This is a genomic window from Streptomyces marinisediminis, assembly GCF_026262575.1.
Lineage (GTDB): Bacteria > Actinomycetota > Actinomycetes > Streptomycetales > Streptomycetaceae > Streptomyces > Streptomyces marinisediminis.
In genome coordinates this window covers 228,549-283,350 of the sequence record NZ_JAPKFL010000002.1, presented here as the reverse complement: position 1 = coordinate 283,350, position 54,802 = coordinate 228,549, and the positions used below count along the sequence as shown (strand labels likewise).

The following is a 54,802-nucleotide window of genomic DNA, read 5'->3' as shown; positions in this document are numbered from 1 at the left end:
GCACGTACACCGTCGCCGGCACCTTCAGCAGCGCGGCGGCGGTGGCGACGGCCAGGCCGTGGTTGCCGCCGGAGGCCGCCACCACGTGCGCGTCGCGCGGCCCTGACAGCAGCGCGTTCAGCGCGCCGCGCAGCTTGAAGGAGCCGCTGAGCTGGAGGTGTTCGAGCTTGAGCAGGACCCGGCGGCCGTCGAGCTCGACGTCGAGCAGCGGCGTGCGGCGGGCGTGGGGGCGGATGCGGGCGGCGGCGGCCCGCACGTCCGCGGCGGTCGGCACGAGGGCGGAGGCGGTCATGGGGACCATGCTGCGCGCCGCCCGGGGCGCGGCGCCAGCGCCCGGAGCCGCGCCGGGCGCCGGGCGCGCTGCCACCCGCCCTCCGCGCGGCCGTCCGCCGTGCCCCGGGCACCGCCGCCCGGCCGACTCGGGCGCGGGGGAGCGGCGGCGCGGGGGAGCGGCGGTGCGGGGGAGCGGCGGTGCCTCCCCGCGCCGGGTGCGGCGGCGGGGAGGCACCGCGGGCTCAGGACTGCTTCGGGGCGGCCTGCTGGACGACCTCGAAGGACCACAGGGTGGAGCCGGCGGCGGCGGGCCGCTGCCGGCCCTCTCCGTCGCCGCCCTGATGGGCGGCCTTCATGGGGCCCTCCATCCACGCCTGGAAGGACTCCTCGTCGCGCCAGCGGGTGTAGACCAGGTACTGGTCGGTGCCCTCCACCGGGCGCAGGAGCTCGAACCACTCGAAGCCGTCGGAGTTCTCCACCGTGCCGGCGCGGGCGCCGAACCGCTGCTCCAGCACCTCCCGCTGCTCGGCCGGTACGGACAGGACGTTGATCTTCACGATGCTCATGCCCTCATCCTGCCGCACATCGGCCCCCGCCCGGCGGCCTGATTCGGACCGCGTGCGAGCAGGGTCCTCCATCCGTCAGGACAAGCGTCCAGAAGACGACAGCGAAGCGGCCCCGGAGGCTCAGCGACGCGAGTGCGCACCCTTGACCACCGCCCGCGGGCGGGGTGACACCAGGAGCCAGTCGCGGACGTCGGTGAGTCGAGGTGGGCCCCTCACGTCCACCGGCCGCGATGCGGGGCGATGACGGCGGCCGTACGCGCTCGCCAGGTCGATGCCGTTGTGCTCTTGCACGAGTTCTTCTGCCGGAGTGCCGGAGTGCCGGTGCCGTGTCGTGGTCCGAACCGGAACCGCTGCCGTCGGCCGATGACGAGCGTGCTGTGCTGGAGCGCTGGACCCGGCGACCGGAATCCGCCCAGGCGCTGGCATTACGGGCCCGAGTCGTGTCCGGCGCAGGACGAGAGCGCCTCCCGAGCCGTCGCCCGGGGGCCTTGACTCCGTGCCTCGTCGGCGGGATGGTCGTAGAACATTGCGCAACTTGGGTGCTTCGGGGAGGGGACGGGAGGGGCCATGGCGCTAGGGTTCATCGCGAAAGACCCGGAAAGTAAAGAGGATCATTGTCCGTCGGTGTGGGTGGACGAGGAGACGAGCGACATCGTCGTGCAAGGCTGGTGGGCCGACGCCGCCACCGTGGAGGAGTGCAAGCGCGTCGGCTCCATCCCGGACACAGAGGGAGTCGTGCGGCTCCCCGCACGCATGGTCGAAGCGCTGAGGAGGGCGTGTGACGTCGCAGACGGTTCCGCCGTTCGCTGAACTGCTGGGAGCGTGCACGCGGACAGCCGTTCACCTGGAGACCCGGGACGGGTACGCGATTCCGAGTGAGGACGAGGAGTTCCGCGCCTGGAGGGCCGGTGACGACCCGCGCGACAGGCCCCGGGAAGAGTGGTGGGGAGCGTTCCACGACGCGGTCGTCGACGCCGTCCACCGGGGCGTGACAGTTCGCCGTGCGCGCGTTGTCTCCGAGCCGTTGAGTGAGTACATCCTCCACGAGTACGCATGTACGTACCGGAACGTGGAGGCGGGGGAGGACGTACGATGGCTGCCCCGCTCGCAAGCGTCGGACCTTCTACTTCCGGGCAACGACCTGTGGATTTTCGACGACCGCCTGATCCGGTACGGGATGTTCAGCGGTAACGGGGAGCTGGTCGGCCAGTCCCTCGAAGACGACCCCGACGTGGTCGCTCGCCATGCGGCGGCGTTCGACGCCGTCTGGGAGCGCGCCGTACCACACGCAAACTACACGCCGTAGGCGCATGCCCGTCGTCCCGCCTCACAGCGCTCAGGCCGCGCGTGACGCCGTCGCCGCGCGCCTACGGGACCTGCGTCTCGACGCCGGGATGACGGGACGACAGGTGGCGGCGGCGTCGGGATGGCAGCCGTCCAAGGTATCCCGCCTGGAGAACGCCCGCACACCGCCGACCGACGACGACATCCGGGCGTGGTGCCGGGCGTGCGGCGCGGAAGACCAGGCGCCCGACCTGATCGCAGCATCCCGAACCGCGGAGTCTCTGTACGTCGAGTGGCGCCGCCGTCAGCGAAGCGGGCTCCGCCAACTTCAGCGATCCCGCGTTCCGCTGTACGAGCGGACACAGCAGTTCCGCATCTACTGCTCCTCCGTGATCCCGGGGTTTCTCCAAACACACGAGTACGCGACGGCTCTACTCGGCAGTATCAGGCGGTTCGACGAGACCCCTGACGACGTGGCGGAGGCCGTCGAGGCCCGGATAACGCGTAACCAGATCATCCGGGCGCCCGGCCGGCGGTTCGCGTTCGTGGTGGAAGAGGCCGTACTCCACCACGTCATGGGTGGTCCGGATGTGATGGCGGGGCAGCTTGGGTATCTGCTCGCCGCAATGGCGTTCCCCGCTGTGTCGCTCGGGGTCGTCCCCGCCCGTAGAACGCGCTCGATGTGGCCGCAGGAGACGTTCACCTTGTTCGATGACCGACAGGTCGGCGTGGAGTTGCTGACCGCCGCGCTGACCATCACGGCCCCGACGGAGATCGCTCAGTACGAGAAAGGTTTCGCGGAGCTGGCGAGGATGGCCGTCTACGGGCAGCACGCACGCACGCTGATCACCGGTGCCATTGACTCACTCGGGTGACAGCGTGGAATTCCATAGAACGTCGTAGACCGCGTCGCTTCGCCCTCCCTACCGTCCTGAGAAGTCGATAGGACGACGTCCCACAGGGAAGGGCTCCGCATGGACCAGACACCCGCGCCGCTTGACGAGTCGGCCACGCCACCCGCGTTAGTGGCGGACCCGGGACGGCTTCCGCCACCGGGCGCGTACCTCGTCCCCGTCCACGAGGTCGTACCGTGCCGCTCTCCGTGCTCCCTCCGCGGCGCCCACGGGAGGCGGCCGTGAGGACGCTCTCCCCGCCGGTGCACCTGGCGCTTCCCGTCGAGGACCCGCAGTCGGCCGACGGCTGCGACGTGTGTGCGGCTCTCGTCCGCCAGCGGGACGACGCACGTGCCCGCGGAGACCTCAGCGCCGTGACGGATCTCAACGTCGAGATCCGAGCGCACCACACCGGACGCCGTCGCCACTGAACGCCCGCTCCCCGCCGCGAGATCGGCAACCCACGCGGGGAGCGGGGCTGCCCCTGCCCCGTCCGCCCCGACACGGCGCCAGCACCCGCCGCGAGGGCGAGGCAGGGGCGTGACCTGGCGCGGGCTGAGGCAGCGCGTCAGCGCCCGGGGAGGACTGGAGATTAGGCCCTCACATCCTCCCCGGGCTGAGCACCACACCGCCACTCAACGGAGAGAGGACGCGTGCATGCCCTTGCAGTATGAGCCCACTGACCCGAGTCCCGACACCGACGCCCCCACGCCGCCCCCGGAGAACCCGGACTGTGGAGGGGGTGATGGCTGCGGCCGTCAGTGACCGCGTGCCGTAGGTAGCACTCTGCCCGGCTCCCTGTGGACGAAGGGGTGCCGGGCTCACTCTGTGGAGGACTCATGGCAGACATCCACTGGCACGCGTACGCGTGGACCGGACACGAGCGGCCCCCGGACAGCCAAACCCGTGACGTCAACGCCGCTGTGATGCCGAACGATCTGAACGACTGGTTCCGCAAGCCGGCGTCACTCCACCACGGGGCGTTCGTCGACGTGGATACGGCATACCGGTGGCTCGCCGACGAGGTGACGCCATTCGCGGAGACGCCTGGCGGACTGCCCGTGTCGGTCCATCTGGCGCACGCGTACAACTGCCTGGAGCGCCGGGCGGACGTCTACGTCGGGTACTACGCGGCCTCCGGGCGGCTCGTGGTACGCACCCTGCTGACGTGCCCGCGGGCAGGCACGGTCTGCCCCGAGCGGCCGTGAGCTGCGGGAGTCTCGCGAGTCGAGCCCCTGACGGTCTCCCGCCGAATCTTTTGTGTGTCAGGTGACGACACCGTGACCTTCACGATGCTCATGCCCTCATCCTGCCGCACATCGGCCCCCGCCCGGCCACCCCGGCCACCCCGGCCACCCCGGCCACCCCGGCAGCCCCGGTCGGCGACGCGGCACCGGCCGCCGGGCGGTGCCGCGTCGCCGGTGTGGTCTCCGCCGTCCCGGGCGAGCACCGGGTGCCGCCCTTCGGACAGGTCGCGCGGGCCGTGGGGCCTCGGGCCGACGTGGCGTGGGAGCGCCGCCGGGCCGGTGCGGGGCGGGGCGCGTCCGACGTACACCACTGTCGCCCGCGCGGACACGTGCGGTAAAGCGCTCCGCACGCGTTGTCACTGACCCGTCCGTGGGGGAGTCGTGTGTGCATTCTTCACACCTCCTTCATGACACCCGTGACTACTCCGTTACGCACCGGGATGGAAACGTCTGTGTCGCGCCGCACCGGGGCCTCCCGCCCCGGGTGACCCGCACGAGACGGGGTCCGGCGCTCGCAGCCCACCGAAGGGGGACGATGGACAGCCGGTACGAGGCGTACTGCCTGGCGGACAGGGTCTTCTACGAGACTCCTGACCGGCTCTCCGCCGGTTCCGGGGACCGGGACGCCACCCTGCGGACGGCACGGCGGACCGTGCCCTCCGGCTGGCGCCACGCACGGCACGGCGACTGGCTGGAGCTGCGCCCGGACGAGGGCACGTTCCCGGCCCAGGGCTGGAAGGTCCACGTCTCCGCCACGCTGGCCAACGCCGACGCCGTGGCCGGCCGCGTCTGGGACTACTGCGTGCCCCGCGGCATCCCCTTCAAGTTCGTGCCGGACCTGCACCTGCTGCACCTGCGCAACGCCAAGTACGCCAGCCGCGCCACCTCCGGGAAGGCGGTCACGCTCTACCCGGTGGACGAGGAGCAGCTCCACACGGTGCTGCGCGAGCTCGACGAGCAGCTCGCCGGGGAGCCGGGCCCGTACGTCCTGACCGACCTGCGCTGGAACCAGGGGCCGCTGTACGTGCGCTACGGCGGCTTCGCCCCCCGCAACTGCGTCAACGAGCACGGGCAGCTCGTGCCCGCCGTCGAGAACGGCCGGGGCGAGCTGGTGCCCGACCGCAAGGACCCCGTCTTCCACGTGCCGGAGTGGGTGACGCTGCCGCCGTTCCTCCAGCCGCACCTGGACGCCCGCAACTCCTCCACCGTCGCCGACCTGCCCTACCGCATCGAGCGCGCCCTGCACTTCTCCAACGGCGGCGGCGTCTACGCGGGGACCGACACGCGCACCGGCGAGGAGGTCGTGCTCAAGGAGGGCCGCCCCGACGCCGGGCTGGCCGCCGACGGCGCCGACGCCGTGCGCCGGCTGGAGCGCGAGAAGGCGGCGCTGGACCGGCTGGCCGGCAGCCAGGTGGCACCCGGCGTGCGGGACTGGTTCACGCTGGAGGGCCACCGCTTCCTGGTCATGGACTTCCTGCCCGGCCAGCCGCTCAACACCTTCTACGCCCAGCGCCACCCGCTGCTGGCCGACGACCCCGACCCGCGCGCCGTGGCCGACTACACCCAGTGGGCCCTGGCGATCCACCGCGCGGTCACCGAAGCGGTGAGCGTCGTGCACGAGCGCGGGCTGGTCTTCAACGACCTGCACATGTTCAACATCATGGTGGCGCCGGACGAGAAGTCCGTGGCCCTGCTGGACTTCGAGGCCGCCGCGCCCATCGCCGACGACCCCCGGCAGACCGTCGCACACCCCGGCTTCATCGCCCCCGGCGACCGCCGCGGCGTCGCGATCGACACCTACGCCCTGGCCTGCCTGCGGCTCGCGCTCTTCCTGCCCGTCACCACGCTGCTCGCGGTCGACCGGCGCAAGGCGGCCCATCTGGCACAGGTGATCCGCGAGCAGTTCCCCGACGTGCCCCGGGAGTTCCTGGACGACGCCGTCGCCGAGATCGAGGGGCGCGCGGTGCCGCGCGAGGGCGCCGGTGCGCCGCAGGCCCCCGTGCCCGCGCCCGCTCCCGCCGGTACCGCGTCCGCCGACGCGGAGTCCGCGCCCGGCACGGCCCCGGCCGTGCCCACCGCGCCGGGCGACTGGCCGCGCAGCCGGGACGCGATGGTGCGCGCCCTGCTCGCCTCCGCCACCCCCGAGCGCGACGACCGCCTCTTCCCCGGTGACATCGCCCAGTTCGCCGACGGCGCCGGACTCGGTCTGGCCTACGGTGCCGCGGGTGTGCTGTACGCGCTCGCCGAGACCGGCGCCCCGCGCTACGAGACCGGCGAGCAGTGGCTGCTGGACCACACCGCCCAGCCGTCCGCGCGCACCCCGCTGGGTCTGTACACCGGACTGCTCGGCGTCGCCCTGGTGCTGGACCGGCTCGGCCACACCGAGCGCGCCGCCACGCTCGTCGACCGCGTGCTGGCCGAACGCTGGCACCGCCTCGGCCACGACCTCGAAAGCGGCCTGCCCGGCGTCGGCCTCGCCCTGGACCACCTGGGCGCGCGCACCGGCGACCCGGCGCTGCACGACGCCGCCGACCAGGCGCTGCGGCACGCCGCCGACGCCGTCGCGCGGGCCGCCGGCTCGGACGGACGCATCCCGCGCGCCGGACTGCTGCACGGGGCGAGCGGCACCGCGCTGCTCGCGCTGCGCCGGCACGAACGCACCGGCGACCTTGGCCTGCTGGACCTGGCCGCGCAGGCCCTGCGCCGGGACCTGGAGCGCTGCGTGCCCGACCGGCACGGCGCGCTGCACGTCGACGAGGGCCCGCGCACCATGCCCTACCTCGGCGCGGGCAGCGTGGGCATCGCCGCCGTCCTCGACGACTACCTCGCCCTGCGCCCCGGCGAGGAGGACTTCGAGCGGGCCCGGGAGGCCATCCTGCCGGCCGCCCGCTCCCGCTTCTACGCCCAGCCCGGCCTCTTCCGGGGCCGCGCCGGAATGGTGTGGCACCTGGCCCGCACCACCGCGCCCGGCGCCACCCGCGCCGACCTCGACGCGCAACTGGACGCCCTGAACTGGTACGGCATGGCCTACGGCGACGGGCTGGCCTTCCCCGGCGACCAGATGATGCGCCTGTCCATGGACCTCTACACCGGCACCGCCGGCTGCCTGCTCGCGGTGGGCGCCGCCCGCCACGACGCGCCCGTGCGGTTGCCGTTCCTCCCGCCGCTCCGGCGGCCCGAGCCGCCTTCGCGGCCCCAATAGACCTGCCCCGGCCAGGGGTCAGGAAGCACAACCCCGTCCCTACAGAGAAAGGATGAGAAACCATGGCGCTTCTCGACCTGCAGAAGATGGACACCCCGGACAGCACCGACGCGGGCAGCAACGTCAGCCTGCTCGCCTGCGACAAGCACAGCGGTGCCAGCACCATCCTGTGCCTCTGATCCGGTCAGCCGGCGGTTTGCTGACGTGACCCGCTGAGGCCGCGTCACGCAGGCCCGGTCCCGGGCGGCGGCTCGTACCCGCCCGGGACCGTACCCCCGGTTCCGCGCCCCGCGCGGGGCCGGGCGCCGCCGTGTGCGGCCCTGAGGGGCCCGCGCGGTGGCGCCGCGCACCGCCCGGCGCCGCCCGCGCGCCGCACCCGGTCCCGGCGGCGGCGCCCGCCGCCCGGGGCGCGGCAGCGGTTCACGGAGCCGGAGGCCCACGGGAGTGGCGGCCCACGGGGCCGCGCAGCCCCGTGACGCCGGGAGCCCACGGGACCGAAGGAGTCCCGCGACGCCGAGGAGCCGGGAAACGCCGAGGAGCCCGCGACGCCGAGAAGCCGGGAAACGCCGAGGAGCACGTCACCGATGAGCCCCGCCGACCGCCTCCTCCTCGACGCCCTGCGGCACGGCGCTCCCCGTGCCGCCGCCCTCACCCTGATCACCACCGCCGACGCGGGCGCCACCCTGCTGCTGCCCGCCGCGCTCGGCCGCACCCTCGACCTCCTGCTGGCCGACGCGCCCGCCACCGGCTGGCTGCTGGTCAGCGCCGGGCTGCTGGCCGCGCTGTTCGTCTTCGACGCCGTGGAGACCGTCCTCACCGGCACCACCAGCGCCCACGCCACCGCCCGGCTCCGCAACCGCCTGACCGGCCACGTGCTGGCCGTCGGACCGGCCGGGGCCGCCCGCTTCAGCACCGGCGACCTGGTCACCCGCGGCACCGCGCTCGCCGCGCAGGCGGGGACCGCTCCCGCCACCGCCGCCGCGCTCCTGGCCGCCCTCGTCCTCCCGCTCGGCGGGATCACCGCGCTCGCGCTCATCGACTGGCGGCTGGCGGCCGTCTTCTTCCTCGGCGCTCCCGTCCTCGTCCTGCTGCTGCGGGCGTTCGCGCGCACCTCGGGGGACGCGGTCGCCCGGTACCAGCAGGCGCAGGGCCGCATCGCCGGACGGCTGGCCGAGGCGCTGTCGGGCGCCCGCACCGTCGCCGCGGCCGGCACGCTGGAGCGCGAGCGCACCCGCGTCCTCAGTCCGCTGCCCGAACTGAGCCGCGCCGGGTACCGCATGTGGCGGGTGCAGGGCCGGGCCGCCGCGCAGGCCGCGGCGCTCGTACCGCTGCTCCAGCTCGCCGTCGTCGCCGCGGCCGGCCTGCTGCTGGCCGCGGGCGGACTCAGCGTCGGCGACCTGCTCGCCGCCGCGCGCTACGCCGTGCTCGCCGGCGGCATCGGCGTGCTGACGGGCCGGATCGCCGCGCTGGTGCGGGCCCGCGCGTCCGCGCAGCGGCTGGCGGAGGTGCACGCCGTGCCCGCCGTGCCCTACGGCACCACCCCGCTCCCGGACGGCCCCGGGCGGCTGGAGCTGCGCGGCGTCAGCGCGGTGCGGGACGGCGCCACGGTGCTGGACGCCGTGGACCTCACCGTCCCCGGCGGTGCCACCGTCGCGATCGTCGGGCGCTCCGGCTCGGGCAAGTCCGAACTGGCCCGGCTGGCCGGGAAGCTGGCCGAACCCAGCGCGGGCACCGTGCTGCTCGACGGCGTCCCGCTGGACTCCGTCGACGCCACCGCGCTGCGCGCCGCCGTCGGCTACGCCTTCGAGCGTCCCGCCCTGCTCGGCGGCACACTCGCCGGGACGATCGGCCTCGGCCCCGCCCCGCCGGGCGACGCCGCCGTCCGGGCCGCCGCCCGGGCCGCCTGCGCCGACGGCTTCATCCGCACCCTGCCCGACGGCTACGCCACCGCCTGCGCCGACGCCCCGCTCTCCGGCGGGGAGACGCAGCGCCTCGGCCTCGCCCGGGCCTTCGCCCACCAGGGACGTCTGCTCATCCTGGACGACGCCACCTCCAGCCTGGACACCAGCACCGAACGGCAGGTCACCTCCGTGCTCTTCGACCCGGACCGCGCCTGCACCCAGCTCGTGGTGGCCCACCGCGCCACCACCGCCGCCCGTGCCGACCTGGTGGCCTGGCTCGACGCGGGCCGCCTGCGCGCCCTGGCCCCGCACGCCCGGCTGTGGCGCGACCCGGACTACCGCGCGGTGTTCACGGCCGACCCGGCGCAGCCCCCGGGCGACGCCGACACCGGCCCGCCCGCCGGCCACGCCGCGGGGGCGGCCGATGCGTGAGGCCCCCGCGGGCGAGGACCCGGCACGCACCGGCACGGGGCGCGGAGAGTTCGGCGCCCGCGGCCTGCTCGCGGCGGGCGCCCGGCGGCTGTGGCGGCGTCCCCGCGCGCTGGGCGCGCTCGCGGGCTGGTCGGTGGTGGAGGCCGCGCAGACCCTCCTGCTCGGCCTGGCCGTCGCGCACTCCCTGGACGACGGCTTCCTGCGGGGGGACGCCGGGGCCGGCCTGGCCTGGCTGGGCGTGGGCGCGCTGGGCGTGCTCGTCGGCGCCGTGGGCACCGGGCGCGTGTACCGGGCGGTGGCCGACCTGGCCGAGCCGCTGCGCGACCTGCTGGTGGAGCGCGTCGTGGGCAGCGACCTGCACGCCGCCGTCCGCCGCGGGCGCGCCCGGGACTCCGGTGCCGTCTCCCGGCTGACGCACCAGGTGGAGATCGCCAGGGACAGCTTCGCCGGTCTGCTCATGGCCGGGCGCGCCTTCGTCTTCACCTCCGCCGCCGCGCTGGTCGGGATGGCCTCGCTGCACCCGCTGCTGCTGCTGGTGGTGGTGCCTCCGCTGGTGCTCGGGCTCGCGGTCTTCGGGTTCTCGCTGCGTCCGCTGGCGCGGCGGCAGCGGGACTTCCTGGTGGCCGACGAGGCCATCGCCGAGCACCTGAGCGAGACGGCGGGCGGGCTGCGGGACGTGGTGGCCGCGGGGGCCCAGGCCCCTACGCGCGCCCGGGCACGGGCCCACGTGGACGCCGAACGCCGCGCGGCCGGGGCGCTGGCGCGCTGGGGCGTGAGCCGGGCGGTGGCGCTGGGCGTCGGCGGGCGGCTGCCGGTCGTGCTGCTCCTGCTGCTCACCCCCTGGCTGCTGTCCCGCGGGGTCAGCACCGGCGCGCTGGCCGGGGCCCTGACCTACCTGCTGCAGTCGCTGCTGCCCGCCCTGGAGAGCCTGGTGCACGGCCTGGGCAACGCGGGCGCGCGGCTCGCGGTCGTCGTCGGACGGCTGCGCGGCACCGGGGGAGCGGCCCCGCCGGCCGTGCCGCACCCACCGCCCGCCCCCCGGGACCCGGGCGCGGCGCTGGAGCTGCGCGGTGTCAGCTTCGCCTACGGGCGGCGCGCGCACCCGGTGCTGGACGGCGTGGACCTGAGTCTGCCGCGCGGCGGACACCTGGCCGTGGTCGGGCCGAGCGGCATCGGCAAGTCCACGCTGGCCCAGCTCCTGGCGGGGCTGCTCGCGCCGAGCGCGGGGCACCTGGCCGTGCGCGGTCCGGTCGCGCTCGTCCCGCAGGAGGCGTACGTCTTCTCCGGCACGCTGCGCGCCAACCTCGCCTACCTGTGCCGCGGCCCGGTCGGCGACGCCGTGCTGCACCGGGCGCTCCGGGCCACCGGGGCCGCCGCGCTCGCCGCCCGCCTGGGCGGGCTGGACGCCGAGGTGGCGCCGGACCGGCTCTCGGCGGGGGAGCGGCAACTGCTCGCGCTGGCCCGGGCGTACGCGGCCCCCGCGCCGCTGGTGGTGCTGGACGAGGCCACCTGCCACCTCGACCCGGCCGCCGAGGCCCGCGCGGAGGCGGCCTTCCGGGCGCGCTCCGGCACGCTCGTGGTGATCGCCCACCGGATGAGCTCGGCCCGGCGCGCGGACCGCGTGCTCGTGCTGGACGGCGCCCGCGCGCGGTGCGGCACCCCCGCGGAGCTGGCGAAGACCTCCGCGCTCTACCGCGAGCTGGCCGGAAGCTGGGACGGGACCTGGAGCGCGCCGGGTGAGGGGAGCGGCGGCGGTGAGGGGACCGGAGGCGGGGCCACGCCCGGGGCGGAGAACGCGCCCGGGGACGAGCCCGCGCACGGACGCGGCGGGGAATCCGGGACCGGGGACGAGTCCGGGGCCGGGGACGAGCCCGGGGGTGAAGGGGCGGCCGGAACAGACGGCCCGGCGGCGGCCCGCTCAGAGCCAGCCGGAGCGCTGGGCGATGCAGATGGCGTCCACCCGGTTGCGGGCTCCGGTCTTCCGGGTGATCGCTGACATGTAGTTGCGGATCGTCCCGTTGCTCAGGTGCAGCGAACGGGCGATCTCCGACACCGACGCCCCCTCGGCCGCCAGGGACAGCACGCTCAGCTCGCGGGGGGTCAGCGGCAGTTGGGTGGCCTGGAGGAAGCCGAAGGCCAGCGAGGCGTCGACGAAGCGCTCGCCCTTGGCCACCTGCCGTATCCCGGTCAACAGCTCCTCGGGGCTGGCGTCCTTGTTCACGAACCCCAGGGCCTCCGCCTCGAACGCCTGCCGCAGCGGCCCGGGGCGCCCCGGGCTGGCCAGGACCAGGAGGCGGCAGGAGGGGGTGGGTATCTCACGGCGCAGCGCGTCCAGGTCCCGCTGGTCGCCGGTGCCCCCCTCCTCGACGTCGGCCACGCACACGTCCGCCCCGGTGGAGCGCGCGGCGCGGCCCGCCCGCTTCCACGGTGCGGTGCTCACGGTCATGTCCTGTGCCTTGCTGAGCAGTTCGGCCAGTCCCGATCTCAACAGGCGTGTGTCGTGCACGAGTAACACCCGGATCACTGACGCTTCCCTCCGCCAATCCCGCAACCAGCCCTGACTGCCGTGCTGTTGCCGTCTACCCCGAGGCGCGTGGCCCTACCGGGGCGGCGACAGCGCCATTGAAGTCGGCCCGGCTCGGGAGCGACCATACAAAGTCGGCCACGGGGAGGTAAGGGGGCGCATACGGGGCGTGCACGCGCGCCTACCGTGCGCCCTCAGTTCTCGCCCGCGCCGGGTGGCGCGTCGGCCAGTCGGCACACCGTCGCGAGGTCGGTGCGCACCGTGGCGATCGTCGCCCGGCCGGAGAGCCAGGCGATGAGCAGGGAGAACCAGGTGTGCTCGATCACCCGGACAGCCGAGAGCGCCGCCGGCGGCACGGGCTCGCGCGACCCCATCGCCTCCAGCACGATCCCCGTCGTGCTCGCCAGCACGGTGTCGACCTCGGCGCTTACCGAGCGGTCCGCCGCGGTCAGGGCCCGCACCATCGCGGAGGCGAGGTGGGGCTCGTCCCGCATGGCGTGAAACGCGCGCATCAGCGCCGCCGCCACGCGGGCTCCCGCGCCCCGTTCGCGTGGCGGGTTCTCGCGCACCGTGGCGTGCAGCAGGCGTAGCTGGTCCTGCAGGACGGCCACCAGCAGGTGGATCTTGGACGGGAAGTAGCGGTACAGCGTGCCCAGCGCGACCCCGGCGGACTCGGCCACCTCGCGCATCTGCACGGCGTCGTAGCCGCCCGCGCGGGCCAGCTCCGTCGCGGCGCGCAGGATCTCCCGCCGCCGCGCCTCCTGCCGTCCGGAGCGCGGTGCGGCGGGGGGCCCGGCGGGCGGGTGCCCCGTCGCGCCGGGTGCGCCGGGTGCGCCGGGCGGCGTCGGCGGGGCGGGGGGCCGGTCCGATGGCGGTGTGGCGGAAGAGGTCATGGTGGCGTGGGGGCTCGAAGTCGTCGGTGTGGTCGGGGAACCGTGGTGGGAATCACCGGCTCCGTTCTCAGCGGCGTGGTGACCGGCCGGTAGATTCAGGGAGGCGGCGGCCCGCCGTCCGGCGGACTGAAACTTGTTCTACCTTAGCGCGAGCGGATACGCTCCCGCGGAAATCCGGCACGAAGGGACGGACGGCGAGTGACCGCAGAGGCCATACGCGACGCGGCGTCCGCACCCCGGCGCGCCGGCGGCGGCGAGGACCGCCCGCTGCGCGTCGCCCTGCTCACCTACAAGGGCAACCCCTTCTGCGGCGGCCAGGGCGTCTACGTGCGGCACCTCTCGCGCGAGCTGGTGCGCCTGGGCCACCGCGTCGAGGTCATCGGCGCCCAGCCCTACCCGGTCGTCGACGACGGCGTCACCCTCACCGAGCTGCCCAGCCTCGACCTCTACCGGCAGCCCGACCCCTTCCGCACCCCCGGCCGCGGCGAGTACCGCGACTGGATCGACGCGCTGGAGGTGGCCACCATGTGGACCGGCGGCTTCCCCGAGCCGCTGACGTTCTCCCTGCGCGCCCGCCGCCACCTCGCCGCCCGCCGCGGCGCGTTCGACGTCGTCCACGACAACCAGACGCTCGGCTACGGGCTCCTCGGCGGTCCGGGCGCGCTCGGCGCCCCGCTGGTCACCACCGTGCACCACCCCGTCACCGTCGACCGCGAGCTCGACCTGGCCGCCGCCGACACCGCCAGGCGCCGGCTCTCCGTGCGCCGCTGGTACGGCTTCACCCGCATGCAGCGCCGCGTCGCCCGCCGCCTGCCGTCGGTGCTCACCGTCTCCGGCACCTCGCGCCGGGAGATCGTCGACCACCTCGGCGTGCGCGGCGACCGCGTCCACGTCGTGCACATCGGCGCCGACACCGACCTGTTCGCCCCCGACCCGGCCGTCCCCGAGGTCCCCGGACGCATCGTCACCACCTCCAGCGCCGACGTCCCGCTCAAGGGACTGGTGCATCTGGTGGAGGCCCTGGCCAAGATCCGCACCGAACAGCCCGGCGCGCACCTCGTCGTCGTGGGCCGCCGGGCGGACGGCGGGCCGGTGGCCGCCGCCATCGAGCGGTTCGGCCTGCACGTGCCGGACCGCACCGGACGCCGCCCCGTCGAGTTCGTCAAGGGCCTCAGCGACCGCGACCTCGCCGACCTGGTGCGCGGGGCCCAGGTCGCCTGCGTCCCCTCGCTCTACGAGGGCTTCTCGCTGCCCGCCGCCGAGGCCATGGCCACCGGGACCCCGCTGGTGGCCACGACCGGCGGCGCCATCCCCGAGGTCGCCGGGCCCGACGGCGAGACCTGCCTGGCGGTGCCGCCCGGCGACGCCGGCACGCTCGCCGCGGCCCTCGGCCGCCTCCTCGACGACGCCCCGCTGCGCGCCCGCCTCGGCGCGGCCGGGCGGGCCCGGGTGCTCAGCCGGTTCACCTGGCGGCAGGCGGCCATCGGCACCGCCGAGCACTACCGCGAGGCCATCGCCCGCACCGCCGCCCGACCGCGCACCTGACCGCCACGCCCGCCCCGACCCCCGCCACGAAAGCAGAACCCCTGTGCTGACCGTCGACTTCTCCCGGTTCCCGCTCGCCGCGGGCGACCGCGTCCTCGACCTGGGCTGCGGCGCCGGACGCCACGCCTTCGAGTGCTACCGGCGCGGCGCCCACGTCGTCGCGCTCGACCGCGACGCGGCGGAGATCCGCGAGGTGGCCACCTGGTTCGCCGCCATGCGGGAGGCCGGCGAGGCCCCGGCGGGCGCCACGGCCACCGCCATGGAGGGCGACGCCCTGGCGCTGCCCTTCCCCGACGACAGCTTCGACGTCGTCATCATCTCCGAGGTGATGGAGCACATCCCCGACGACAAGGGCGTGCTGGCCGAGATGGTGCGCGTGCTGCGCCCGGGCGGCCGCATCGCCGTCACCGTGCCGCGCTACGGCCCCGAGAAGGTGTGCTGGGCCCTCTCGGACGCCTACCACGAGGTGGAGGGCGGCCACATCCGCATCTACCGCGCGCACGAACTCCTCGCCAAGCTCCGCGAGGCCGGACTGCGCCCCTACGGCACCCACCACGCGCACGGCCTGCACTCGCCCTACTGGTGGCTCAAGTGCGCCTTCGGCGTGCACCGGGACGGCCAGGACGCGGCGCTGCCGGTGCGCGCCTACCACAAGCTCCTGGTGTGGGACATCATGAAGAAGCCACTGGCCACCCGGCTCGCCGAGCGCGCGCTCGACCCGCTCATCGGCAAGAGCTTCGTCGCCTACGCCACCAAGCCGCGCCTGCCGCGCACCGCGGCGCCCTCCGCCGGGGGCGCCGCGTGACGAGCCCGGAGCGCACCGAACGCCTCGTCCTGCCCGGCGTGCTGACGGCCGAGGAGGCCGCGGTGACGGTCGCGGGCATCCTCGCCCAGCAGCGGCCCGACGGCGCGATCCCCTGGTTCCGCGGCCACCACCTGGACCCCTGGGACCACGTGGAGGCGGCGATGGCGCTCGACACGGCGGGCGAGCACGCCCGCGCCGAGGCCGCCTACCGCTGGCTCGCCGAGCACCAGCTCCCCGACGGCTCCTGGTACGCGGCCTACGCGGACGGCGCCGCCGACGCGCCGACCGACCGGGGCCGGGAGTCCAACTTCTGCGCCTACGTCGCCGTCGGCGTCTGGCACCACTACCTCGCCACCGGGGACGACACCTTCCTGGACCGCATGTGGCCCGTCGTCTCCGCCGCCGTCGCCTTCGTGCTGGCGCTCCAGCAGCCCGGCGGCCAGGTCGCCTGGAAGCGCGAGGCCGACGGCACGGTGCGCACCGAGGCCCTGCTGACCGGCTGCTCCTCGGTCTACCAGGCCGTGCGGTGCGCGCTGGCCATCGCCGAACACCGCGAGGAGCCGCAGCCGGACTGGGAGCTGGCCGCCGGGCGGCTGGGCCACGCCATCGCCCACCACCCCGAGCGGTTCGCCGACAAGTCCCGCTACTCGATGGACTGGTACTACCCCGTGCTCACCGGTGCCGTCACCGGCCCGGCCGCCAAGGAGCGCATCGAGGCGGGCTGGGACCGCTTCGTCGTCCCCGGCCTGGGCGTGCGCTGCGTCGTGCCCAACCCCTGGGTGACGGGCGGGGAGAGCGCCGAACTGGCCCTGGCCCTGTGGGCGATGGGGGAGTCCGACCGCGCGGTGGAGATCCTGCGCTCCATCACCCACCTGCGCGCGCCGAGCGGCATGTACTGGACCGGCTACGTCTACGCGGACGACGCCGTGTGGCCGCGCGAGCAGACGGCGTGGACGGCCGGCTCCCTGCTGCTGGCCACCGCCGCGCTGGGCGGGGACGAGGCGACGACGGAGGTCTTCGGCGCCACCGGCCTCCCGCGCGGCCTGGCCCCCGACTGCTGCTGACGCCGGGCCCCGCGCCGACCGCTGCGGAGGCCGGGCTCCCGCGCGGCTCGGCCGGCTGCTGCCGACGCCCGGCCCCGCGCGGTTCGGCCGGCTGCTGCCGCTCGGCCGCCGCGCGCTTCCGCCCCGACCGCCTCTTTCGCTGCCTCCCGGACGGGCGCGCGGCCCGCGCCCCGGCCGGCACCCGCGCGCGCCCGGCCGCCGGCCCCGCGACGGCGAAGGCCCCGGTCCCCGCGTGCGGCGGGAGCCGGGGCCTTCGCGGGACCTGCCGCGCCGTGCGGTCAGCCGCGCTGGATGCCGGAGGTGTCCTGGAGCAGCCCGCGGCGGCCGTCCTGGGTCTGTGCGACGAGTGCCTGGCCGCGCTGCTCGACCGCCAGGTACCAGGTGCCCGGCGTCAGCTCCGCGACCGGCTGCGGCGAGCCGTCCTCCCCGACCAGCGGCCGCGCGACCGGCACCGCGAACCAGAACGGCTGGAAGTTCGGGTCGGCCTGCGGCTGCGCGGCGGGCGGCTGCTGGGCCGCGGCCTGCGGCTGGTGCGGCTGCTGGCCGCCGTAGGACGGCTGGGCGCCGTGCGGCTGGGGCTGGCCGCCGTAGGAGCCCTGCGGGTCGTGCGGGGCGCCGGGCTGCGGCGCGCCGGGGTAGCCGTAGGACGGCTGGCCGCCCTGGGCCGGGTACCCGTAACCGGCCTGCTGGCCGTACGGCTGCGCCGGCTTCGGCCCGCCGGCCGGGATGAGCGGCGCGCGCAGCGCGGGCACGAAGTGAGTCAGCACGGCCCCGGCCGCGAGCAGGAGGAGGGCGATGAAGGAGATGATCTGCCCCGCGCCGATGTCCAGACCGTCCTTGAACGAGCTGGCGCCGCTCAGCAGCGTCCACAGCGAGGTCCACAGGGCGAAGAGGGCGAGCGCCAGGCCCCACTGGTCCAGCTTCAGGCCCAGCGGCTTGGGCTCGGACGGCAGGAAACGGGACCCCGCGATCAGACCGGCCGCGAAGAAACCGGCCAGGAAGACGGACGGCATGACCGGCCACCAGAAGTTCGACCAGCCGTTCCAGCTTTGGATCCCGGCGGAGTAGAAGTCGAGGAACGAGGCGATGAACAGCACGACCGCTGCTCCGATCACCACTGCGTCGCCTCGGCTGAGCGAGCGGTTGTTCACGTCAGGTCCTTCGTCGATCTCGTCGTCATGATCCGGTCATACGCGGGGGCGGCCCCCATCGTACGGATTCCCCGGTCAACTGGTGGACGACCCCCTGGTTCGGTGCCGCGCCCCGTGCTCAACCGCGGTCCGCGAGGAACGCCGCGACGCCGTCGGCCACGCCGCGTCCCGCGCGGTCGCGCCACCGGGGGTCGGTGAGCAGCGCGGCGTCGTCGGGGTCCCGCATGTTCCCACACTCCAGGAACACCTTGGGGACGGCCGAGAGGTTGAGCCCCGCGAGGTCGTCGCGCACGTCCAGGCCCGAGGCGGCCGTCCTGGGCCCCAGGTACCGGGCGGGCTCGCTGCCCGTCGCCGCGGTGAACGCCGTGACCAGGTGCGTCCCCAGCGCCCGCGACGGGTCCGTGATGCCACGGGTGTCGGCCGTCCCCTCCCGCACCCGGGCGGGCAGGATGACGTGGAAGCCGCGCTGGCCGGGGCCCGCACCGTCCGCGTGCACGGAGACCACCGCGTCCGCCCCGGCCTCGTTGCCGATCGCGGCCCGCTCGTCGACGCAGGGCCCGAACGGCCGGTCGGCGTCCTGTGTCAACACCACGGTCGCGCCCAGCTCTTCGAGCCGGTCCCGGGCCGCCCGCGCCACCGCGAGGGTGAACTCGGCTTCCGGGTAACCGCCGTCGGTGGCCGTCCCGGTGGTGTCGCACGGCTTGCGGTGGTTCCCCGCGTCCACCAGCCGCGCCAGCTCGTCCGGGTGCTCCGCGTTCCCGGGGTTGTGCCCGGGGTCCAGCACGACGACGGCGCCCCGCAGCGGCGCCCCGGCCTCCGGCGCTCCGGCCTCCGGCGCTCCGGACGGCGCGGGGGCGTCCGGAGCCGAAGCGGTGGGCGCGGGCGGGCGGGGCGCGGGGGTCCGCTCCCCGCCCGCCCGGTTCAGCAGCCACACCAGGGCGCCCGCCAGGCACAGCGGCAGCAGGACGGCGGCGGCGACGAACGCGCGGCGCGCGGGCCTCACCTCACCAGCCCCGCCCGGTGCGGCGCAGCACGCGCAGCGACCCGGTGCCCGGCTCCTCGGCGAAGGCCCCGGAGGCGAGCGCACGCAGGTAGAGGTGGAACGGGGCCCGGCCGCCGTCGGCCGGGTCGGGGAAGACGTCGTGGATCAGCAGCAGCCCGCCGTCGGCCAGGTGCGGGACCCACCCCACGTAGTCGGCGCGCGCGTGCTCCTCGGTGTGGCCGCCGTCGATGAAGACGAGCCCCAGCGGCGCCCGCCACACCGCGGCCGCCTGCGGCGACCGGCCGACGAGGGCGAGCACGTGCTCCTCCAGGCCCGCGGCGTGCACGGTGCGGCGGAACGCGGGCAGCGTGTCCATCCGGCCCACCGCCGGGTCGACCAGCTCCCGGTCGTGGTACTCCCAGCCCGGCTGCTGCTCCTCGCTGCCCCGGTGGTGGTCGACGGTGACGGCCGTGACCCCGGCCCGCCGCGCGGCGTCCGCGAGCAGCAGGGTGGAGCGCCCGCAGTAGGTGCCGACCTCCAGCAGCGGGTGGCCCAGACGCGCGGCGCGCCGGGCCGCGGCGTACAGGGCCAGGCCCTCGTGGCGCGGCATGAACCCCTTCGCGGCCTCGAAGGCGGCGAGCAGCCCGGGCTCCGGCCCGGACGGCGCGGCCGCCGCACCGGGCTCCGGCGGGGCCGCCGGCCGTGGGTCCGGGCGTGCCGCCGACGGCCGCGCCGACTGGGCGTGTGGTCTGGTCATGCGGCTCATGCTGCCGCACCGGAGTACGTGCCGGGCCCCCGGGGGCCCGGTGCCGGGGACGCCGCCCCTCCGGGCGGACCGTGCGCCGTCCCCGGCCGAAGCGCCGCCGCCCCACGTCAGCAGCCGCACGCACCCCCGGCACGCGGAGGCGCAGGCATCTCTCGTACGCATCCCGGAGGCGCACACGCCTCCGGTACGCACCCCGGAGGCACACGCGTCCCCGCGTCCGGAGTGCCGCCGCTGGGACGACCGGCCCACCGGACGGCCACGGCCCACGCCCGGCCGGGCGAGCCCTCAGCCCGGTTGCCTGATGCTCTCGATGATGCGGGCGAAGCCCTCCTCGCCGTGGCCCGCGTCGATCTGGCGTTGGATGAGCCGCTGGACCATGTCGACCACTTCGGTGCTGATGCCCTGGTCGGCACTCGCGGCCAGAAGGTCACCGAGGTTGGAGAAACGGAGGCTCTGCTGACCCGCGACGGTGTAGTCCCCGCCGTCGATGACCTCGGCGTACTCCTGGAAGGCGCTGGTCATGGCGGTCAGCCAGGGGGCGGCCTTGGCGGCGAACTCGCTCGCCGTCACGCCGGCCGGCGCGACCATGGCGGCGCCGTGCATGAACCCGGCGAACATGACGTACATGCCCGCGAGGAGGGCGAGGTCGTACAGGGAGGCCAGCCCGGCGTCCTCACCGAAGTAGGTGCTGGCCCCCCACCGGTCGAGCAGCGGCTTGTGCTGGTGGAAGACGTCGGCGGACCCGCTGTAGAGGATCGACGCCCCGGGCCGGCCGATCATCTCCGGTACCGCCATGATGCCGCCGTCCAGGTACGCGATCCCGGCGCGGGCGGCCCAGGCGGCCAACTCCCGTGACTGCGCCGGTGACGTCGTGGTGACGTTGACCAGGGTGCGTCCGGCCAGGTCACCGGAGAGCGGGTCGAGCACCTCACGGACCGACGCGTGGTCCAGCAGGCACGCGATCACCAGCGGTCCGGACCGGACCGCGTCGCCGGGCGTGGCAGCGGCCCTCGCGCCCTGCGCGACCAGGTCGTCCGCCTTCCCGGGCGAGCGGTTCCAGACCGTCGTCGCGTATCCGGCTTTCACCAGGGCGTCCGCGAGAGCGCTGCCCATCGCCCCCAGTCCGAGAACGCTCACCCGGGTCGTGTCGTCGCTTGTCATTTTCGGTGCTCCCCCTCGTGTTCGTCGTTCTCCGGAATCCTCTCCGCCGCCGGTAGGGTTGACCAGTACCGACTTATTAGTGAGGTACTCACTTCCGGGTAAGTGCCTCTTGGGGGGCGAATGGCGACGACAGCACGACGCGGTCCCTACTTCTGCGGCATCGACGCGGCGATGGACGTGGTCGCCGGCAAGTGGAAGCCGCTGATCCTCTGGGAGTTGCGCCACTACGGGACCCGCCGGTTCGCCGAGCTCCGGCGCGGCCTGCCGGGCGTCAGCGAGAAGATGCTGATTCAACACCTGCGGGAAATGGAAGAGGACGGGCTCGTGCACCGCGAGGTGTACCGGGAAGTGCCGCCGAAGGTCGAGTACTCCTTGACGGAGCACGGCATCTCGCTCGACGCGGCCCTGACCTCGTTGGGGGAGTGGGGAACCGACCGCATGCGGCGGATCGGAGCCGAAAAGGTCTCCGTCGACGTTGCCGGCCCGGTCCGCTGAGGAACGCGGGCGGGCCGGACCGTGGGACCGGGCGCTGGGGCGGCAGCACCGCGAGAGGATTCCGCGAAGGGCCGGTCAGCCATGAGGGCGGTACGGGCACGGGTCACCCGGTGACCCCGGAGTACCGCACCTCCTGACCGCCGGGTCCCGTGCCCGTGCCCGTACCCGTGTGCCGGTGTCGGTGTCGGCCGGGTCGGCGTCTTCCGGCCCGGCCCGGCCCGGCGTCCGGCGGGGTGCCCTGTGCCCACCCGCGTGAGCTGCCCCGTGCCCTGGCCGGACGCCGTGCCGGACGCCGGGCCTGCCGGGCGGCGCCTGACGCGGCGCGCGTGCTGAGCGCGCGCTCAGCGTCCCGCCGTGGCCAGGGCCTCGCGCAGCGGCACCGGTCGGCAGGTGCACACGGGCTCGGCCGCCGCACCCGGGTCCGGGGCGGTGGTCGGAGCGGTGGCCAGGCGTGGGGCGGGGGCGGTGGACGGGACCGGCTCCGGCCCTCGCGCGGGTGGGCGCGGCGCCGCCCCCTCCGGCCGGCGAGGTGCCGCGCGCCGCGGCGGGGCGGGCGGGCCGTCCTCCGGCGCGGCGGGACGCAGCCGGGCGACCCCGCAGGGCACGGTCGCCGTCGCGTACGGCAGGAGCAGCTCGCCGTCGGCCGTGAAGTGCCCGGTGCGCAACCAGCCGTCAGGCGCCGGAAGGTACTGCACGGCCCGCCAGCCGGGACGCCACACCGCGAGCCACGGCAACCCCGGCCCGAGGCGGCCCCCGGTGCCGGGCGCGCCCTCCACCCGCAGCGCGACCGCGCAGCTCTCCGCCAGCAGCGCCTGGCCGGGCTGGACGGCGAACGGGGTCACCGTCACGGGAGCGCCCGGGGTGGCGCCGCCGGGGTGGAGAGCCGCGGGGAAGCGGACGGGCAGGTGGCTGCCCAGCACGCCCCAGCCGAGCCGCTCGGTGCCCGGGGCGTCCGAGCGCACCAGCAGCAGCCCGCTGTCCGGGTCGGCCAGCACCAGCCGGTCGTTGCTGCCCTCGGCGATCTCCAGCAGCGGCGTGACGGCGTCGGCCGCGGCGAGGTCCACCACCACCGCCTTCACCGGGCCGTCCCCCTCCCGCCGGTTCAGCGCCAGCAGCCGTCCCCCGTGGTCCAGCCAGCTCCCCTCGGTGCAGTGACCCGGTACGACCGCGACGGGCTCCGGGCCGCCCGCGCCGCCCACCAACCGCCACACGGTGGTGGCCCGCGCGCCGGGCGCGAGTGCGTAGGCCGCCGCACCGCCCGGGACCGGCGGCAGCAGGACGAGCTGCGCGCACTCCACGGCGCCCAGCGGCAGCTCGCCGGTGCCCGGACCGGTCGGGTAGAGCAGCGCGGGCCGGTACCGGTCGCCCGTGCGGCGCAGGATGAGGACGCGGCCGTCGCGCAGGGGGAGGAGCTGGGCGTGCGGGTCCTCCGGCTGGACCCCGGGCAGCGCGACGGCGTAGGGCTCCGGCCCGTCGAGCGTCCACCGCTCGGGGCACCAGCGGTCACCGCCGCCGGGCGCGGCGAGCCGCGCCGCGTAGCTGCCGTCGGCCGCGACGACACAGGCCAGCGGCCGGTAGGGCGGCGGCCCCGGAACCCCCTGATCCGCCCCGCCCCCGGCGTGTGACGCGAGCCCGGCGCGCAACCCGCCCCGGGCCCGGGGCGCGGGCCCGCCGCCCGGCACTCCGGCCCCGGGCGCCTCGCCGCCCGGAGTGACCCGGGGTTCGGCGGCTCCGGCCTCCGGCGCCCCGCCGCCCCCCGCGCCAGCCGCTCGCGCCCCCGCCCCGGCCGCAGGCGGCGTGCTCGCACGGCGCGTCGGTGTGCTCGCCCCGCGCGGCGCGGCGGCCCCGGTGGCGCTGGCGGCTCCGGCGGGCGCGGGTGGCCGGGCGGCGGGCGTCCGCCGCGTGGCGGCAGCGCCGGGCCGCGGGGGAGCGGGGGCCGTGGCTCTGGGCCCCTCCTCCCCGCCCGGCCCCGGATCGGCCGCACCGCTGCCGCCGGGGTCCGCGTCGGCGGCCACCCGGGGCGCGCCGTCGCCGCCGTCCTGCGCCGCGTGGACGTCGTCGGTCGCCGTGCCGGATTCGGTCGCACAGGCTGTCATCGATGTGCACCTCCACGGGCGACGCTAGGGACAGCACCCGCCCCGCCAGGGCGAGAAGGGGGCCGCGTTCATCCGTTCGGGTGGCCGGACCGGGGTCTACCGGGTTACGGCGGCGCCGGTGTGCTGACCGGCCCCCGCCGCCCCGGGCGGTGGACGCGGCGGTCGGCGGCGGCCGGGGGAGCGGGCCCGCCACCGGTGCCGGGACGGACGGTAGCCTTGCCCCGTGCCCGCACTATCCGAAGTCATCGCCGCGCTGGACGCCCTGTGGCCCCCCGCCACGGCCGAGGAATGGGACGCGGTCGGCACCGTCTGCGGGGACCCGGACGCCGAGGTGTCCCGGGTCCTGCTGGCGGTCGACCCGGTGCAGGAGGTGGCGGACGAGGCCGTCGCGCTCGGCGCCGACCTGCTGCTCGTCCACCACCCCCTCTACCTGCGCGGGACCACGACGGTCGGCGCCCACACCGCCAAGGGCCGCGTCGTGCACACGCTCGTCAGGCACGACGTCGCCCTGCACGTCGCGCACACCAACGCCGACGTCGCCGACCCGGGCGTCTCCGACGCGCTCGCCGAGGCGCTCGGTCTGCGCGTCACCGGCCCGCTGGTGCCGGACGCCGGGGACCCGGACGGCAGGCGCGGTCTCGGCCGCGTCTGCGAGCTGCCCGAGCCGCTGTCGCTGGCGGCCTTCGCCCAGTACGCCGCCGAGCGGCTGCCCGCGACGGCGCAGGGCGTGCGCGCCGCGGGCGACCCGGACGCGCTGATCCGCACCGTCGCCGTGTGCGGCGGCTCCGGGGACGGACTGTTCGCGCGGGTGCGTGCGGTGGGCGTGGACGCCTACCTCACCGCCGACCTGCGCCACCACCCCGCCTCCGAGGCCCGCGAGCAGGGCACCCCGGCCCTGCTGGACGCCGCCCACTGGGCCACCGAGTGGCCCTGGTGCGAGCAGGCCGCCGCGCAGCTCGACGCCGTCTCCGAACGGCACGGCTGGGGCCTGCGCACGCACGTGTCCCGCGCCGTCACCGACCCCTGGACCGCCCACGCGGCGTCCGGGACCCACCCCGACCACTCAGGAGCCCCCAACTGAACGCCGCGCCCGCCGACCAGATCCGCCTCCTCGACCTCCAGGCCCTGGACCTGCGGCTGACGCAGCTCGCCCACCGCCGGGAGAACCTGCCCGAGCACGGCGAAGTGCGCACCCGCGAGGAGGAGCTGACGCAGCTCCGCGACCTGCTCGTGGCCGCCCAGACCGAGGAGGGCGACACCGCCCGCGAGCAGACCAAGGCCGAGCAGGACGTCGACCAGGTGCGCAAGCGCGCCGCCCGGGACCAGCAGCGGCTGGACTCGGGCATGGTCACCAACCCCAAGGACCTGGAGAGCCTGCAGAGCGAGCTGTCCTCGCTCGCCCGCCGCCAGTCCACGCTGGAGGACGTGGTCCTGGAGATCATGGAGCGCAACGAGGCCGCCGCCGCCCGCGTCGCCGAGCTGACCGAGCGCGTGGAGGCCGTGGGGGCCAAGGTCGAGGAGGCCCGGGCCCGGCGCGCGGCCGCCACCGAGGAGATCGACGCGGAGGCCGAGACCGTGCGCAAGGAGCGCGAGGTCGTGGCCGGTTCCGTCCCGGAGGACCTGCTCGGGCTCTACGACAAGCTGCGCGGGCAGCACGGCGGCGTGGGCGCGGCCAAGCTGTACCAGCGCCGCTGCGAGGGCTGCCGCCTGGAGCTGAACATCACCGAGGTGAACGAGGTGCGCGCCGCCGCCCCGGAGACGGTCGTGCGGTGCGAGAACTGCCGCCGCATCCTGGTGCGCACGCCCGAGTCGGGGCTGTGACGCGGGCGATGGGACGACGTCTGCTCGTCGAGGCCGACGGGGGCTCCCGGGGCAACCCGGGCCCGGCCGGCTACGGCGCGGTGGTCAAGGACGCGGGCACCGGCGCGGTGCTCGCCGAGGCCGCCGAGTTCATCGGCACCGCGACCAACAACGTCGCGGAGTACCGTGGCCTGATCGCCGGGCTGCGCGCGGCGCGCGAGCTCGACCCCGGCGCGTCGGTGCACGTGCGGATGGACTCCAAGCTCGTCGTCGAGCAGATGTCGGGCCGCTGGAAGATCAAGCACCCGGGCATGCGCCCGCTGGCCGCCGAGGCGAGCGAGCTGTTCCCCGCCGACGCGGTGCGCTACACCTGGATTCCCCGGGCGGAGAACGCCCACGCGGACCGGCTGGCCAACGAGGCCATGGACGCGGGGCGGCGCGGCGAGCAGTGGCGCCCGTCCGGCGTGCCCGACCCGGCCGCCGCGCCCTCGCGCGAGGACGTGGGCGAGACGGCTCCCGCCGCGCCCCCGCCGGGCTGGTCGGCGGATCCGGGCACCCCGACGACGTTCGTGCTCCTGCGGCACGGCGAGACGGCGCTGACCCCGCAGAAGCGCTTCTCGGGCAGCGGCGGCGGCGACCCGGAGCTGTCCGCCGCGGGGCGTCGCCAGGCCGAGGCGGCGGCCGCCGCCCTCGCGGCCCGGGGCACCGTGCAGGCCGTGGTCAGCTCCCCGCTGCGGCGCTGCCGGGAGACGGCGGAGCCCGTCGCGCGCCGCCTGGGCCTGGAGGTCCGGGTGGACGAGGGGCTGCGCGAGACGGACTTCGGCGCCTGGGAGGGGCTGACGTTCGCCGAGGTCCGCGAGCGGTACCCGGCCGACCTGGACGCCTGGCTCGCCTCGGAGGCGGCGGCCCCGACCGGCGGCGGGGAGTCGTTCGCGGAGGTCACCCGGCGCGTGGCGCTCGCCCGCGACAAGCTGCTCGCCCGGTACGCGGGCCGCACCGCGCTGCTGGTCACCCACGTCACGCCGGTCAAGACGCTGGCCCGGCTGGCGCTGGGCGCGCCCGCGGAGTCCCTGTTCCGGATGGAGCTGTCGGCGGCCTCCCTGTCGGCCGTCGCCTACTACGCGGACGGGAACGCCTCCCTGCGCCTGCTGAACGACACCTCCCACCTGCGCTAGCGGAGGCCCGGGCCGCGCCGCCGGCCGGCCCGGGCCTCATCCGGTCCGGTGCGTGGCCGGTCCGGTGCGTGGCCCGGGCCGTCCGGTCACAGCCACGCCGGGTCGGTGTCGGGCACGGTGGTGTCGGCACTCGCCAGCAGGTCCAACTGCGGCCCGGTGCGCGGCAGTTCGTGGCGGAAGAAGTAGCGGGCGGCCTGCCGCTTGCCCTGGTGGAAGGCGTCGGAGCCGTCGGCGGCCAGGTACTGGCCGAGCCAGATCCAGGCCAGCACGACGTGGCCGACGGCCTCCAGGTAGGCCGTCGCGTTCGCCAGGGCCCGGTCCGCCTCGCCGGTGCGCCACAGTGCGGCCGTCACCGCCACCACCCGGTCCCAGGACGCGGTCAGCCGCCCGGCGAGCTCCGCGGCCTCGCCGCCGCGCGCGGTGGCCCGGGCGGCCGTCGCGCCGAGGGCGTCGCCCAGCGCGCGCAGTCCGGCGCCGTCGCCCGCGACGGCGCGGCGGCCCAGCAGGTCGAGCGCCTGGATGCCGTGCGTGCCCTCGTGGATCGGGTTGAGGCGGTTGTCGCGGTAGTGCTGTTCGACGTCGTACTCGCGGGTGTACCCGTAGCCGCCGTGCACCTGGAGGGCCAGGCTGTTGGCCTCCAGGCACCACTGCGAGGGCCAGCTCTTGGCGACCGGGGTGAGCACGTCCAGCAGCAGCCCGGCCCGCTCGCGCTCGGCCTCCTCGGGCGCGGTGCGGCACTCGTCCACCAGGCGCGCGCAGTACAGGACGAGTCCCATGGCGCCCTCGGCGTACGCCTTCTGCGCCAGCAGCATGCGCCGCACGTCGGCGTGTTCGACGATCGGCACCTGCGGCGCGGCGGGGTCCTTGGCCGCCACCGGGCGCCCCTGCGGCCGGGTGCGCGCGTACGCCAGCGACTTCAGGTACCCGGTGCAGCCCAGGGCCGCCGCGCCCGCCCCGACGCCGATGCGGGCCTCGTTCATCATGTGGAACATGTACGCCAGTCCCCGGTGCGCCTCGCCCACCAGCTCCCCGACCGCCCCCGGCGCGCCGCCGGGCCGGTGCGCGCCCTCGCCGAAGTTCAGCGCGGCGTTGGTGGTGCCCCGGTAGCCCATCTTGTGGTTGAGCCCGGCCAGGACGACGTCGTTGCGCTCGCCGAGCGTGCCGTCGTCGGCCACCAGCCGCTTGGGCACGACGAACAGGGACAGCCCCTTCACCCCGGGCGGCCCGCCGGGCACGCGCGCCAGCACCAGGTGCACGATGTTCTCGGACAGCTCGTGGTCGCCGCCGGAGATCCACATCTTGTTGCCGAACAGCCGGTACGTGCCGTCCGGCCGCGGCTCGGCGCGGGTGGCCACGTCGGCCAGCGAGGAACCGGCCTGGGGCTCGGACAGGCACATGGTGCCCAGGAACCGGCCCGCCAGCATGGGCCGCACGTAGGTGTCCACCTGGCGGGGCGAGCCGTGCGCGATGAGCAGACGGGCGTTGCCGAGGGTGAGGAACGGGTAGGCGGACGTGGCGATGTTGGCGGCCTGGAACCAACTGAAGCACGCGGTGGAGACCAGGTGGGGCAGCCGCATGCCGCCGAGCTCCTCGTCCATGGTCGCCGCGAGCAGCTCCGACTTCGCGAACGCCGCCAGGGCCTCGCGCACCTCCGGGATCGTCTCGACCGTCCGTCCGTCGAAGCGCGGCTCCTGGAGGTCGCTCGCCCGGTTGTGCGGGGCGAAGTAGCGCGCGGCGAGCTGCTCGCTCAGCTCCAGCACGGCGTCGAACGTCTGCCGGGAGTGCTCGGCGTGGCGCGGACGCCGGGTCAGGGCCTCCGCGTCGAGCCACTCGTAGAGCTGGAAGGCGAGGTCCCGTCGGGACATCAGCAGGGCGGGGTCGGCCGAGGACGCGGGCATGACCACTCCGATCAGGGAGACTAAGCGCTTGCTTAACTTTCGTCCCGCCACCCGCACCCTGTCAACGGCCCCACCACCCGCACCGGCCGCCCGCATCCCGCCGCCCGGGCCCGCCTGCCTGCGCGCCGCTGTTCGTACCCGGCTGTCCGCGTGCCGCTGCTCGGGCTCGTTCGCCTGCGTGCCGCCGTCCGTACCCGGCTGTCCGCGCCCCGCCGCCCGCATCCCGGCTGCTTGCTCGGGGTCGCCTGCGCCCTCGTCGCCCGCGCCCGGTCGTCCGCGCATGGTTTCCCGCGCCCGGGGCGCCTGCGGCCCGCTGCCCGCACCGGGCTGCCTGCGCTCGGTCGCCCGGGCACGGTCGTCCGCGCCGGACGGTCCGCGGCCGGTGGGGTGCGTGGCGTGCGGGGCGTGTCTCAGTGCACGTCCGTCACGACGACGTCCAGCCGCGTCGGCGTACCCGGCTTCTCCGGCGCCGCCCACTCCACCGCGAAGCCCAGGTCGGCCAGGGCGTCGGCCAGCTCCGCCGGGGTGCCCGGCGTGGCGCCCTCGGTGAGCAGCGCGCGCACCAGCCGTCCCTTCGTCGCCTTGTTGAAGTGGCTCACCACCGACCGCTTCTCCACCCCGTCCACGATCCTGGACTGGAGCACCCGCACCGTCGCCGTGCGCTCGGCCACCTCGCCCCTGGGCTTCCACATCGCCGCGTACGCCGTCGAGCGCAGGTCCAGCACCAGGCCGTCCCCGGCCAGCGGCGGCAGCACCGCCTGCAACGGGCCCCGCCAGTACGCGCCCAGCCCGCCCGTCCCCGGCAGCTTCACCCCGCCCGGGCAGCGGTAGGAGGGGATCGGGTCCCCGACGCGCACCGCGCCCCACAGTCCCGAGAACACCAGCAGCGAGCGTTCCGCCCGGGCCCGGGCCGCCGCGTCGAGCGTGGCCAGCCCCAGCGCGTCGTAGAGCACGCCCGTGTAGATCTCACCGGCCGGCCGCACCGGCGCCGTGCGCAGCGCCGCGTTCTTCGCCAGCTCACCGCGCAGGCCCTCGCTCAGCCCCAGCACCTCGCGGGCCTTCGCGTCGTCCCCGCCCTCCCGCGTCGCCTCCGCGCACAGCTCGACCAGCTCCGCGAGCACCCGCTCCCGGGCGCCGCCCAGCTCCGGCAGCGACAGCGCGTCCAGGCGCAGCGCGCTCTCCTTCCCCCCGGTGGGCTCCGGGGTCGCCTTCCCCTCGGACGGCGGCAACAGCACCAGCACGCTTCCACTCCTCAACCTCTACGTCACGCCCGCACAAGCGGCGACCAGCAGCGTACGGCGCCGTCCGCACCCCGCCCGCCACGCGCGGCCGGACGAACGTACCGCGCCGACGCGGGCCGCCCGGGCACCGCGCCCGCGCGGAGGCCGCGCCTCCCCACCGCCCCGACGGGCCCGGGTCCGCGCCGCGTCCGGCCGGCGCCCACCGCCGCCCGCGGGCCGGTCAGCGGTGTGGCCTCGTCCCGGCGTAGGATGCCGGTACGGCAGACGAGCCGTGCGGGCGGTCGCGGCGGACCCACCAGGGCCCACCGAGGAACGTCCGGACTCCGCAGAGCAGGGTGGTAGGTAACGCCTACCTGGGGCGACCCACGGGAAAGTGCCACAGAAAGCAGACCGCCGGAGCCGCGCACGCGGCGTCCGGTAAGGGTGAAACGGTGGTGTAAGAGACCACCAGCGCCCAGGGTGACCTGGGCGGCTCGGTAAACCCCACCCGGAGCAAGGTCAAGAGGGGCCGCCGCACGGCGGCTCTGCGCGGATGACCGAGGGCTGCTCGCCCGAGTCCGCGGGTAGACCGCAGGAGGCCGGTGGTGACACCGGTCCCAGATGGATGGCCGCCTCCCACCGGTCCGCGAGGACCGGCGGAGACAGAATCCGGCGTACAGCACGACTCGTCTGCCGCCCGCCCCACTGGCGTTGGCAAAACGGCCTCCGCCGGGAGCCCGGGCGCCCCCGGGGAGAGTTTGGGGCGAATCAGCCGTCAGCGAGCCCCTGCCCCGGCGCCTCCCTCCCCTTCTGGCCCGACTGCGGCATGAAGTGGATGTACGTCCTGAGTGCGGAGCGCCGGATCGCCGCGGCCCAGCCACTTTGCCCCATCGGGCGGAGTCTGACCGGTGTGAGGCACCACGGGGGCGAAGGTGTGCCGCAGCAGGGGGAAGCCACCCCGGGCGCGATCGCGGGCCGCGACGCCGCGGCCCGGCACCGCAGGGCACACCCGGAGCGCTGCCCACCGCCGCCCGCGCGGGCACGCGGGCGGCGGCCGTGGGGAAGGTCCGTCACGCGGCGCGGCGGAAGGGCCCGGCGGAACCGCTGGGCGGGGGCTGGACGGGCGGCCGCGGTGGTCCCCGGGTGGCGGCCCCGCCGCCCTGGCGGGGGCCGTTCCCGGGCCGCTCACGGCCCCGGGGGGAACGCGCTGACCTGGGCTTTCGTCGGCTGATGGCCTACAGTCCCGGCATGGAGCGCACGCTACGCACGGTAGAGGACGTACTCGCCCTGCTGGACGGCCTGTTCGCCCCGGAGGCCGACCGCTGGACCACCGGAGGGGCCCACTGGTGGGACCGGTTCTACGCCGACCGGGACCGCCCGGTGCCGTTCTTCGTCGCCAAGCCGGACGAGAACCTCGCCGCCTACCTGGACGCCGGTCTCCTGCCCGGCCGTCGCGCGCTGGACCTCGGCTGCGGCCCGGGGCGCAACGCCGTCCACCTGGCGGCGCACGGCTTCGCCGTCGACGGCGTCGACCTCTCGCCGACGGCGCTGGCCTGGGCGGGGGAGCGCGTGCGCGAGGCCGGGGCCGACGTCCGCCTGCACCACGGCGACGCCTTCGCGCTCGTCGGCACCGCGCTGCGCGGCCCGTACGACCTGGTCTACGACTCCGGTTGCTTCCACCACCTGCCACCGCACCGCCGTGTCAGCTACCTCGCGCTGCTCGACCGCGTCCTGGCCCCCGGCGGACACTTCGCGCTCACCTGCTTCGCCGCCGGGCGGATGGGCTGCGAGCTGTCCGACGCCGACCTCTACCGGCGTCCGCCCGCCGGCTCCGGTGCTCCCGGTCTGCATGGCGGCCTGGCCTACACCCCCGAGGAGCTCCGCCACGTCTTCGCCGGCCTCACCGAGCGCGAGCTGCGGCCCATGCGGGAGCAGCCGGCCGACTCCGGGTACTTCGGCGCGGCCTTCCTCCACACCGCGCTGTTCCAGCGCCCCGCGGCGTCCGCCTGAGCCGCGCCTCCCGGCGTCCGCCCGCGACCCGCCCCTAAGCAGGCAAAACGGGCAATAAGCAACAACGGCTCAACAAGTGCTCATCGTGTGCCACTTCGCGCGGGGGTGCCGGGCGGTGTGGCGGAGTTCACGGAACCGTGTGCTGGTGCAATGGCGCCGGGGGGTCGGTGCGGTGGGTGCGGCGTCAGTTCGCGGTGTGCGGTGGGGGGTTGCCCGTGGAGGGTCGGCCGGTCCTCACCCTTCGGCAGTGATCCGGTGCGGAACGTCGCGAGGTGGCGGCCCGGGTTGTTGTGTGAAGGGCACCAGGTTTCGCCCCGCTTCTTGTCGCCCGTCTCCTGCTTGTGCTTTCGTGTCCTCGCCCCCGCACCGCATCGCGGGGGTCCCACCGCCGGGACGCCGAGTCCTGCCGCCCGGCCGGGGGAGGACCGCAGCCGCCACGGCAGGAGCGGGGGAACCAGGTAAGCGCCGGACGCGTCACCGCGCGGCCGGCTTGGGGTGAAGCCATGCCTCGTTCGCAGACGCGTACGGGGGATGGCCGGGCAGCTCCGGCCCGAATCCGACAGCTCACCTCGCAGGCGTAGGAGAGGAACACACCCATGTCCCGTGGTCGCCACCGCCGCCCGCGTACTTCGCCCGTCTCCCGCCACGTCTCCCGCGTCTCCGTCGTCCTCGCCGCCGGCGGGGCCGGTATCGCCGCGCCGCTCGCCGCGGCCGGCACGGCGAACGCCGCGCCCGCGCCGTCCGTCGTGCAGCAGCCCGCGGCGCCCGCCGTGGTCGCGGCGCCCGCCGCACCGGCGGACGCCTACACCGTCGTCAGCGGGGACACCCTGCACGCCATCGCCACCGCCGAGGACGTCGAGGGCGGTTGGGAAGCCCTCTACGACGCCAACCGCGAGACCATCGGCGCCGATCCCGACCTGATCCGCCCGGGCCAGAAGCTCACCCTGGCCGCCGGGGACGGGCGGGGCGAGCGGGCCGTCAGCCGGTCCGCCGAGCGCGACGCCACGCCCGCCGCCGCCAAGACCTACCCCGACAACCTCGACGGCTGGATCACCGAGGCCCTCGACATCATGGAGGCCCACGGCATCCCGGGCACCTACGAGGGCATCCACCGCAACATCCTGCGGGAGTCCAGCGGCAACCCGAGCGCGATCAACAACTGGGACATCAACGCCCAGAACGGCACGCCCTCGATCGGTCTGCTCCAGGTCATCGAGCCGACGTTCGACGCCTACCACGTGGCGGGCACCCCGCACGACCAGTACGACCCGGTGGCCAACATCGTGGCGGCCTGCAACTACGCGGCCGACCGCTACGGCTCCATCGACAACGTCTTCGGTCCCTACTGAGCCGTTCGCCGACCCGTCGGCCGCCCGTCTGCCCCCCGGCGGCCGGTCGGCGGGGCCGGGCGGAAGCCGCCACCGCGACGCCGGTGGCGGCTTCCGGTCGTTCCGCGCCCGCGCGGCGTCCGGCCTCGAGGGGTGGGGCGGAATACCCTGCGGGGGTGGCCGGTTGGCGCCTGCATGGGGAACGAGCACAGCGAACGCGAGCGCACCGAGGTGCTGCGCTACACGGCCTTCTCGGCGACGCCGGACGGGGGGAACCCGGCCGGGGTCGTGCTGGACGCGGCCGGGATGGACACGGCCGCGATGCTCGCCGTCGCGGCCGAGGTCGGGTACTCGGAGACGGCGTTCCTGGCGCCACCGCCAGCGCACCCCGGGGCGCCGGGCGAGCCGACGGCGCCGGAGGGCCGGCACTTCGCGGTGCGCTACTTCAGCCCGCTCGCGGAGGTGCCGTTCTGCGGGCACGCGACGGTGGCCGCCGCGGTGGCGCTGGCCGAGCGCGCGGGGCCCGGGGAGCTGGTGTTCAGTACGCCGGTGGGGGCGGTGCCCGTCACCGTGGCCCGCACGGCCTCCGGGGAGCTGCGGGCCACGCTCTCCAGCGTGCCGGCGACCACGGAGGCGATCGCCGCGCCGGACGTGGCCGAGGCGCTGGCCGCGCTGGGCTGGCGGCCGGAGGAGCTGGACCCCGCGCTGCCGCCGCGTGTCGCCTTCGCCGGCGCCCGCCACCTGGTGCTGGCCGCCGCCACGCGGGAGCGGCTCGCGGCGCTGAGTTACGACGTCGAGCGGCTGAAGGCGCTCATGCTGCGCCGGGACCTCACCACGCTCCAGCTCACGTGGCGGGACGCGGGCGACGCCACGGTGTTCCACGTGCGCGACCCGTTCCCGGTCGGCGGGGTGGTGGAGGACCCGGCCACGGGTGCCGCCGCCGCCGCGCTCGGCGGTTACCTGCGCGAACTCGGCCTCGTGCCGGACACCGCCTCCCTGACCCTGCACCAGGGCGTGGACATGGGCCGCCCGGCGGTGCTGGCCGTCGAACTGCGCCAGGGGGACCCGCGCGTGCACGTCTCCGGCACCGCCGTCCGCCTGCCCTGACGCGGCGCGGGGGCCCGGCGCCGCGGCGCCCGGGGCTCAGCCCTCGTCGCGCTCCGGGTGCCAGGCGGCGGGCCACGCCTCCTCGCGGTCGACCCAGTGGACCTGCTCGGGGTCGGCCATGTCGATGCCGGGGAAGACCTCGCGCACGCGGGGCTCGAGCTCCTCCTCCGTCAGCGGTTCCCAGCCGACGCCGCGCAGCCACACGAGCCGGTAGCCGTGGTCGTCGCCGAAGGAACCGACCACGACCCGGTACCGCGTCTCGTCCGGGTTTCGCGCGTCCATGCCTCCACCCTGCGCACGTCCGGGCCGCTCGCGCATGCCGGAGGCGGCCGAACGTGCCGCGCGCCGTACGACGGACCCGGCCGGACCGCGCCGTCGGCCCCGGCCGCGCCGTGCGGCGGGAGGGGGCCGCCCGTGCCGTCGGCGCCGCCCGGGCCGCGGGGCCGGGGCGCGCCGGGCGGGCCGTCGGCGCCGCACGGCTCACGCGCCCGGGGGACGCCGTGCGCCCCGGCCGCACCGCGCGGCCGGGGCGGGGCCTCCGCGTCGTCCGGGGGGTCAGCCCCGGCCGACGTAGGGCATGCCGGTCGCCAGGACCGTGGCGAACTGGACGTTGGCCTCCAGGGGCAGCTCCGCCATGTGGAGCACGGTGCGGGCGACGTCGGCGGCGTCCATCACCGGTTCGACGGCGGTGGAGCCGTCGGCCTGGAGGGTGCCGGTGCGCATGCGCGCCGTCATCTCGGTGGCCGCGTTGCCGACGTCGATCTGCCCGCAGGCGATGCGGTGCGGGCGGCCGTCCAGGGACAGCGACTTCGTCAGGCCCGTCACCGCGTGCTTCGTGGCGGTGTACGCGACCGAGTGCGGGCGTGGGCTGTGCGCCGAGACGGAGCCGTTGTTGATGATGCGGCCACCCCGGGGCGACTGCTCCTTCATCGTCCGGAACGCCGCCTGGGCGCACAGGAACGCGCCGGTGAGGTTCACCGCGACCACCGCCGACCAGTCGGCGTGCGACAGCTCGTCAGGGGGCACCGCGGGGCCGAAGGTGCCCGCGTTGTTGAACAGCAGGTCCACCCGGCCGAAGCGCTCCCGGGCGGTGGCGAACAGCGCGCGGACGGACGCGGGGTCGGTGACGTCGGTGGGGACGGCCGCCACCGGGCCGGCCGCCGCGGACCCGGCCGCGTCGTCCAGCAGGGCGGCGGTCTCGGCCAGCGCCTGGGCCCGGCGCCCGGCGAGCGTCACCGCCCAGCCAGCGGAGGCCAGCGCGAGGGCGACCGCGCGGCCGATGCCCGAGCCCGCGCCCGTCACCACGGCGCTGCGCGCCGGGACCGCCGGGGCCGTCCGGCCGTCGTTCAACGTTTCGTTGACGTCCGTCATGTCCGCAGCGTACGCCACGGGTACGGGGTGGCGCGGGCCGTCATCCGATGGCCACCACTGTGTCGCGTACGCGCCAACCAGGTGCCGTGCGCGCGCGGTGCACTCGGCGCCATGACGCACTCCGGGAGCGCAGACCACGAACTCCGAGCCGCCGCCCGCCACCTGGGCCGCCGCCGGTTCCTGACCGTCTCCGGTGCCGCGGCGGCCCTCGCCTTCGGCACGAACCTGCCCCAGTCCGCCCACGCCGCCCCCGCCGCCCGGGAGACCAGGCTGCGGGCCGAGCCGTTCACCCTCGGCGTCGCGTCCGGCGATCCGCTGCCGGACTCCGTCGTGCTGTGGACGCGGCTGGCCCCCGAGCCGTTCCAGCCCGACGGCGGTCTGCCCGCCCGCCCGGTGCCCGTGCACTGGGAGCTGGCGCGCGACGCCCGGTTCCGCCGCGTCGAACGCCGGGGCACGCACCTCGCGCACCCGGAGTTCCACCACGCCGTCCACGCCGAGCCGCGCGGCCTGCGGCCGGGCACCGACTACTACTTCCGCTTCCGCGCCGGGGGCCACCTCAGCCCCGTCGGCCGCACCCGCACCGCCCCGGCCGGCGGCGTCGACCAGCTCCGCTTCGCGCTCGCCTCCTGCCAGCGCTACGACCAGGGCTACTACACCGCCTACCGGCACCTCGCCGCCGAGCCGGACGTCGACGCCGTGCTGCACCTGGGCGACTACCTCTACGAGTACCCCGTCGGCGCCGCCGCGGGCGCCCGCCGTTACACCGGCGACCGGCGGCTCCCGGCGATCCTCGACCGCGAGACCGTCACCCTGGAGGACTACCGGCTGCGCTACTCCCTCTACAAGGGCGACGCCGACCTCCAGGCCGCGCACGCCGCCCACCCGTGGATCGTCACCTGGGACGACCACGAGACGGAGAACAACTACGCGGACGAGAACCCGGAGAACAGCGTGCCGCCGGAGGAGTTCCTCATCCGGCGCGCCGCCGCCTACCGGGCCTACTGGGAGAACATGCCGCTGCGCCGGCCCCAGCGTCCCTCCGGGCCCGACCTGCGGCTGTACCGGCGGCTGCACTTCGGTTCGCTGGCCCAGATCGACGTGCTCGACACCCGGCAGTACCGCGACAACCAGGCCAACGGCGACGGCTGGAAGCTGCCCACGCCCGAGTCGCTGGACCCCGCGCGGCAGATGCTCGGCCCGGCGCAGGAGCGCTGGCTCGCCGACGGCTGGCGCCGCTCCCGGGCCACCTGGAACGTGCTCGCGCAGCAGGTGGTCTTCGCCCGCCGCCGCAACCGGGTGGCCGAACCCTCCCCGCTGTCCATGGACTCCTGGGACGGCTACCCCGGCGCCCGCGAGCGGGTGCTGCGGGCCGCCGAGGACGCCGGGATCGACAACCTGGCCGTCCTCACCGGCGACGTCCACGTCCACTACGGCCTCGACATCAAGCGCGACGCCGACGACCCCGCCTCCCGCACCGCCGGTGTGGAGGTCGTCACGTCCTCCATCTCCAGCGGCGGCGACGGCGCCGAGCGTCCCGCCAACTGGGAAACGCTCACCGCCGCCAACCCGCACCTGGCCTTCTACGACGGCCGCCGGGGCTACGTGCTGCTCACGCTGGACGAGCGCGAGCTGCGCGCCGACTACCGCACGGTCAGCGGCGTGACGACGCCCGGCGCGCCGATCGGCACGGCGGCGACCCTCGTCTCCGCGGCGGGCCGCCCGGGTCTGCGCCGGGCCTGATCCCGGCCGGGGGCGGGCCGCTCCCGGCCCCGGTCCACCGGCTCCGCGCCCGCCCCGCCCTGCCTCCGGGCAGGGCGGGGCGGTGCTGGGGTGGGGCAGGGGCGGGGCGCTCGGGGAGGCTGGGAGAATGTGTTAGCCGTCAACAATCTCCCGGAGAGGTGCATGTCCGACTCAGGGCCGTCCTCCTGCTCGTCCGCCCCGTCCACCCCGTCCGCCCCGTCGACCCGACCCGTCCGGTCCCCCCGGGCCGCGCCGACCGCCGACGACCCCCTCCTCCCCGGGCCGCGCGGCCCCGTCGAGGCCCCCGCCTCCGAGGCCGTCGTCGCCTCCTCGGCGGCTCCCCCCACCGCCCCGCAGCTCACCCGGCGGCAGCGCGCCGGACTGCTGCTGACCCTCGTCCTGGGCAGCCTCACCGCCCTGCCACCGCTGTCGATGGACATGTACCTGCCCGCACTGCCCGAGGTCGGCGCGGCCTTCGGCAGCCCGGCGGCCCAGGTGCAGCTCACCCTCACCACCTGCCTGCTCGGCCTCGCGCTCGGCCAGGTGGTCGTCGGTCCGATGAGCGACCGGTTCGGCCGCCGCCGCCCGCTGCTGGCGGGCATGGTCTGCTACGTGGCCGCCAGCGCCGCCTGCGCGTTCGCGCCCACGGTCGAGGCGCTGACCGCCTTCCGGCTGCTCCAGGGGCTGGCCGGGGCGGCGGCCATCGTCATCGCCCGCGCCGTCGTCCGCGACCTGTTCGACGGGCTCGCCATGGCCCGCTTCTTCTCCACTCTCCTGCTGGTCTCCGGCGTCGCCCCCGTGCTGGCGCCGGTGCTCGGCGCTCAGGTGATGCACTTCACCGACTGGCGCGGCATCTTCCTCATCCTCGCCGGGCTCGGCGTCGTGCTGACCCTGGTCACCGTGCGCTGGCTGCCGGAGACGCTGCCGCCGGCCGCCCGGCACGGCGGTGGCCTGGGGCACGCGCTGCGGACCATGCGGACGCTGCTGGCCGACCGGGTCTTCAGCGGCTACCTGCTCACCGGCTCGCTCGCCTTCGCCGCGCTGTTCGCCTACATCGCCGCCTCCCCGTTCGTCGTGCAGGAGATCTACGGCGCCTCCCCGCAGACGTTCAGCCTGCTGTTCATGGTCAACTCCGTCGGCCTCGTCGCCGTGGGCCAGCTCAACGGCAAGGTGCTCGTCGGCCGGGTGCGGCTGGACCGCGTGCTGCTCGTCGGGCTCGGTGTCACCACCGTCGCCGCCGTCGTCCTGCTGCTGCTGACGGCCGGGGTGTTCGGCGAGGTGGGGCTGGTGCCGATCGCGGGCGGGCTGTTCGTGCTCATGTCAGGCATGGCGCTGGTGCTGCCCAACGCCAACTCCCAGGGGTTGCAGCGCGCGCCGCACGCGGCCGGGTCGGCCTCGGCGCTGCTGGGCACCTCGCAGTTCCTCATCGGCGCCGTCGCCTCGCCGCTGGTGGGCGTCGCCGGCGAGCACACCGCGGTGCCGATGGCGCTCGTCCAGCTCGCCACCCTGGTCCTGGCGGGCGGCTGCTTCGTGGGGATGTGCCGGCCGTGGCGCCACCCGTCCTGACCCCGGCCGCCCCCGCGCGGGCCGGGCTCGACGCCGGGGAGCTGGCCGCCCTCGTGCGCGAGGTGGACGCCCTCCCGGCCCGGGGCTGGTGCGGCGGCGCGGTGGTGGCGGCCGGGCGCGGCCCCTACCTGGCCGTCGAGCACGCCGCGGGCTGGGCGGTGCGCTGGACCGCCGCCGGTGCCCGGGCCGCCGACCCCGAGCCGGTGCGCACGGACACGCCGTTCGACCTGGCCTCGCTCACCAAGCTCGTCACCGCCGTGCTCACCGTGCGGCAGGTGGAGCGCGGCGAGCTCGGGCTGGACGCCCCCGTCGCGCGCCACCTGCCGGAGTTCGGCGCCGCGGGCAAGGACCGCGTCACGGTGCGCGACCTGCTCACGCACACCTCCGGGCTCGCGCCCGAGCTGCCCTTCCACGACGGCCACGGCTGGGACCTGCTGTGGCGCCAGCCGCTCACCCGTACCGGCACCTGCTACTCCGACCTCGGCTTCCTCGCCCTGGGGCGGCTGCTGGAGCGGGTCACCGGGGCCCGGCTCGACGCGCTCGTGCGCGCGGAGGTCACCGGGCCGCTCGGCATGGCGCACACCGGGTTCGGGCCGGTGCCGCACGCCGCCGCCACCGAGGACCAGCGGCGGCCCCGCGCCAAGGCCGACCGGGGCCCGCTGCGCGGCGTCGTGCACGACGAGAACGCGCACGCGCTCGGCGGCGTCACCGGCCACGCGGGGCTGTTCGGCACCGCGCGGGACCTGGCCGTGCTGTGCCGGGCGCTGCTGTCCGGCGGCGGCCCCGTGCTGCGCCCGGACTCCGTCGCCCTGCTGCTGGACGCCCCCGGGCTGGGCTTCGCCGTCGACCAGCCGTGGTTCATGGGCGAGCTGGCCGGGCGCGGCGCGGCGGGCCACACCGGCTTCACCGGCACCAGCCTGGTGCTGGACCGGGCCACCGGCACCTTCCTCGTCCTGCTGGCGACCACCGTGCACCCGGTGCGCCCCGACCGGCCCGACAGCCGTCCGCGCGCCGCGGCCGCCACCCGGCTCGCCCGCGCGGTGCGCGGCCCCCTGCCGGAGTGAGGCCGCCCGCGCCGCACCCGCCGGCGCGCGCCGCCTACCCTGGCCGGGTGCACGACGAGACACTCCGCGCGGCCCTGGACGCGCTGCTGGACGGGCTGCCGCCCCGGCAGGCCACCGCCGCCGTCGACCGGCTCATCGCCAGCTACCGGGGCGTGACGCAGACCCACGCGCCGGTGCTGCGCAACCGGGCCGACGCGGTCGCCTACGCCGCCTACCGCATGCCGGCCACCCACGCCGCCGCCCGCGCCGCGCTGCGCGCGCTGGCGGCGCGCCTGCCCGGCTGGTCCCCCGCCACCCACACCGACCTCGGCGGCGGCACCGGGGCGGCCACCTGGGCCACGGCCGGAACCTGGCCCACCGGGTGCGCGAGCACCGTCGTGGACTGGGCCGAACCCGCGCTCGCGCTCGGCGCCGAGCTGGCCGGGCGGTCCCTGCCCCGGGTCGCCTGGCGGCAGGCCCGGCTGGGCGCCGACCCCGGGGTGCCGGACGCCGACCTCGTCACCGTCTCCTACGTGCTGGGCGAGCTGACCCCGGCCGACCGCACCGCCGTGGTGGACACCGCCGCGCGCGCGGGCCGGGCGGTGGTGGTCGTCGAACCGGGCACGCCGGAGGGCCACCTGCGGGTGCGCGCCGCCCGCGAGCAGCTCCTCACGGCCGGGCTGCGGGTGCTCGCGCCGTGCCCGCACGGCGCCGCGTGCCCCATCGTCCCCGGCGCGGACTGGTGCCACTTCGCCGCACGCGTCCCGCGCTCGGCCCTGCACCGCCGGGTGAAGGGGGGCACGCTGGCCTACGAGGACGAGAAGTTCTCCTACGTCGCCGCCGTCCACCCGTCGTCGGTCCGCCCCCGTACGGGCGCCGGCGAAGGGGCCGAGGGCGTGGGTGAGGCCGACGCGGGCGAAAGGGTCGAGGGGGCCGGCGCGGGCGTCGCGGGCGACGCCGCCGCGTGGTCCCGGGTCGTGCGCCACCCCCGGCTCCGCAAGGGCCAGGTGCTGCTGGACCTGTGCACGCCGCGGGGGGAGCTGACCGGCACGACCGTCACCAAGCGCGACCGCGACGCCTACCGGGCCGCGCGCGACGTGGCGTGGGGCGACACCTGGGAAGGCCCCCCGGCCCGGTAGGCCGCCGACGCGACCGCCCACCGGCCGGGCGCCCACCGGTCGTTCCGGCCCACCGGTCGTCCGGCCCACCGGCCGGGCGCGCGGTGGCGGGGCTCAGCCCCGGAGTTCGGCCGTGACGCACTTCACGCTGCCGCCGCCCTTCAGCAGTTCCGACAGGTCCACCGGCACCGGTTCGTAGCCGCGCTCCCGCAGCGGGGCGAACAGCCCGGTCGCCCCCTGGGGGAGCAGCACGTGGTGGCCGTCGCTGACGGCGTTGAGGCCCAGGGCGAGCGCGTCGGCCTCCTCGGCGACGACGGCGTCCGGGAAGAGCCGCGCGAGCACGGCCCGGCTGCCGGGGGAGAAGGCGGGCGGGTAGTACATGACCTCGGTGTCGCGCGCGTCGTCCAGCACGCACAGCGCGGTGTCCAGGTGGTAGAAGCGCGGGTCGACCAGGTCGAGGCCGACGACCGGGCGGCCGAAGAACTCCTGCGCCTCGGGGTGGGAGAGCGCGCTGCTGCGGAACCCGCGCCCGGCCAGCAGCCAGGTGGCGGTGACGGCGAAGTCGCCCTCGCCCTCGTTGACGTGGTCCGGTTCGCGGATCTCGGCGTAGCCGTGCGCGGCGTACCAGGAGCGGTGGGCGGCGGCCTCGGGGGTGCGCTCGGGGTGGGCGAAGCGGGCGCCGAGCACGCGTCCGTCGACGACGAGGGCCCCGTTGGCCGCGTAGACCATGTCCGGCAGCGCGGGGTCGGGCGCCAGCTCCTCGACGGTGTGGCCCAGGGCGCGGTAGCGGTCGCGCAGGGCCTCCCACTGCGCGACGGCCAGCGGGAGGTCGACGGGCTTGCCGGGGTCCATCCAGGGGTTGATGGAGTACGTGACACGGAAGTGCACGGGTGGGCACATCAGGAAGCGTCGGGCTGCGTACAACGAGGGCTCCTCACGGGATCGCCGTGGACGGGTGTGCCCATGGTCCTCCGTGAAGAGCCCTCCGCGCAGTGCTTCGTTCGGGTGATTCACCGGCTGCTCAGGTGCGCGACTCCCGCAGCTTGCGCAGGAGTTCGCGCTTGGCGGCCGCCGGGTCCGGCCGGGGCCCCGGGCCGCCGCGTCCGGCCCGGCCGCCGGACAGCTCCCGGCGCGAGAGGTGCCGGCGGCCGCCGCCGACGCCGAGCATGCCGTTGCCGCGTGACGTACCGCTCATGAGCGGGCCTCCTCAGAGATCGGGAACGCGGGTGCTCCGCCAGTATGAGTCGATACGTTTCGTCTCGTCAAGACGGGTCGTCTCGTCTCCTTCTTGGTACATTGCGCTCCATGGCCCCGAAGAACGCCCCCGGCACCGCGTCCGGCACCCGCGCCCCCGACGTCTCCCGCCGCAGCGAACGCTCCCGCCGCGCCATTGTGGAGGCGAGCCTGGAACTGGTCGGCGAGGTCGGTTACCACAAGCTGACCATCGAGGCCATCGCCTCCCGCGCGGGCGTCGGCAAGCAGACCATCTACCGCTGGTGGCCCTCGAAGGCCGCCGTGCTGCTCGACGCGTTCACCGCCCGCACCGAGGACGCCGACTACGACGCCGGGATACCGGACACCGGAGACCTCGCGGCCGACCTCAAGGCCGTCCTGCGCGCCACCGCCGACGAGTTCAGCGACCCCGCCTTCGAGGCCCCCTACCGGGCCCTGGCGATCGCCGGAGCGGCCGACGCGGAGCTGTCCCGCGAGTTCGCCGCCCGGCTCGACGAACCGGGCCACGCCGTCTACCTGCGACGGCTGCGGGCCGCGCAGGAGGCCGGGCAGATCCGCGGGGACGCCGACCTGCGCCTCGCCCTGGACCTGCTGCTCGCCCCGTTCTTCCAGCGCTGGCTCACCCGCCGGGGTGAGCTCTCCCACGCCTACACCGACGCCCTCGTCGACCTGGTGCTCGCCGGGCTGCGGCCGCGCGGCTGACCCGCCGGGGCCGCCCGCCGGCCCGCGCCGCCGGCCGGCGGGCGGCCCCGGCCGATTCCCGGCCGGGCCGGTGCGTTCCGTATCCTCGGGGAACTCGGCAGTGCGCGGCGGACGCCCGGCGGCGAAGGAGAGCGGATGGAACGGGAAAGCAGATTCTCCGGCTGGCTGCGCCGGCGGGGCAAGAACGCCGAGGGCCGCGCCGCCCAGGCCGCCCAGGCCCGCGAGGATCTGCTGCTGGCCGCTGCCGCCGCCGGCTTCCCGCTCGCGCCGGCCGCCCACCCGGAGGGCTACGGCTGCTCGTGCGAGCGCATCGGCTGCCCCACCCCCGCCCGGCACCCGGTCTCCTTCGCCTGGCGGACGCAGGCGACCACCGAGCCCGAGCAGGTGGTGCGGTGGGCGAGCAGCCGCCCGCAGGCCAACTTCGTCACCGCCACCGGGCTCACCCACGACGTGCTGGACGTCCCCCGGGCCGCGGGGCAGGCCGCGCTGGAACGGCTGGAGTCCACGGGCGTGGAGCCGGGGCCGGTGGCCGTGGTGGGGGAGGAGCGGATGCTCTTCTTCACCGCCACCCGCGGCACGCCCGAGGACGAGGACGAGTGGTGGCCCTGCGAACTGGACTGCCACCCCGAGACGATGGACGAGCACCCCGGGCTGCGCTGGCACTGCCGGGGCAGCTACGTGCTGGTGCCACCGGCCCGGCTGCCCGGCGTGCCCGAGGCCGAGGTGCGGTGGGTCCGGGCCCCCGAGCGCCCGCTGCCCGACCCGCTGACGCTGCTGGAGGCGCTGACCGACGCCTGCGCCGCGCACGCCCGGCAGGAGCCCGACGACGACTTCCACGACGTCCCCGGCCCGGCCGCCTGGCCCGCCCGCTGACGCCACCGGGCGGACCGCGCCCCGCGGAGCGGCCGACCGTCCGGGGCGGGGGCGGCCACCCGCCGCGCGGCCGGGGCGGTGCTACTCGCCCTCGGCCGAGACCAGGCCGGACGCCTGGTCGACGAAGACGATCCGCTCCCCGCCGTCCTCGGCGGCGTCCCGGGAGGGGACGCTGACGAGCTGCTGGTACACGTAGGCCGTCGTGAGCGACTGCCGGGCCTCGCCCTCCAGCAGCGGTTCCATCAGCCGCGGCACCTGCGGGGTGTACCCCTCGGCCATCGTCTTGCGCGTGTGCTGGTGCACGGTGAAGAAGACCGCCGCGCCCCCGTCCTCGGTCGCCAGCCCCATCGCGGGGTAGCGCTCCGGGTCGGCCGGGGTGTCCGACCACTGGTGGCGCTCGGTCGCCTTGCCGGCCGACTTCGCGCGCGTCTCGCGGCGGCCCGTGGTGGCGTCGCCCTCGGCGAAGGCGTCGCCCTCGCCGTCCTGGAGGAAGTCGGTGTAGGCCTCGCCCAGCTCGCCCGGGTCGAGCAGCAGCTCCTCCGCCTCGCCCCGGCGCAGCGCCCGGGCGTAGCCGTCGGCGTCCTCGGTGAAGCGCGGCACGTCTTCCGGCGCCAGCGTGGCCCGGTAGGCCGCGCGCCAGTCCTCGTCCACCGCGTCCCGGGTGAACATCAGCAGCCAGTGCGACTCCGTGTCGCCCGCCCGCACGCCGGTGTCGGCCAGGAAGAACTTCGGCCACGCCGCCTGCCGGGGTATGTGGAAGCGGGGGTCGGTGAACGTGAACGGCGTGTGGTCCGCGTCGCCCTCCGGTGCGACGGCCCGGTGGGCGGTGAGGGAGGCCCGCTCGATGGCGCCGAGCGCGCCCTCGGAGACCTGGCCCACGAGGTCGGGGTCGTAGGTGGCGTGCGCCTCGTTGGCGACCTCCGCGTACCGCGCCAGCACCCGCTCGGCCTCCGCCTCGGTGGTGGCCGGCACGACGGCCGTCGCGCCGTGCACCGTCACGCAGCCGGTCAGCCCCGTCAGCCCTGTCAGCGTTGTCGCCAGCGTCACCGCCACGGCCGCCACCCGCACCCGCGCCCTCATGCCACGCCCTCCCCGAAGCCCGTAGCCGACGTCCCTCGCAGGGCGCAGACTACCCCGCCCGAGCGCCGCCTCCCGCGCGCGGGGCGGGCCGTCGCGGAGCCCCTCGACCGCCGTGCGGGGCGGGCCGTGCGGCGTGGTTCACGGCAGCGTCAGGATCTCCGCGCCCGTCGGTGTCACGACCAGGGTGTGCTCGAACTGGGCGGTGCGCCGGCGGTCCTTCGTCACGACCGTCCAGCCGTCCTCCCACATCTCCCACTCGTGGGTGCCGAGGGTCAGCATGGGCTCGATGGTGAACGTCATGCCCGGCTCGATCACGGTCGTGGCCCGGGGGTCGTCGTAGTGCGGGACGATCAGCCCGGAGTGGAACGAGGTGTTGATGCCGTGCCCGGTGAAGTCGCGCACGACGCCGTAGCCGAAGCGCTGGGCGTAGGCCTCGATGACGCGCCCGATGACGTTGAGCTGCCGCCCCGGCCGCACCGCCTTGATCGCCCGGTTCAGCGCCTCCCGGGTGCGCTCCACGAGCTGCCGTGAGGTCTCGTCCACCTCGCCGCACAGGAAGGTGGCGTTGGTGTCCCCGTGCACGCCGTCGAGGTAGGCGGTGACGTCGAGGTTCACGATGTCGCCGTCGCGCAGCACGGTGGAGTCCGGGATGCCGTGGCAGATCACCTCGTTGACGGAGCTGCACAGCGACTTGGGGAACGCGCGGTAGCCCAGGGTGGAGGGGTAGGCGCCGTGGTCGCACAGGTAGGCGTGCGCGACCTCGTCGAGCCGGTCGGTCGTCACGCCGGGCGCGATGTGGCGGGCGGCCTCGGCCAGCGCTCCGGCGGCGACCCGGCCGGCCGCCCGCATGCGCTCGACCGTCTCGGCGTCCTGCACCTCGGGGCCGGTGTAGGGCGCGGGGGCGTCCTTGCCCACGTACTCCGGTCGGGGGATCGACGCGGGGACGGTGCGGCGCGGGGAGAGCGTTCCGGGGACGAGCAGCGACTGGCCAGACATGGGCGCGAGTCTAACCGTGGTGGCACCGGCGGCGGTGGGGCAGCATGACGGGCATGGCTCTCTTCCAGCGCAGGACTCCGGGCAAACCGGGTGAGTGGTACTACTGCCTCAAGCACGGCACCGTCGAGGAAGGCCCGCAGTGCCGCGCCCTCGACCGCTTCGGCCCCTACGCCAGCCGCGAGGAGGCCGCCCACGCGATGGAGACGGCCCGCGAGCGCAACCAGGAGTGGCGCGAGGAGGACGCGCGCTGGCGCGGGGAGGACGGCGACGAGGACGGCCCCGGCGCCCGGCCCTGACGCCCGCCGGCACCCGGCCCCGCCCGCCGTGCCCCGCGGCCCCGCGCCGTGCCCCGCGGCCCCGGGCGGCGGCGCCCGGCGCGGGGCGCGCGGAGTACCGGCCGGTAGGGTGCGGTGGGAGGCGGGCTGGCAGGATCGGGGGATGACCTCGACATCAGCGAAGAAGGACCCGTGGGACCTGCCGGACGTCAGCGGGCTCACCGTCGGCGTGCTGGGCGGAACCGGTGACCAGGGCCGGGGGCTGGCCTACCGGCTGGCGAAGGCCGGGCAGCCGGTGATCATCGGCTCCCGGGCCGCGGAACGGGCACGGGCGGCGGCCGAGGAGCTCGGCCACGGTGTGACGGGCGCGGACAACGCCGCCTGTGCGGCGCGCGCGGACGTCGTCATCGTCGCCGTTCCCTGGGACGGGCACGCGGCCACGCTGGGGGGCCTGCGCGCGGAGCTGGCCGGGAAGCTGGTCGTGGACTGCGTCAACCCGCTCGGCTTCGACAAGAAGGGCGCGTACGCGCTGAAGCCGGCGGAGGGCAGTGCCGCCGAGCAGGCGGCCGCGCTGCTGCCCGACGCGCGGGTCACGGCGGCCTTCCACCACCTGTCGGCGGTGCTGCTCCAGGACCCGGCGGTCGAGACGATCGACACCGACGTCATGGTGCTCGGCGAGGACCGGGCCGACTGCGCGATCGTGCAGGCGCTGGCCGGACGCGTCCCCGGCATGCGCGGAGTGTTCGCCGGGCGGCTGCGCAACGCCCACCAGGTCGAGTCCCTGGTGGCCAACCTCATCTCGGTCAACCGCCGTTACCGCGCCCACGCCGGAGTGCGGCTCACCGACGTCTGAGCCCAGCGGGGCAGGGGGCGGACCCGGCGGGGCGTGGGGGACAATGGAGGCGTATCCGCACTGTCTCCGCCGTGAACGGGAGCCGCACCCCATGCCCCGCATCGCCCTGTACGCCCTCGTCGTCTGCGTGCTCGCCACGGCGGCCGCCGCGGTCTCCTTCGCGCACGGCAGCTTCCTCGGCGTGGTGTGGGTCCTGATGCTCGGCGTCGCGTCGAACATCGCCTGGTTCCACTGGCGCCGCTACCGCGTGGAGCGGGCCCGCGGCGCGGCGGACTCCACCGCGCCGTGACCGGCGGGCGGCGTGGCGTTCCCGCCGCGCCGCCCGCCGCCCGGGCTCAGTGGAAGGTGTGCTCCTCGGCCGGGAACGCGCCGCCCGCGACGTCCTCGGCGAACGCCCGCGCCGCGCCGCCCAGCGTCTCCCGCAGGGCGGCGTACTCCCGGACGAAGCGCGGCATCCGGCCCGGGGTCAGCCCGGCCATGTCCGTCCACACCAGGACCTGCGCGTCACACGCCGCGCCGGCGCCGATGCCGATGGTGGGCACGTGCAGCGAGCGGGTGACCTCGGCCGCCAGCTCGGCGGGCACCAGCTCCAGCACGACGGCGGAGGCGCCCGCGTCCTGGGCGGCCTTCGCGTCCCGCAGCAGGCGGTGCGCGGCCTCGTCGCCGCGGCCCTGCACCCGGTGGCCCAGGGTGTGCACCGACTGCGGGGTGAGCCCCAGGTGGGCCATGACGGGGATGCCGGCGGACACCAGCAGCTCCGTCTGCGCCAGCGAGCGCTCGCCGCCCTCCAGCTTCACGGCGCCGACCCCGGCCTCCTTCACCAGCCGCGTCGCGCTGCGCAGCGCCTGCGTCGGGCCCTCCTGGTAGGCGCCGAACGGCAGGTCGCCGACGATGAGCGCGCGGCGCGTGCCGCGCACGACGGCGGCCGAGAGCATGGCCATCTGGTCGAGGGTCACCGGCACGGTGGACTCGTAGCCGAGGTGGCAGTTGCCCGCCGAGTCCCCGACGAGCAGGACGGGGATGCCCGCCTCGTCGAACACCGAGGCGGTCATCGCGTCGTAGGCGGTCAGCATGGGCCACTTCTCGCCGCGCGCCTTGGCGGCGGCGAGGTCGCGGACGGTGATGCGCCGGTTCTGGGTACCGCCGTACAGCGCCGTGGGGGACTGGCTGCTGTCGGCGGCCGCGTGGGCATGCGTCATGGCGGGAACTCCTGTGGTGTCGTCTCGAAGCGCCCTGACGGCGTCTCCGGATCTCCCTCCCCATGGTGGCACTCCGTGCCGGTCGGGGGAAGGGGCGTGGGGCGCGTGGCCCGTGGGCGGCGGCCGGTGCGCGGCCTTGGAACTGCGCGGGCGGGGGCGTTCGTCTGATCACTCGGTACGGTCGCCGCTGGGCCGCCGTACCGTCGGCTCCCTCCGTCGGCCGGACGTCCCCTGTGGTTCGTGCTTCCATGGCGGACGGGGAGTCAGCACGACCGAACCACCGGCAGGCAGTGAGGACAGCGCATGGCACGGGCTTACACGGCGCAGGAGTCGGACCTGGCGGCGGAGGGCGCGGAGACCGCCGCCGATCGCCCCGGCGCCGTCGACGGCCGTCCCGCGCACGGCGGGCGGGGTCCGGGCGCCTGGCGGCGTGACTGGCGGCGGGACTGGCGCGGCCCGGGCGCCTGGCGGCGCGGCTGGGTCGTCGCGGCGCTGGCCCTGCTGCTGTGCGGCGTGCTGGCCCTGCACGCGCGGGTGCCCAACGCCGTGGGCAACCTCGGCAGCCTCGTGGAGACGTTCCTGCCCTGGGCGGGCCTGGGCGTGCCGCTGCTGGGGCTGTGCGCGCTGCTGCGCAGGTCATGGACGGCGCTGGCCGCGCTCCTGCTGCCCGCGGTGGTGTGGTCCGGCATGTTCGGCGGGCTGATCACCGACAAGACCGGGGACGGCGGCGACCTCACCGTCGTCACCCACAACGTCGACGCGGGCAACCCCGATCCCGAACGGACCGCCCGCGACCTCGCCGAGTCCGGCGCGGACGTGCTGGCGCTGGAGGAGCTGCCCGTGCGCTCCACCGACCTCTACCGGCGCACGCTGGCCGAGACCCACCCGTTCCAGGCCGTCGAGGGCACCATCGGCGTCTTCAGCAAGTACCCGCTGCGGGACACCGCGCCGGTGGACATCAAGATCGGCTGGACGCGGGCGCTGCGCACCACGGTCGACGCCCCGCGGGGCGAGGTGGCCGTGTTCGCCGCGCACCTGCCCTCGGTGCGCGTGAAGGTCGCGGCGGGCTTCACCGCCCGGGAGCGCGACGACGCGGCCGAGCAGCTCGGCCAGGCGATCGCGGCGGAGCCGCTGGACCGCGTGGTGCTCCTCGGCGACCTCAACGGCACCATGAACGACCGGGCGCTGGCCCCGGTGACGGCGCAGATGCGCTCCACCCAGGGTGCGGCCGGGGCCGGCTTCGGCTTCAGCTGGCCCGCGTCGTTCCCGATGACGCGGATCGACCAGATCATGGTGCGCGGCGTGGAGCCGGTGTCCTCGTGGACCCTGCCGGCCACCGGCAGCGACCACCTCCCCCTCGCCGCCTCCCTCACCCTGTGACCGACTCCGCGCGCTCCGGCGGGCCGGTGGCGCGCCATCCCGGCGGCCCCGCGCTCCGGCGGGCCGGTGGCGCACGGCTCGGGCGGCCCGGGACTCCGGCGGCCCGACGGGCTGCCGCCCCGGCGTCCCCTGCGCCGGTGCCCTCTCCGCCCGGCGCCCCGCCGCCCCCGCGCCCGGCCGGGCTGGTGCCCCGGCGGACCAGCGGCCTCCCCGCTCCGGGCGCGCCCTGCCTCCTCGCCGCTCCCGCGGGCTTGAACAAGGCGCAGGCCGCGCCCACGCTGGCCTCCGCCTCCAACCACTCCGCGTTCAACCTGGCCAACGCGGGCGGCGCGTGGCTCGGCGGCGTCGCCGTCTCCGCCGGGTGGGGGTGGACGTCGCCCTCGCTGGTCGGTGCCGTGCTGGCCGCCGTCGGCCTGGGCATCGCGGTGCTGGCGGGGGTGCTGGACCGGAGCGGGCGCGGCTCGCGCGTCGTGGCCCGCGGCGCGGGGGGCCGGGCCCGGACCCGGGTGTGAACCGGCCGCGCGCCCGGTCCGGCGCTCAGTCCAGCGCGCGCAGGGCCAGCGCCGTCACGACGCCGTAGGCCAGGTGGGGCACGATGTCCGACACCCAGCTCTCCCCGCCCCACTCGCGCGGGTCGGTGACGCCCAGCCCGGCGGCCGGGACGTCGCTGCCGGCCATCGCCAGCGCCCCGAGCAGCGGCCCGTCCAGCCAGGCCGGGAGCCTGACGCCGGCGCCGCGCAGCAGGCCGTAGGCCGTGCCGACGCCCAGCCCCGTCGCCAGGCCCAGCAGGGCCCCGGCGGCCTGCTCCCGGTTGCCGGCGTCCTCCTCCCCGCCGAGGTCGACGCCCGCCCGGTCGGCGAGCCGGTCGGCCACGTCGGCGGGCACCTCGCTGGAGGGGCGGGCGCGCAGCAGCATGTCGCCGTAGGTGACGAGGTTCAACACGGTCGTGCCCGCGGCACCCGCGAGCAGCCCCTTGGTCAGTGCGTGCATGCCCCAGGGGTTACCGCCCGCGCCGAAGTCAACCGCGCTCGGTCGCGCCGGTGTCCGGCCGCGCCGCCCAGGCGCCGGCGTTCGGCCGCGTGCCCGGCGTTCGGCCGGCCGGCTCGACCGTGACGCGGGCCCGCTCAGCCGGCGGGCGCCTCGCGCCAGGCGTTCGTGACGGGCAGGCGGCGGTCCTTGCCGAAGCCCTTGGGGGAGATCTTGGTGCCCGGCGGGTACTGGCGCCGCTTGTACTCGGCGGCGTCCGTCATCCGCAGCACCCGCGTCACCAGGTCGGCGTCGAAGCCCCGCGCGACGATCTCGGCCGCGCCCAGGTCCCGGTCGACGTACAGCTCCAGCACGGCGTCCAGGACCTCGTAGTCGGGCAGGGAGTCGGCGTCCACCTGGCCGGGGCGCAGCTCCGCGCTGGGCGGCTTGGCGATCGAGTTCTCCGGGATCGGCGGTGTCTGGCCGCGCTCGACGGCCGCGGCGTTGCGCCAGCGGGCGAGGGCGAAGACGGTCGTCTTGTAGACGTCCTTGATGGGGCCGTAGGCGCCCACCGAGTCCCCGTACAGGGTCGAGTAGCCGCACGCCAGCTCGGACTTGTTGCCCGGGGCCAGCACGATGTGGCCCTCCTGGTTGGACAGGCCCATCAGCAGGGTGCCGCGCAGCCGCGCCTGGAGGTTCTCCTCGGCCACCCCGTTCAGCCCCAGCGCCTCCTGGTAGGCGTCGAACATCGGCCCGATGGGGACGGTGCGGAAGTTCAGCCCCGTGCGCCGCGCCAGCTCGGCCGCGTCGTCGCGGGAGTGCTGGGAGGAGTAGCGCGAGGGCATGGAGACGCCGTACACGTTCCCCGGGCCGACGGCGTCGCAGGCGAGCGCGGCCGTCAGCGCGGAGTCGATGCCGCCGGAGAGCCCGATGAGCACCGAGCGGAAGCCGTTCTTGGCCACGTAGGCGCGCAGGCCCACCACCAGGGCGGTGTAGATCTCCTCGTCGTCGCCCAGCCGCTCGGCCTCCGCGCCGCGCACGCTCGGCTCGTAGCGCGGCAGCGGGTCGCCGGAGAGCACCCGGTGGTCGACGCGCAGCCCGTCGGCCACGGTGCCCGACGGCGGCTCGGTGGCGGCCGCGGGCAGCTCCAGGTCGAGCAGGACGCAGCCCTCGGCGAACTGCGGCGCCCGCGCCAGCACCTCGCCCTCCGCGTCCACCACGATCGAGTCGCCGTCGAAGACCAGCTCGTCCTGACCGCCGATCATCGCCAGGTAGGCCGTGGTGCAGCCGGCTTCCCGGGCGCGCCTGCGCACCAGGTCCAGCCGCGTGTCGTCCTTGTCCCGCTCGTAGGGGGAGGCGTTGACGGACAGCAGCAGCCCGGCGCCCGCGTCGCGCGCGGCGGGCACCCGGCCGCCGTCTTGCCACAGGTCCTCGCAGATGGCCAGCGCCACGTCCACGCCGTGCACCCGCACCACGGGCAGGGTGTCGCCCGGCACGAAGTAGCGGAACTCGTCGAAGACGCCGTAGTTGGGCAGGTGGTGCTTGGCGAGGGTCAGCACCACCTCGCCGCGGTGCAGCACCGCGGCGGCGTTCCGCGGCGCCCCGGCCGGCTGGCCGTAGCGGGGGCCGTGCTGCTCGGCGCGGTCCAGGTAGCCGACGACGACCGGCACCTCGCCCAGCTCCTCGCGCACCAGCCGGGCGGCGAGCGCGGTCAGCGCCGCGCGGCTGGCCGCCACGAACGACGAGCGCAGCGCGAGGTCCTCGACCGGGTACCCGGTGAGCATCATCTCCGGGAAGGCCACCAGGTGCGCGCCCTGCTCCGCGGCGTGCCGCGTCCAGTGCACGACCGCCTCGGCGTTGCGGGCGAGGTCCCCTACGGTGGCGTCGATCTGGTTCAGGGCGAGTCGAAGTTGAGGCACGCCCCCAGAGTAACCGTCACTCTGACGCGATATCCGGGCCGGGCCGCCTCCCGCCGCTGTGGACAGCGCCTTCACCCGGCGTGAGCATGGAACGAGAGCCCGGCCCGCGGGGAGGGTACGTGCGGGGAATGCGGGCGGGCACGTGCGTAAGGCCCGTGAGCGGGGAACGCGGGAGGGGAAGGCGCAGTCGGCGGAGTGCCGGGCAGCCGGGAGGTGTGCGAGTGGACTGGTGGGTGTGGCTTCTGGTCGCGGCCGCGGCTGTGATCGTGCTCGTCGGCACGGCGCTGTGGGTCCAGGCCCGGCGGCGCGGCGGCGGCGTGATCGCCGTGCGCGGCTCCGCGCGGCGCGGTCCGACGGGCGGAAGCGGAGAGGGTGGCGGATGACGGTGTTGATGCTCGCGACGGAGCTGGCCAAGCGGCCGGTGGTCACCCTCGCGGGGGAGGCCGTGGCACAGGTGAAGGACGTCGTGTTCGACAGCGGCGGCGGCCGCGTGGGCGCGTTCACGCTCAGCGGCCGGGGGCTGTTCTCGGGGCCGATGAAGCGGGCGCTGCCCTGGTCCGGGGTCACCGGGCTGGGTGAGGACGCCGTCATGATCCGCGGCGAGGAGGTCCTGGAGGACCGCAAGGAGGTCGTCGAGCGCTCCGGCCCCGGCGGCGGGGACGTGCTGGGCGCCCGCGTGCTGAGCGACGCCGGTGTGGAGCTGGGCAGGGTCACCGACGTCGTGATCGAGGTGACGCGGGAGGCGGCCGCGGTGGCCGGGTACCAGGTCGACTCCACCGAGGCCCTCGGCCACCGGGAGCGCACGGTCTACCTGCCGCTGGCCGGGACGCTCGCGATCTCCGGCGAGGCGCTGCTCGTCCCCGCGCCGGCCGCCGAGTACGTCGCGGAGGACCTGCCGGGGTTCGCCGAGCGGGTCCGCGCGTTCCGCACCCGGACGACGGAGGCGTGATGCTCCTTACCCAGCTGACCGGCCTGTCGGTGGTGAGCGCGGCGGACGCCACGTCCGTGGGCGTCGCGGACGGCATCGTGATCGACCCCGGGGGCCGCCGCGTGGCCGCCCTGCGGCTGAAGAAGACCGGGTCCGGTTCCTACCTGCCCTGGTCCGGGGTGCGGGCCGTGGGGCGCGACGCGGTGCTGGCCGCCGGCGCGGACGCCCTGCGCGACGTGGAGGGCGAGCTGAAGCGGCTGGCCGAGGCGTGCGGCGAGCTGATCGGCAAGCGCGTCCTGACCGACGCCGGGGCCGAGGCCGGCACCGTCCGCGACGTCGACGTCGACCCGGACTCCGGCACGGTCCTGGCCCTGCACACCACCCGGGCGGAGGTACCGGGCGCCGCCCTCCTCGGCATCGGCGGCCACGCGGTCGTCGTCCGCGCGTAGTCCCCGGGGCCGTCCGCGCCCGCGCGCCGCCCCGCCCACGGCCGACACCGCCACGCCCCGCCGCCGGGTCCGCCCGTACCGTCCGCGCGGGCCGTCCGCGCGGGCGGAACCGGCCCGGTGGTGGCGGGCGGCGGCAAGATCGGCACGTGCTCCACAATGGGGAGCAGGTGTGCACGGCGCGTACCGTGACCACCTGCCGCCGGCGGTCGGCCGCACCGCAACGCGCGGGAAACACCGCGGTGTGATGATCGGCGTCCCGGCGGCAGCCGAACGCGAGGATGGGTGGTTATGGACAAGCAGCAGGAGTTCGTGCTCCGGACGCTAGAGGAGCGGGACATCCGGTTCGTGCGGTTGTGGTTCACCGACGTGCTGGGGTTCCTGAAGTCCGTCGCCGTCGCGCCCGCCGAGCTGGAGCAGGCGTTCGACGAGGGCATCGGGTTCGACGGCTCGGCGATCGAGGGCTTCGCCCGCGTCTACGAGTCCGACATGATCGCCAAGCCCGCGCCCAGCACCTTCCAGATCCTGCCCTGGCGCGCCGAGGCGCCCGGCACGGCGCGCATGTTCTGCGACATCCTCATGCCGGACGGCTCCCCCTCCTACGCCGACCCGCGCTACGTCCTCAAGCGCATCCTCTCGCGCACCTCCGACCTCGGGTTCACCTTCTACACCCACCCCGAGATCGAGTTCTTCCTGCTCAAGAACAAGCCCGTGGACGGCTCCCGGCCCACCCCGGCCGACTCCTCCGGCTACTTCGACCACACCCCGCAGAACGTCGGCATGGACTTCCGCCGCCAGGCCATCACCATGCTGGAGTCGATGGGCATCTCGGTGGAGTTCTCCCACCACGAGGGCGCGCCGGGCCAGCAGGAGATCGACCTGCGCTACGCCGACGCGCTCGCCACGGCCGACAACATCATGACGTTCCGCCTGGTGATGAAGCAGGTGGCGCTGGAGCAGGGCGTGCAGGCGACGTTCATGCCCAAGCCGTTCTCGGAGCACCCCGGCTCCGGCATGCACACCCACCTGTCGCTGTTCGAGGGCGACCGCAACGCCTTCCACGAGTCGGGCGCCGAGTACCAGCTCTCCAAGGTCGGCCGCTCCTTCATCGCCGGGCTGCTGCGGCACGCCGGGGAGATCTCCGCGGTCACCAACCAGTGGGTCAACTCCTACAAGCGCATCTGGGGCGGCACGCAGCGCACCGCGGGCGCCGGCGGGGAGGCGCCGTCCTACATCTGCTGGGGCCACAACAACCGCTCGGCGCTCATCCGCGTCCCCATGTACAAGCCGGGCAAG

General features: G+C 76.0%; 53 protein-coding genes, 1 other RNA gene, 1 pseudogene and 1 riboswitch (2 of these 56 only partly in view). Of the genes and pseudogenes, 35 read left to right on the top strand and 20 right to left on the bottom strand.

Annotated features, from left to right (window positions below; genetic code table 11):
- On the bottom strand, window positions 1–292 hold the 5' end (the start) of the coding sequence (locus tag OSB71_RS02920; RefSeq protein ID WP_265943792.1) for a serine/threonine dehydratase. It extends 629 nt beyond the left edge of the window; the window shows 292 of its 921 coding nt (coding positions 1–292); it begins with the start codon at window positions 290–292; its stop codon lies off the left edge, out of view.
- Window positions 293–515: 223 nt separating this feature from the next.
- Window positions 516–839 carry an antibiotic biosynthesis monooxygenase family protein gene (locus tag OSB71_RS02915; protein ID WP_265943790.1) on the bottom strand — a complete coding sequence of 108 codons (324 nt, stop codon included), beginning with the start codon at window positions 837–839 and terminating at the stop codon, window positions 516–518.
- Window positions 840–1,406: 567 nt separating this feature from the next.
- Between OSB71_RS02915 and OSB71_RS02910 the strand changes: the two genes are divergently transcribed.
- The 9 genes from OSB71_RS02910 (at window position 1,407) to OSB71_RS02870 (ending at window position 11,794) form a co-directional block, all read left to right on the top strand.
- Window positions 1,407–1,649, top strand: coding sequence for a hypothetical protein (locus OSB71_RS02910; RefSeq protein WP_265943789.1), 243 nt, complete (start codon window positions 1,407–1,409; stop codon window positions 1,647–1,649).
- Window positions 1,618–2,145 carry a DUF6879 family protein gene (locus OSB71_RS02905; RefSeq protein WP_265943788.1) on the top strand — a complete coding sequence of 176 codons (528 nt, stop codon included), beginning with the start codon at window positions 1,618–1,620 and terminating at the stop codon, window positions 2,143–2,145. The genes OSB71_RS02910 and OSB71_RS02905 overlap by 32 nt, the downstream gene beginning before the upstream one ends.
- 4 nt (window positions 2,146–2,149) lie before the next feature.
- Window positions 2,150–2,998: a helix-turn-helix domain-containing protein gene (locus OSB71_RS02900; RefSeq protein WP_265943787.1), complete on the top strand. Its 849-nt coding sequence runs from the start codon at window positions 2,150–2,152 to the stop codon at window positions 2,996–2,998.
- A 260-nt stretch (window positions 2,999–3,258) separates the two neighbouring features.
- Window positions 3,259–3,447 (top strand): hypothetical protein, encoded by a 189-nt coding sequence (locus OSB71_RS02895; protein ID WP_265943786.1) that lies wholly within the window; start codon window positions 3,259–3,261, stop codon window positions 3,445–3,447.
- A 408-nt stretch (window positions 3,448–3,855) separates the two neighbouring features.
- Window positions 3,856–4,224, top strand: a complete 369-nt coding sequence (locus tag OSB71_RS02890; RefSeq protein ID WP_265943784.1) for a hypothetical protein — start codon at window positions 3,856–3,858, stop codon at window positions 4,222–4,224.
- 574 nt (window positions 4,225–4,798) lie between these two features.
- Complete coding sequence (lanKC, locus tag OSB71_RS02885; protein ID WP_265943782.1) at window positions 4,799–7,465, top strand: class III lanthionine synthetase LanKC; 2,667 nt, start codon at window positions 4,799–4,801, stop codon at window positions 7,463–7,465.
- A gap of 62 nt (window positions 7,466–7,527) precedes the next feature.
- Window positions 7,528–7,644 carry a SapB/AmfS family lanthipeptide gene (locus OSB71_RS02880; protein ID WP_265943780.1) on the top strand — a complete coding sequence of 39 codons (117 nt, stop codon included), beginning with the start codon at window positions 7,528–7,530 and terminating at the stop codon, window positions 7,642–7,644.
- Window positions 7,645–8,049: 405 nt separating this feature from the next.
- Window positions 8,050–9,798 (top strand): ABC transporter transmembrane domain-containing protein, encoded by a 1,749-nt coding sequence (locus OSB71_RS02875; RefSeq protein WP_265943778.1) that lies wholly within the window; start codon window positions 8,050–8,052, stop codon window positions 9,796–9,798.
- Complete coding sequence (locus OSB71_RS02870) at window positions 9,791–11,794, top strand: ATP-binding cassette domain-containing protein (protein ID WP_265943776.1); 2,004 nt, start codon at window positions 9,791–9,793, stop codon at window positions 11,792–11,794. Before OSB71_RS02875 ends, OSB71_RS02870 begins: the two co-directional genes overlap by 8 nt.
- Here OSB71_RS02870 and OSB71_RS02865 read toward each other — a convergent pair.
- Both OSB71_RS02865 and OSB71_RS02860 read right to left on the bottom strand, forming a co-directional pair.
- A complete protein-coding gene (locus tag OSB71_RS02865; protein ID WP_265943773.1) occupies window positions 11,717–12,322 on the bottom strand; it encodes a response regulator transcription factor in 606 nt (201 codons plus the stop codon). The genes OSB71_RS02870 and OSB71_RS02865 overlap by 78 nt on opposite strands.
- Before the next feature lie 194 nt (window positions 12,323–12,516).
- Window positions 12,517–13,215: a TetR family transcriptional regulator gene (locus tag OSB71_RS02860; RefSeq protein ID WP_265943771.1), complete on the bottom strand. Its 699-nt coding sequence runs from the start codon at window positions 13,213–13,215 to the stop codon at window positions 12,517–12,519.
- Window positions 13,216–13,413: 198 nt separating this feature from the next.
- Here OSB71_RS02860 and OSB71_RS02855 point away from each other — a divergent pair, with 198 nt between their 5' ends.
- Genes OSB71_RS02855 through OSB71_RS02845 form a run of 3 tightly spaced genes read left to right on the top strand, consistent with a single transcriptional unit; the run spans window position 13,414 to window position 16,629 of the window.
- Window positions 13,414–14,760, top strand: coding sequence for a glycosyltransferase family 4 protein (locus tag OSB71_RS02855; RefSeq protein WP_416237182.1), 1,347 nt, complete (start codon window positions 13,414–13,416; stop codon window positions 14,758–14,760).
- A 43-nt stretch (window positions 14,761–14,803) separates the two neighbouring features.
- Window positions 14,804–15,565 carry a class I SAM-dependent methyltransferase gene (locus tag OSB71_RS02850; protein WP_265943769.1) on the top strand — a complete coding sequence of 254 codons (762 nt, stop codon included), beginning with the start codon at window positions 14,804–14,806 and terminating at the stop codon, window positions 15,563–15,565.
- Window positions 15,562–16,629: a prenyltransferase/squalene oxidase repeat-containing protein gene (locus OSB71_RS02845; protein WP_265943767.1), complete on the top strand. Its 1,068-nt coding sequence runs from the start codon at window positions 15,562–15,564 to the stop codon at window positions 16,627–16,629. The genes OSB71_RS02850 and OSB71_RS02845 overlap by 4 nt, the downstream gene beginning before the upstream one ends.
- A 278-nt stretch (window positions 16,630–16,907) precedes the next feature.
- Here OSB71_RS02845 and OSB71_RS02840 read toward each other — a convergent pair whose 3' ends face one another.
- The 4 genes from OSB71_RS02840 to OSB71_RS02825 form a co-directional block, all read right to left on the bottom strand.
- Entirely contained in the window at window positions 16,908–17,780 is an 873-nt protein-coding gene (locus OSB71_RS02840) for a DUF5336 domain-containing protein (protein ID WP_265943765.1), read from the bottom strand.
- Window positions 17,781–17,898: 118 nt separating this feature from the next.
- Window positions 17,899–18,783 carry an N-acetylmuramoyl-L-alanine amidase gene (locus tag OSB71_RS02835; RefSeq protein WP_265943763.1) on the bottom strand — a complete coding sequence of 295 codons (885 nt, stop codon included), beginning with the start codon at window positions 18,781–18,783 and terminating at the stop codon, window positions 17,899–17,901.
- A gap of 1 nt (window position 18,784) precedes the next feature.
- Window positions 18,785–19,372: a class I SAM-dependent methyltransferase gene (locus OSB71_RS02830; protein WP_265943849.1), complete on the bottom strand. Its 588-nt coding sequence runs from the start codon at window positions 19,370–19,372 to the stop codon at window positions 18,785–18,787.
- 441 nt (window positions 19,373–19,813) lie between these two features.
- A complete protein-coding gene (locus OSB71_RS02825; RefSeq protein WP_265943761.1) occupies window positions 19,814–20,689 on the bottom strand; it encodes an NAD(P)-dependent oxidoreductase in 876 nt (291 codons plus the stop codon).
- Window positions 20,690–20,809: 120 nt separating this feature from the next.
- Between OSB71_RS02825 and OSB71_RS02820 the strand changes: the two genes are divergently transcribed.
- On the top strand, window positions 20,810–21,184 hold the full coding sequence (locus OSB71_RS02820; RefSeq protein ID WP_265943759.1) for a winged helix-turn-helix transcriptional regulator: 375 nt from the start codon (window positions 20,810–20,812) through the stop codon (window positions 21,182–21,184).
- 341 nt (window positions 21,185–21,525) lie between these two features.
- Here the strand turns inward: OSB71_RS02820 and OSB71_RS02815 are convergent, their stop codons facing one another.
- Window positions 21,526–23,280 carry a hypothetical protein gene (locus OSB71_RS02815; RefSeq protein WP_265943758.1) on the bottom strand — a complete coding sequence of 585 codons (1,755 nt, stop codon included), beginning with the start codon at window positions 23,278–23,280 and terminating at the stop codon, window positions 21,526–21,528.
- A gap of 223 nt (window positions 23,281–23,503) precedes the next feature.
- Here OSB71_RS02815 and OSB71_RS02810 point away from each other — a divergent pair, with 223 nt between their 5' ends.
- The 3 genes from OSB71_RS02810 to OSB71_RS02800 are packed head-to-tail and all read left to right on the top strand — an operon-like array spanning window position 23,504 to window position 26,255.
- Window positions 23,504–24,361: a Nif3-like dinuclear metal center hexameric protein gene (locus OSB71_RS02810; protein ID WP_265943755.1), complete on the top strand. Its 858-nt coding sequence runs from the start codon at window positions 23,504–23,506 to the stop codon at window positions 24,359–24,361.
- The gene (locus OSB71_RS02805; RefSeq protein WP_265943847.1) at window positions 24,358–25,101 is read left to right on the top strand and encodes a zinc ribbon domain-containing protein; all 744 of its coding nucleotides are present in this window, start codon (window positions 24,358–24,360) and stop codon (window positions 25,099–25,101) included. The genes OSB71_RS02810 and OSB71_RS02805 overlap by 4 nt, the downstream gene beginning before the upstream one ends.
- A gap of 8 nt (window positions 25,102–25,109) precedes the next feature.
- Window positions 25,110–26,255, top strand: a complete 1,146-nt coding sequence (locus OSB71_RS02800) for a bifunctional RNase H/acid phosphatase (RefSeq protein WP_265943753.1) — start codon at window positions 25,110–25,112, stop codon at window positions 26,253–26,255.
- An 86-nt stretch (window positions 26,256–26,341) separates the two neighbouring features.
- Here OSB71_RS02800 and OSB71_RS02795 read toward each other — a convergent pair whose 3' ends face one another.
- Both OSB71_RS02795 and yaaA read right to left on the bottom strand, forming a co-directional pair.
- Window positions 26,342–28,153 carry an acyl-CoA dehydrogenase gene (locus OSB71_RS02795; RefSeq protein WP_265943752.1) on the bottom strand — a complete coding sequence of 604 codons (1,812 nt, stop codon included), beginning with the start codon at window positions 28,151–28,153 and terminating at the stop codon, window positions 26,342–26,344.
- A gap of 410 nt (window positions 28,154–28,563) precedes the next feature.
- Window positions 28,564–29,394, bottom strand: a complete 831-nt coding sequence (yaaA, locus tag OSB71_RS02790) for a peroxide stress protein YaaA (protein ID WP_265943750.1) — start codon at window positions 29,392–29,394, stop codon at window positions 28,564–28,566.
- A 265-nt stretch (window positions 29,395–29,659) separates the two neighbouring features.
- On the opposite strand from yaaA, the gene rnpB reads away from it, so the two are divergent.
- The 4 genes from rnpB (at window position 29,660) to OSB71_RS02770 (ending at window position 33,818) form a co-directional block, all read left to right on the top strand.
- An RNA gene (gene rnpB, locus OSB71_RS02785) (RNase P RNA component class A) lies at window positions 29,660–30,066 on the top strand.
- A gap of 555 nt (window positions 30,067–30,621) precedes the next feature.
- On the top strand, window positions 30,622–31,383 hold the full coding sequence (locus OSB71_RS02780; RefSeq protein WP_265943748.1) for a class I SAM-dependent methyltransferase: 762 nt from the start codon (window positions 30,622–30,624) through the stop codon (window positions 31,381–31,383).
- 422 nt (window positions 31,384–31,805) lie between these two features.
- Window positions 31,806–31,976, top strand: a riboswitch (cyclic di-AMP (ydaO/yuaA leader).
- Between the two features lie 3 nt (window positions 31,977–31,979).
- The gene (locus tag OSB71_RS02775; protein ID WP_265943746.1) at window positions 31,980–32,732 is read left to right on the top strand and encodes a LysM peptidoglycan-binding domain-containing protein; all 753 of its coding nucleotides are present in this window, start codon (window positions 31,980–31,982) and stop codon (window positions 32,730–32,732) included.
- Between the two features lie 174 nt (window positions 32,733–32,906).
- The gene (locus OSB71_RS02770) at window positions 32,907–33,818 is read left to right on the top strand and encodes a PhzF family phenazine biosynthesis protein (RefSeq protein WP_265943744.1); all 912 of its coding nucleotides are present in this window, start codon (window positions 32,907–32,909) and stop codon (window positions 33,816–33,818) included.
- A gap of 36 nt (window positions 33,819–33,854) precedes the next feature.
- Here OSB71_RS02770 and OSB71_RS02765 read toward each other — a convergent pair whose 3' ends face one another.
- Window positions 33,855–34,100, bottom strand: coding sequence for a hypothetical protein (locus tag OSB71_RS02765; RefSeq protein WP_265943742.1), 246 nt, complete (start codon window positions 34,098–34,100; stop codon window positions 33,855–33,857).
- A gap of 273 nt (window positions 34,101–34,373) precedes the next feature.
- On the bottom strand, window positions 34,374–35,189 hold the full coding sequence (locus tag OSB71_RS02760) for an SDR family oxidoreductase (protein ID WP_265943740.1): 816 nt from the start codon (window positions 35,187–35,189) through the stop codon (window positions 34,374–34,376).
- Between the two features lie 111 nt (window positions 35,190–35,300).
- Here OSB71_RS02760 and OSB71_RS02755 point away from each other — a divergent pair, with 111 nt between their 5' ends.
- The 4 genes from OSB71_RS02755 to OSB71_RS02740 all read left to right on the top strand — a co-directional run bounded on the left by OSB71_RS02755 (window position 35,301) and on the right by OSB71_RS02740 (window position 40,677).
- Window positions 35,301–36,929, top strand: coding sequence for an alkaline phosphatase D family protein (locus tag OSB71_RS02755; RefSeq protein ID WP_265943738.1), 1,629 nt, complete (start codon window positions 35,301–35,303; stop codon window positions 36,927–36,929).
- 162 nt (window positions 36,930–37,091) lie between these two features.
- Window positions 37,092–38,495: a multidrug effflux MFS transporter gene (locus OSB71_RS02750; RefSeq protein WP_265943736.1), complete on the top strand. Its 1,404-nt coding sequence runs from the start codon at window positions 37,092–37,094 to the stop codon at window positions 38,493–38,495.
- Entirely contained in the window at window positions 38,477–39,559 is a 1,083-nt protein-coding gene (locus OSB71_RS02745; protein WP_265943734.1) for a serine hydrolase domain-containing protein, read from the top strand. Before OSB71_RS02750 ends, OSB71_RS02745 begins: the two co-directional genes overlap by 19 nt.
- Window positions 39,560–39,606: 47 nt before the next feature.
- A complete protein-coding gene (locus tag OSB71_RS02740; RefSeq protein ID WP_265943732.1) occupies window positions 39,607–40,677 on the top strand; it encodes a small ribosomal subunit Rsm22 family protein in 1,071 nt (356 codons plus the stop codon).
- Window positions 40,678–40,770: 93 nt separating this feature from the next.
- Here OSB71_RS02740 and ddaH read toward each other — a convergent pair whose 3' ends face one another.
- Entirely contained in the window at window positions 40,771–41,580 is an 810-nt protein-coding gene (ddaH, locus tag OSB71_RS02735) for a dimethylargininase (RefSeq protein WP_336923218.1), read from the bottom strand.
- Window positions 41,581–41,677: 97 nt separating this feature from the next.
- On the bottom strand, window positions 41,678–41,851 hold the full coding sequence (locus OSB71_RS02730) for a DUF6243 family protein (protein WP_323055242.1): 174 nt from the start codon (window positions 41,849–41,851) through the stop codon (window positions 41,678–41,680).
- Between the two features lie 110 nt (window positions 41,852–41,961).
- On the opposite strand from OSB71_RS02730, the gene OSB71_RS02725 reads away from it, so the two are divergent.
- Together OSB71_RS02725 and OSB71_RS02720 are read left to right on the top strand one after the other, a co-directional pair.
- Window positions 41,962–42,591 (top strand): TetR/AcrR family transcriptional regulator, encoded by a 630-nt coding sequence (locus OSB71_RS02725; protein ID WP_265943730.1) that lies wholly within the window; start codon window positions 41,962–41,964, stop codon window positions 42,589–42,591.
- 135 nt (window positions 42,592–42,726) lie between these two features.
- Window positions 42,727–43,464 (top strand): bifunctional DNA primase/polymerase, encoded by a 738-nt coding sequence (locus OSB71_RS02720; RefSeq protein ID WP_265943728.1) that lies wholly within the window; start codon window positions 42,727–42,729, stop codon window positions 43,462–43,464.
- An 81-nt stretch (window positions 43,465–43,545) separates the two neighbouring features.
- On the opposite strand, the gene OSB71_RS02715 is transcribed toward OSB71_RS02720, so the two are convergent.
- Complete coding sequence (locus OSB71_RS02715; protein ID WP_265943727.1) at window positions 43,546–44,544, bottom strand: SCO2278 family lipoprotein; 999 nt, start codon at window positions 44,542–44,544, stop codon at window positions 43,546–43,548.
- A gap of 138 nt (window positions 44,545–44,682) precedes the next feature.
- A complete protein-coding gene (map, locus tag OSB71_RS02710; protein WP_265943724.1) occupies window positions 44,683–45,540 on the bottom strand; it encodes a type I methionyl aminopeptidase in 858 nt (285 codons plus the stop codon).
- A 53-nt stretch (window positions 45,541–45,593) separates the two neighbouring features.
- Here map and OSB71_RS02705 point away from each other — a divergent pair, with 53 nt between their 5' ends.
- The 3 genes from OSB71_RS02705 to OSB71_RS02695 all read left to right on the top strand — a co-directional run bounded on the left by OSB71_RS02705 (window position 45,594) and on the right by OSB71_RS02695 (window position 46,957).
- A complete protein-coding gene (locus tag OSB71_RS02705; RefSeq protein WP_265943722.1) occupies window positions 45,594–45,836 on the top strand; it encodes a hypothetical protein in 243 nt (80 codons plus the stop codon).
- A gap of 142 nt (window positions 45,837–45,978) precedes the next feature.
- Entirely contained in the window at window positions 45,979–46,668 is a 690-nt protein-coding gene (gene npdG, locus OSB71_RS02700; RefSeq protein ID WP_265943720.1) for an NADPH-dependent F420 reductase, read from the top strand.
- Window positions 46,669–46,759: 91 nt separating this feature from the next.
- Window positions 46,760–46,957, top strand: coding sequence for a hypothetical protein (locus tag OSB71_RS02695; RefSeq protein ID WP_265943718.1), 198 nt, complete (start codon window positions 46,760–46,762; stop codon window positions 46,955–46,957).
- A gap of 46 nt (window positions 46,958–47,003) precedes the next feature.
- On the opposite strand, the gene panB is transcribed toward OSB71_RS02695, so the two are convergent.
- On the bottom strand, window positions 47,004–47,867 hold the full coding sequence (gene panB / locus OSB71_RS02690) for a 3-methyl-2-oxobutanoate hydroxymethyltransferase (RefSeq protein ID WP_265943716.1): 864 nt from the start codon (window positions 47,865–47,867) through the stop codon (window positions 47,004–47,006).
- A gap of 303 nt (window positions 47,868–48,170) precedes the next feature.
- Here panB and OSB71_RS02685 point away from each other — a divergent pair, with 303 nt between their 5' ends.
- The gene (locus OSB71_RS02685; protein WP_265943714.1) at window positions 48,171–49,247 is read left to right on the top strand and encodes an endonuclease/exonuclease/phosphatase family protein; all 1,077 of its coding nucleotides are present in this window, start codon (window positions 48,171–48,173) and stop codon (window positions 49,245–49,247) included.
- Window positions 49,248–49,498: 251 nt separating this feature from the next.
- A pseudogene (locus OSB71_RS02680) lies at window positions 49,499–49,759 on the top strand (MFS transporter); the annotation flags it as partial.
- A 25-nt stretch (window positions 49,760–49,784) separates the two neighbouring features.
- Here OSB71_RS02680 and OSB71_RS02675 read toward each other — a convergent pair.
- Window positions 49,785–50,237: a hypothetical protein gene (locus tag OSB71_RS02675; RefSeq protein ID WP_265943712.1), complete on the bottom strand. Its 453-nt coding sequence runs from the start codon at window positions 50,235–50,237 to the stop codon at window positions 49,785–49,787.
- A 134-nt stretch (window positions 50,238–50,371) separates the two neighbouring features.
- Entirely contained in the window at window positions 50,372–52,132 is a 1,761-nt protein-coding gene (locus tag OSB71_RS02670; protein ID WP_265943710.1) for an NAD+ synthase, read from the bottom strand.
- Between the two features lie 221 nt (window positions 52,133–52,353).
- On the opposite strand from OSB71_RS02670, the gene OSB71_RS02665 reads away from it, so the two are divergent.
- The 4 genes from OSB71_RS02665 to glnA2 all read left to right on the top strand — a co-directional run.
- A complete protein-coding gene (locus OSB71_RS02665; protein WP_265943708.1) occupies window positions 52,354–52,515 on the top strand; it encodes a hypothetical protein in 162 nt (53 codons plus the stop codon).
- Window positions 52,512–53,081, top strand: coding sequence for a PRC-barrel domain-containing protein (locus tag OSB71_RS02660; RefSeq protein ID WP_265943706.1), 570 nt, complete (start codon window positions 52,512–52,514; stop codon window positions 53,079–53,081). Before OSB71_RS02665 ends, OSB71_RS02660 begins: the two co-directional genes overlap by 4 nt.
- The gene (locus OSB71_RS02655; protein ID WP_265943705.1) at window positions 53,081–53,509 is read left to right on the top strand and encodes a PRC-barrel domain-containing protein; all 429 of its coding nucleotides are present in this window, start codon (window positions 53,081–53,083) and stop codon (window positions 53,507–53,509) included. The genes OSB71_RS02660 and OSB71_RS02655 overlap by 1 nt, the downstream gene beginning before the upstream one ends.
- Before the next feature lie 288 nt (window positions 53,510–53,797).
- Window positions 53,798–54,802 carry the 5' portion of a gamma-glutamylpolyamine synthetase GlnA2 gene (glnA2, locus tag OSB71_RS02650; protein WP_265943703.1) on the top strand. Its footprint extends 357 nt past the window's final position, so the window shows 1,005 of its 1,362 coding nt (coding positions 1–1,005); it begins with the start codon at window positions 53,798–53,800; its stop codon lies off the right edge, out of view.

What these genes read in the sequence shown, in the direction of transcription:
- OSB71_RS02915 (WP_265943790.1), bottom strand. Translation starts at nt 839, where the DNA reads ATGAGCATCGTGAAGATCAACGTCCTGTCCGTACCGGCCGAGCAGCGG.
- OSB71_RS02910 (WP_265943789.1), top strand. Translation starts at nt 1,407, where the DNA reads ATGGCGCTAGGGTTCATCGCGAAAGACCCGGAAAGTAAAGAGGATCAT.
- OSB71_RS02900 (WP_265943787.1), top strand. Translation starts at nt 2,150, where the DNA reads ATGCCCGTCGTCCCGCCTCACAGCGCTCAGGCCGCGCGTGACGCCGTC.
- OSB71_RS02890 (WP_265943784.1), top strand. Translation starts at nt 3,856, where the DNA reads ATGGCAGACATCCACTGGCACGCGTACGCGTGGACCGGACACGAGCGG.
- lanKC (WP_265943782.1), top strand. Translation starts at nt 4,799, where the DNA reads ATGGACAGCCGGTACGAGGCGTACTGCCTGGCGGACAGGGTCTTCTAC.
- OSB71_RS02880 (WP_265943780.1), top strand. Translation starts at nt 7,528, where the DNA reads ATGGCGCTTCTCGACCTGCAGAAGATGGACACCCCGGACAGCACCGAC.
- OSB71_RS02875 (WP_265943778.1), top strand. Translation starts at nt 8,050, where the DNA reads ATGAGCCCCGCCGACCGCCTCCTCCTCGACGCCCTGCGGCACGGCGCT.
- OSB71_RS02870 (WP_265943776.1), top strand. Translation starts at nt 9,791, where the DNA reads ATGCGTGAGGCCCCCGCGGGCGAGGACCCGGCACGCACCGGCACGGGG.
- OSB71_RS02860 (WP_265943771.1), bottom strand. Translation starts at nt 13,215, where the DNA reads ATGACCTCTTCCGCCACACCGCCATCGGACCGGCCCCCCGCCCCGCCG.
- OSB71_RS02830 (WP_265943849.1), bottom strand. Translation starts at nt 19,372, where the DNA reads ATGCCGCGCCACGAGGGCCTGGCCCTGTACGCCGCGGCCCGGCGCGCC.
- OSB71_RS02825 (WP_265943761.1), bottom strand. Translation starts at nt 20,689, where the DNA reads ATGACAAGCGACGACACGACCCGGGTGAGCGTTCTCGGACTGGGGGCG.
- OSB71_RS02820 (WP_265943759.1), top strand. Translation starts at nt 20,810, where the DNA reads ATGGCGACGACAGCACGACGCGGTCCCTACTTCTGCGGCATCGACGCG.
- OSB71_RS02815 (WP_265943758.1), bottom strand. Translation starts at nt 23,280, where the DNA reads ATGACAGCCTGTGCGACCGAATCCGGCACGGCGACCGACGACGTCCAC.
- OSB71_RS02800 (WP_265943753.1), top strand. Translation starts at nt 25,110, where the DNA reads ATGGGACGACGTCTGCTCGTCGAGGCCGACGGGGGCTCCCGGGGCAAC.
- OSB71_RS02795 (WP_265943752.1), bottom strand. Translation starts at nt 28,153, where the DNA reads ATGCCCGCGTCCTCGGCCGACCCCGCCCTGCTGATGTCCCGACGGGAC.
- OSB71_RS02780 (WP_265943748.1), top strand. Translation starts at nt 30,622, where the DNA reads ATGGAGCGCACGCTACGCACGGTAGAGGACGTACTCGCCCTGCTGGAC.
- OSB71_RS02775 (WP_265943746.1), top strand. Translation starts at nt 31,980, where the DNA reads ATGTCCCGTGGTCGCCACCGCCGCCCGCGTACTTCGCCCGTCTCCCGC.
- OSB71_RS02770 (WP_265943744.1), top strand. Translation starts at nt 32,907, where the DNA reads ATGGGGAACGAGCACAGCGAACGCGAGCGCACCGAGGTGCTGCGCTAC.
- OSB71_RS02765 (WP_265943742.1), bottom strand. Translation starts at nt 34,100, where the DNA reads ATGGACGCGCGAAACCCGGACGAGACGCGGTACCGGGTCGTGGTCGGT.
- OSB71_RS02760 (WP_265943740.1), bottom strand. Translation starts at nt 35,189, where the DNA reads ATGACGGACGTCAACGAAACGTTGAACGACGGCCGGACGGCCCCGGCG.
- OSB71_RS02755 (WP_265943738.1), top strand. Translation starts at nt 35,301, where the DNA reads ATGACGCACTCCGGGAGCGCAGACCACGAACTCCGAGCCGCCGCCCGC.
- OSB71_RS02750 (WP_265943736.1), top strand. Translation starts at nt 37,092, where the DNA reads ATGTCCGACTCAGGGCCGTCCTCCTGCTCGTCCGCCCCGTCCACCCCG.
- OSB71_RS02730 (WP_323055242.1), bottom strand. Translation starts at nt 41,851, where the DNA reads ATGAGCGGTACGTCACGCGGCAACGGCATGCTCGGCGTCGGCGGCGGC.
- OSB71_RS02725 (WP_265943730.1), top strand. Translation starts at nt 41,962, where the DNA reads ATGGCCCCGAAGAACGCCCCCGGCACCGCGTCCGGCACCCGCGCCCCC.
- OSB71_RS02720 (WP_265943728.1), top strand. Translation starts at nt 42,727, where the DNA reads ATGGAACGGGAAAGCAGATTCTCCGGCTGGCTGCGCCGGCGGGGCAAG.
- OSB71_RS02715 (WP_265943727.1), bottom strand. Translation starts at nt 44,544, where the DNA reads ATGAGGGCGCGGGTGCGGGTGGCGGCCGTGGCGGTGACGCTGGCGACA.
- map (WP_265943724.1), bottom strand. Translation starts at nt 45,540, where the DNA reads ATGTCTGGCCAGTCGCTGCTCGTCCCCGGAACGCTCTCCCCGCGCCGC.
- OSB71_RS02705 (WP_265943722.1), top strand. Translation starts at nt 45,594, where the DNA reads ATGGCTCTCTTCCAGCGCAGGACTCCGGGCAAACCGGGTGAGTGGTAC.
- npdG (WP_265943720.1), top strand. Translation starts at nt 45,979, where the DNA reads ATGACCTCGACATCAGCGAAGAAGGACCCGTGGGACCTGCCGGACGTC.
- OSB71_RS02695 (WP_265943718.1), top strand. Translation starts at nt 46,760, where the DNA reads ATGCCCCGCATCGCCCTGTACGCCCTCGTCGTCTGCGTGCTCGCCACG.
- panB (WP_265943716.1), bottom strand. Translation starts at nt 47,867, where the DNA reads ATGACGCATGCCCACGCGGCCGCCGACAGCAGCCAGTCCCCCACGGCG.
- OSB71_RS02685 (WP_265943714.1), top strand. Translation starts at nt 48,171, where the DNA reads ATGGCACGGGCTTACACGGCGCAGGAGTCGGACCTGGCGGCGGAGGGC.
- OSB71_RS02675 (WP_265943712.1), bottom strand. Translation starts at nt 50,237, where the DNA reads ATGCACGCACTGACCAAGGGGCTGCTCGCGGGTGCCGCGGGCACGACC.
- OSB71_RS02660 (WP_265943706.1), top strand. Translation starts at nt 52,512, where the DNA reads ATGACGGTGTTGATGCTCGCGACGGAGCTGGCCAAGCGGCCGGTGGTC.
- OSB71_RS02655 (WP_265943705.1), top strand. Translation starts at nt 53,081, where the DNA reads ATGCTCCTTACCCAGCTGACCGGCCTGTCGGTGGTGAGCGCGGCGGAC.